This is a genomic window from Pseudomonas sp. MONT-RG-20F-20-E-7-02, from assembly GCF_022662395.1.
GTDB lineage: Bacteria > Pseudomonadota > Gammaproteobacteria > Pseudomonadales > Pseudomonadaceae > Aquipseudomonas.
Genome location: NZ_JAKNQN010000007.1, coordinates 1 through 57,523, shown reverse-complemented (window position 1 = coordinate 57,523; position 57,523 = coordinate 1). Strand labels below are relative to the sequence as shown.

52 protein-coding genes and 1 tRNA gene (1 of these 53 cut by a window edge) are annotated in these 57,523 nt (G+C 60.2%); 21 read left to right on the top strand and 32 right to left on the bottom strand.

What is annotated here, in order from left to right; genetic code table 11:
* The 11 genes in view from sctU to L8I05_RS20265 are tightly spaced (at most 37 nt apart) and all read right to left on the bottom strand, a layout consistent with a single transcriptional unit that may run on beyond the window.
* Positions 1-855: the 5' portion of a type III secretion system export apparatus subunit SctU gene (gene sctU, locus L8I05_RS20315; protein WP_242171234.1), read on the bottom strand. 243 nt of this gene lie to the left of the window's left edge; the window shows 855 of its 1,098 coding nt (coding positions 1-855); the start codon lies at positions 853-855; the stop codon falls past the left edge of the window.
* Positions 852-1,640, bottom strand: coding sequence for a type III secretion system export apparatus subunit SctT (gene sctT / locus L8I05_RS20310; protein ID WP_242171530.1), 789 nt, complete (start codon positions 1,638-1,640; stop codon positions 852-854). Before sctT ends, sctU begins: the two co-directional genes overlap by 4 nt.
* A 10-nt stretch (positions 1,641-1,650) precedes the next feature.
* Entirely contained in the window at positions 1,651-1,914 is a 264-nt protein-coding gene (sctS, locus tag L8I05_RS20305) for a type III secretion system export apparatus subunit SctS (protein WP_177016597.1), read from the bottom strand.
* A 7-nt stretch (positions 1,915-1,921) separates the two neighbouring features.
* Positions 1,922-2,575: a type III secretion system export apparatus subunit SctR gene (sctR, locus tag L8I05_RS20300; RefSeq protein ID WP_177016598.1), complete on the bottom strand. Its 654-nt coding sequence runs from the start codon at positions 2,573-2,575 to the stop codon at positions 1,922-1,924.
* Positions 2,572-3,585, bottom strand: coding sequence for a FliM/FliN family flagellar motor switch protein (locus L8I05_RS20295; RefSeq protein ID WP_177016599.1), 1,014 nt, complete (start codon positions 3,583-3,585; stop codon positions 2,572-2,574). The genes sctR and L8I05_RS20295 overlap by 4 nt, the downstream gene beginning before the upstream one ends.
* Positions 3,582-4,040: a type III secretion system HrpP C-terminal domain-containing protein gene (locus L8I05_RS20290; RefSeq protein WP_242171233.1), complete on the bottom strand. Its 459-nt coding sequence runs from the start codon at positions 4,038-4,040 to the stop codon at positions 3,582-3,584. Before L8I05_RS20290 ends, L8I05_RS20295 begins: the two co-directional genes overlap by 4 nt.
* A complete protein-coding gene (locus tag L8I05_RS20285) occupies positions 4,012-4,449 on the bottom strand; it encodes a YscO family type III secretion system apparatus protein (protein ID WP_242171232.1) in 438 nt (145 codons plus the stop codon). Before L8I05_RS20285 ends, L8I05_RS20290 begins: the two co-directional genes overlap by 29 nt.
* Positions 4,436-5,794, bottom strand: a complete 1,359-nt coding sequence (locus L8I05_RS20280; protein ID WP_347341231.1) for a FliI/YscN family ATPase — start codon at positions 5,792-5,794, stop codon at positions 4,436-4,438. Before L8I05_RS20280 ends, L8I05_RS20285 begins: the two co-directional genes overlap by 14 nt.
* Positions 5,791-6,684 (bottom strand): FHA domain-containing protein, encoded by an 894-nt coding sequence (locus L8I05_RS20275; RefSeq protein ID WP_242171230.1) that lies wholly within the window; start codon positions 6,682-6,684, stop codon positions 5,791-5,793. Before L8I05_RS20275 ends, L8I05_RS20280 begins: the two co-directional genes overlap by 4 nt.
* Positions 6,685-6,721: 37 nt before the next feature.
* Positions 6,722-8,815 carry a type III secretion system export apparatus subunit SctV gene (gene sctV / locus L8I05_RS20270; protein ID WP_242171228.1) on the bottom strand — a complete coding sequence of 698 codons (2,094 nt, stop codon included), beginning with the start codon at positions 8,813-8,815 and terminating at the stop codon, positions 6,722-6,724.
* On the bottom strand, positions 8,812-9,867 hold the full coding sequence (locus L8I05_RS20265) for a TyeA family type III secretion system gatekeeper subunit (protein WP_242171225.1): 1,056 nt from the start codon (positions 9,865-9,867) through the stop codon (positions 8,812-8,814). The genes sctV and L8I05_RS20265 overlap by 4 nt, the downstream gene beginning before the upstream one ends.
* A gap of 261 nt (positions 9,868-10,128) precedes the next feature.
* Between L8I05_RS20265 and L8I05_RS20260 the strand changes: the two genes are divergently transcribed.
* The 6 genes from L8I05_RS20260 to pgeF all read left to right on the top strand — a co-directional run bounded on the left by L8I05_RS20260 (position 10,129) and on the right by pgeF (position 15,539).
* The gene (locus L8I05_RS20260) at positions 10,129-10,680 is read left to right on the top strand and encodes an RNA polymerase sigma factor (RefSeq protein WP_159954057.1); all 552 of its coding nucleotides are present in this window, start codon (positions 10,129-10,131) and stop codon (positions 10,678-10,680) included.
* A gap of 365 nt (positions 10,681-11,045) precedes the next feature.
* Positions 11,046-11,122 (top strand) — tRNA-Met (locus L8I05_RS20255).
* Positions 11,123-11,233: 111 nt separating this feature from the next.
* Positions 11,234-12,067 (top strand): EamA family transporter, encoded by an 834-nt coding sequence (locus L8I05_RS20250; RefSeq protein WP_242171222.1) that lies wholly within the window; start codon positions 11,234-11,236, stop codon positions 12,065-12,067.
* Between the two features lie 101 nt (positions 12,068-12,168).
* Positions 12,169-12,948, top strand: a complete 780-nt coding sequence (locus L8I05_RS20245; protein WP_242171220.1) for a PhzF family phenazine biosynthesis protein — start codon at positions 12,169-12,171, stop codon at positions 12,946-12,948.
* Positions 12,949-12,984: 36 nt separating this feature from the next.
* Entirely contained in the window at positions 12,985-14,814 is a 1,830-nt protein-coding gene (ggt, locus tag L8I05_RS20240) for a gamma-glutamyltransferase (RefSeq protein WP_242171219.1), read from the top strand.
* 23 nt (positions 14,815-14,837) lie between these two features.
* Positions 14,838-15,539, top strand: coding sequence for a peptidoglycan editing factor PgeF (gene pgeF / locus L8I05_RS20235; RefSeq protein ID WP_242171218.1), 702 nt, complete (start codon positions 14,838-14,840; stop codon positions 15,537-15,539).
* A 209-nt stretch (positions 15,540-15,748) separates the two neighbouring features.
* Here pgeF and ddlA read toward each other — a convergent pair whose 3' ends face one another.
* Both ddlA and L8I05_RS20225 read right to left on the bottom strand, forming a co-directional pair.
* A complete protein-coding gene (gene ddlA / locus L8I05_RS20230) occupies positions 15,749-16,843 on the bottom strand; it encodes a D-alanine--D-alanine ligase (protein ID WP_242171217.1) in 1,095 nt (364 codons plus the stop codon).
* 44 nt (positions 16,844-16,887) lie between these two features.
* Entirely contained in the window at positions 16,888-17,526 is a 639-nt protein-coding gene (locus L8I05_RS20225) for a LysE family transporter (protein WP_242171216.1), read from the bottom strand.
* Positions 17,527-17,665: 139 nt separating this feature from the next.
* Here L8I05_RS20225 and L8I05_RS20220 point away from each other — a divergent pair, with 139 nt between their 5' ends.
* On the top strand, positions 17,666-18,475 hold the full coding sequence (locus L8I05_RS20220) for an AraC family transcriptional regulator (protein ID WP_159954037.1): 810 nt from the start codon (positions 17,666-17,668) through the stop codon (positions 18,473-18,475).
* A 119-nt stretch (positions 18,476-18,594) separates the two neighbouring features.
* On the opposite strand, the gene L8I05_RS20215 is transcribed toward L8I05_RS20220, so the two are convergent.
* Positions 18,595-19,938, bottom strand: coding sequence for an MFS transporter (locus L8I05_RS20215; RefSeq protein WP_242171528.1), 1,344 nt, complete (start codon positions 19,936-19,938; stop codon positions 18,595-18,597).
* 123 nt (positions 19,939-20,061) lie between these two features.
* Here L8I05_RS20215 and L8I05_RS20210 point away from each other — a divergent pair, with 123 nt between their 5' ends.
* Complete coding sequence (locus L8I05_RS20210) at positions 20,062-20,946, top strand: LysR family transcriptional regulator (RefSeq protein ID WP_242171215.1); 885 nt, start codon at positions 20,062-20,064, stop codon at positions 20,944-20,946.
* A 3-nt stretch (positions 20,947-20,949) separates the two neighbouring features.
* Here L8I05_RS20210 and L8I05_RS20205 read toward each other — a convergent pair whose 3' ends face one another.
* The 3 genes from L8I05_RS20205 to L8I05_RS20195 all read right to left on the bottom strand — a co-directional run bounded on the left by L8I05_RS20205 (position 20,950) and on the right by L8I05_RS20195 (position 23,339).
* Positions 20,950-21,525, bottom strand: coding sequence for a flavin reductase family protein (locus L8I05_RS20205; protein WP_242171214.1), 576 nt, complete (start codon positions 21,523-21,525; stop codon positions 20,950-20,952).
* 60 nt (positions 21,526-21,585) lie between these two features.
* Positions 21,586-22,902: a PAS domain-containing methyl-accepting chemotaxis protein gene (locus tag L8I05_RS20200; protein WP_242171213.1), complete on the bottom strand. Its 1,317-nt coding sequence runs from the start codon at positions 22,900-22,902 to the stop codon at positions 21,586-21,588.
* Positions 22,903-23,006: 104 nt separating this feature from the next.
* On the bottom strand, positions 23,007-23,339 hold the full coding sequence (locus L8I05_RS20195; protein ID WP_159954032.1) for a DUF2790 domain-containing protein: 333 nt from the start codon (positions 23,337-23,339) through the stop codon (positions 23,007-23,009).
* A gap of 225 nt (positions 23,340-23,564) precedes the next feature.
* Here L8I05_RS20195 and L8I05_RS20190 point away from each other — a divergent pair, with 225 nt between their 5' ends.
* The 3 genes from L8I05_RS20190 (at position 23,565) to L8I05_RS20180 (ending at position 27,320) form a co-directional block, all read left to right on the top strand.
* Positions 23,565-24,884 (top strand): OprD family porin, encoded by a 1,320-nt coding sequence (locus L8I05_RS20190; RefSeq protein ID WP_242171211.1) that lies wholly within the window; start codon positions 23,565-23,567, stop codon positions 24,882-24,884.
* A 358-nt stretch (positions 24,885-25,242) separates the two neighbouring features.
* On the top strand, positions 25,243-25,917 hold the full coding sequence (locus L8I05_RS20185; protein ID WP_159954030.1) for a heavy metal response regulator transcription factor: 675 nt from the start codon (positions 25,243-25,245) through the stop codon (positions 25,915-25,917).
* On the top strand, positions 25,914-27,320 hold the full coding sequence (locus tag L8I05_RS20180; RefSeq protein ID WP_242171209.1) for a heavy metal sensor histidine kinase: 1,407 nt from the start codon (positions 25,914-25,916) through the stop codon (positions 27,318-27,320). Before L8I05_RS20185 ends, L8I05_RS20180 begins: the two co-directional genes overlap by 4 nt.
* Positions 27,321-28,336: 1,016 nt before the next feature.
* Here L8I05_RS20180 and L8I05_RS20175 read toward each other — a convergent pair.
* The 4 genes from L8I05_RS20175 to L8I05_RS20160 all read right to left on the bottom strand — a co-directional run bounded on the left by L8I05_RS20175 (position 28,337) and on the right by L8I05_RS20160 (position 34,850).
* Complete coding sequence (locus L8I05_RS20175; protein WP_242171207.1) at positions 28,337-31,471, bottom strand: CusA/CzcA family heavy metal efflux RND transporter; 3,135 nt, start codon at positions 31,469-31,471, stop codon at positions 28,337-28,339.
* Positions 31,472-31,489: 18 nt separating this feature from the next.
* A complete protein-coding gene (locus tag L8I05_RS20170) occupies positions 31,490-32,596 on the bottom strand; it encodes an efflux RND transporter periplasmic adaptor subunit (protein WP_242171205.1) in 1,107 nt (368 codons plus the stop codon).
* Positions 32,597-32,614: 18 nt separating this feature from the next.
* Entirely contained in the window at positions 32,615-33,835 is a 1,221-nt protein-coding gene (locus L8I05_RS20165; protein WP_242171203.1) for a TolC family protein, read from the bottom strand.
* A 109-nt stretch (positions 33,836-33,944) separates the two neighbouring features.
* A complete protein-coding gene (locus tag L8I05_RS20160; protein WP_242171202.1) occupies positions 33,945-34,850 on the bottom strand; it encodes a cation diffusion facilitator family transporter in 906 nt (301 codons plus the stop codon).
* Between the two features lie 216 nt (positions 34,851-35,066).
* Between L8I05_RS20160 and L8I05_RS20155 the strand changes: the two genes are divergently transcribed.
* The gene (locus L8I05_RS20155) at positions 35,067-36,437 is read left to right on the top strand and encodes a gluconate:H+ symporter (RefSeq protein ID WP_242171200.1); all 1,371 of its coding nucleotides are present in this window, start codon (positions 35,067-35,069) and stop codon (positions 36,435-36,437) included.
* Between the two features lie 40 nt (positions 36,438-36,477).
* Here the strand turns inward: L8I05_RS20155 and L8I05_RS20150 are convergent, their stop codons facing one another.
* The 3 genes from L8I05_RS20150 to L8I05_RS20140 form a co-directional block, all read right to left on the bottom strand.
* Positions 36,478-36,975 carry a DUF4411 family protein gene (locus L8I05_RS20150; RefSeq protein ID WP_242171198.1) on the bottom strand — a complete coding sequence of 166 codons (498 nt, stop codon included), beginning with the start codon at positions 36,973-36,975 and terminating at the stop codon, positions 36,478-36,480.
* Entirely contained in the window at positions 36,972-38,108 is a 1,137-nt protein-coding gene (locus L8I05_RS20145) for an ImmA/IrrE family metallo-endopeptidase (protein ID WP_242171196.1), read from the bottom strand. The genes L8I05_RS20150 and L8I05_RS20145 overlap by 4 nt, the downstream gene beginning before the upstream one ends.
* Positions 38,109-38,178: 70 nt before the next feature.
* Entirely contained in the window at positions 38,179-39,483 is a 1,305-nt protein-coding gene (locus L8I05_RS20140; protein ID WP_242171194.1) for an MFS transporter, read from the bottom strand.
* Between the two features lie 186 nt (positions 39,484-39,669).
* Here L8I05_RS20140 and L8I05_RS20135 point away from each other — a divergent pair, with 186 nt between their 5' ends.
* A complete protein-coding gene (locus L8I05_RS20135) occupies positions 39,670-41,088 on the top strand; it encodes a TIGR00366 family protein (protein WP_242171193.1) in 1,419 nt (472 codons plus the stop codon).
* Positions 41,089-41,133: 45 nt separating this feature from the next.
* On the opposite strand, the gene L8I05_RS20130 is transcribed toward L8I05_RS20135, so the two are convergent.
* Positions 41,134-41,478, bottom strand: a complete 345-nt coding sequence (locus tag L8I05_RS20130) for a DUF86 domain-containing protein (protein WP_242171192.1) — start codon at positions 41,476-41,478, stop codon at positions 41,134-41,136.
* The gene (locus L8I05_RS20125) at positions 41,475-41,765 is read right to left on the bottom strand and encodes a nucleotidyltransferase family protein (protein ID WP_159954020.1); all 291 of its coding nucleotides are present in this window, start codon (positions 41,763-41,765) and stop codon (positions 41,475-41,477) included. The genes L8I05_RS20130 and L8I05_RS20125 overlap by 4 nt, the downstream gene beginning before the upstream one ends.
* Before the next feature lie 229 nt (positions 41,766-41,994).
* Between L8I05_RS20125 and L8I05_RS20120 the strand changes: the two genes are divergently transcribed.
* From L8I05_RS20120 to L8I05_RS20105, 4 genes are all read left to right on the top strand, one after another.
* Entirely contained in the window at positions 41,995-42,315 is a 321-nt protein-coding gene (locus L8I05_RS20120) for a hypothetical protein (RefSeq protein WP_197625548.1), read from the top strand.
* 96 nt (positions 42,316-42,411) lie between these two features.
* The gene (gene acpA, locus L8I05_RS20115; RefSeq protein ID WP_242171191.1) at positions 42,412-44,112 is read left to right on the top strand and encodes an acid phosphatase; all 1,701 of its coding nucleotides are present in this window, start codon (positions 42,412-42,414) and stop codon (positions 44,110-44,112) included.
* A 122-nt stretch (positions 44,113-44,234) separates the two neighbouring features.
* Complete coding sequence (locus tag L8I05_RS20110) at positions 44,235-45,404, top strand: hypothetical protein (protein ID WP_242171190.1); 1,170 nt, start codon at positions 44,235-44,237, stop codon at positions 45,402-45,404.
* A 147-nt stretch (positions 45,405-45,551) separates the two neighbouring features.
* The gene (locus tag L8I05_RS20105) at positions 45,552-46,076 is read left to right on the top strand and encodes an SET domain-containing protein-lysine N-methyltransferase (RefSeq protein WP_242171189.1); all 525 of its coding nucleotides are present in this window, start codon (positions 45,552-45,554) and stop codon (positions 46,074-46,076) included.
* Here the strand turns inward: L8I05_RS20105 and can are convergent.
* Positions 46,073-46,717, bottom strand: coding sequence for a carbonate dehydratase (gene can / locus L8I05_RS20100; protein WP_177016628.1), 645 nt, complete (start codon positions 46,715-46,717; stop codon positions 46,073-46,075). The two genes, L8I05_RS20105 and can, sit on opposite strands and share 4 nt — an antisense overlap.
* Positions 46,718-46,856: 139 nt before the next feature.
* Between can and L8I05_RS20095 the strand changes: the two genes are divergently transcribed.
* Positions 46,857-47,261 carry a serine kinase/phosphatase gene (locus tag L8I05_RS20095; protein ID WP_159954014.1) on the top strand — a complete coding sequence of 135 codons (405 nt, stop codon included), beginning with the start codon at positions 46,857-46,859 and terminating at the stop codon, positions 47,259-47,261.
* 149 nt (positions 47,262-47,410) lie between these two features.
* Here the strand turns inward: L8I05_RS20095 and rimI are convergent, their stop codons facing one another.
* On the bottom strand, positions 47,411-47,863 hold the full coding sequence (rimI, locus tag L8I05_RS20090) for a ribosomal protein S18-alanine N-acetyltransferase (RefSeq protein WP_094948846.1): 453 nt from the start codon (positions 47,861-47,863) through the stop codon (positions 47,411-47,413).
* Positions 47,856-48,599 carry an energy transducer TonB gene (locus L8I05_RS20085; protein ID WP_242171527.1) on the bottom strand — a complete coding sequence of 248 codons (744 nt, stop codon included), beginning with the start codon at positions 48,597-48,599 and terminating at the stop codon, positions 47,856-47,858. Before L8I05_RS20085 ends, rimI begins: the two co-directional genes overlap by 8 nt.
* 187 nt (positions 48,600-48,786) lie before the next feature.
* Here L8I05_RS20085 and mksB point away from each other — a divergent pair, with 187 nt between their 5' ends.
* Genes mksB through mksF form a run of 3 tightly spaced genes read left to right on the top strand, consistent with a single transcriptional unit; the run spans position 48,787 to position 53,598 of the window.
* Positions 48,787-50,064, top strand: a complete 1,278-nt coding sequence (gene mksB, locus L8I05_RS20080; RefSeq protein WP_242171526.1) for an Mks condensin complex protein MksB — start codon at positions 48,787-48,789, stop codon at positions 50,062-50,064.
* Positions 50,054-50,761, top strand: coding sequence for an Mks condensin complex protein MksE (gene mksE / locus L8I05_RS20075; protein WP_159954012.1), 708 nt, complete (start codon positions 50,054-50,056; stop codon positions 50,759-50,761). Before mksB ends, mksE begins: the two co-directional genes overlap by 11 nt.
* On the top strand, positions 50,758-53,598 hold the full coding sequence (gene mksF, locus L8I05_RS20070) for an Mks condensin complex protein MksF (protein WP_242171187.1): 2,841 nt from the start codon (positions 50,758-50,760) through the stop codon (positions 53,596-53,598). Before mksE ends, mksF begins: the two co-directional genes overlap by 4 nt.
* A 165-nt stretch (positions 53,599-53,763) precedes the next feature.
* Here the strand turns inward: mksF and L8I05_RS20065 are convergent, their stop codons facing one another.
* From L8I05_RS20065 to L8I05_RS20055, 3 genes are read right to left on the bottom strand one after another with little or no spacing between them, the layout of a single operon-like run.
* Positions 53,764-56,067 (bottom strand): MlaD family protein, encoded by a 2,304-nt coding sequence (locus L8I05_RS20065; protein WP_159954010.1) that lies wholly within the window; start codon positions 56,065-56,067, stop codon positions 53,764-53,766.
* Positions 56,060-56,683: a paraquat-inducible protein A gene (locus tag L8I05_RS20060; RefSeq protein WP_177016632.1), complete on the bottom strand. Its 624-nt coding sequence runs from the start codon at positions 56,681-56,683 to the stop codon at positions 56,060-56,062. Before L8I05_RS20060 ends, L8I05_RS20065 begins: the two co-directional genes overlap by 8 nt.
* Positions 56,670-57,329 (bottom strand): paraquat-inducible protein A, encoded by a 660-nt coding sequence (locus L8I05_RS20055; RefSeq protein WP_177016633.1) that lies wholly within the window; start codon positions 57,327-57,329, stop codon positions 56,670-56,672. The genes L8I05_RS20060 and L8I05_RS20055 overlap by 14 nt, the downstream gene beginning before the upstream one ends.
* Positions 57,330-57,523: the final 194 nt, after the last annotated feature.

The following is a 57,523-nucleotide window of genomic DNA, read 5'->3' as shown; positions in this document are numbered from 1 at the left end:
CAGTGGCGTATTACCGGGGCGGTAATACAGGGCCACGGCAAAGTGCGTCGGGTTGACAACCAGCATGTCGGCCTCCTCCAGCTTGGGCAGTTTGACCTTCGGCTCCTCCTGGGCCAATTGTTGTGCCAGCGATCGGCGCTGCCCCTTCACATGCGGGTCACCCTCCATGTCCTTGTACTCTTTGACAACCTCGACCTGCGTCATGCGCATGCGCTTGGCAAAGAAGTGCTTTTGCATCGCCAGGTCAATGAGCGCCAACACCAGCAAAAGCCCCAGGCAGGCATGCAACAAGTGCCGGAACAGGGTGATCAGCGCCAGGATGTAGGTTGGCAGGTCACTGTTGGCCAGGTTAATCAATGCGCCCAACGAGGGCTTGATGACCACGTACAGAATCACCCCCAGCAGCACCGCCTTGGTGATGCTCATCAACAGATTCATGACCGATTGAGCGGAAAACATCTGCTTGAGCTGCTTGAGGGGGTTGAGACGATTGAAATCGAGCTTCAAGGTCTCCGGCGCAAACAGGAACCCGAACTGCATCCAACTGCTGATCAGTTTCGCGGCAATGGCCAGCCCAGCCATCAACAGGGCAAACGAGAAAAACATTATCAGCCCTTCAAACATCACTTCTTCCAACGCCCGCACAAAGGGCTGCCCCATACTCGACATCGGCAACACCAACAGTTGCTGAAAGCGTTGCATACTCGTTTCGGCGGTGAACAATGCCACCTCGCTGATAGCCGTCAGCGCCAGCAGCTTGCTGACATCCTGGCTTTGGGAAACCTGACCTTTCTTGCGCTGATCGCGCAGTTTCTTGGCGGAGGCCGGGTGCTTCTTTTCGCCTGAGTCACTCATGGCGTCGAGACCTGGAACATCAGCCCGAGTGAGTGCTTGAGATCACCCAACAAGTTCAAGCGCCCTACGATCAGGTCCTGCAGCAACGGAAAGTACAACAACAGAATCCCGATACCCGCCAGGCATTTGACCGGTGGTGCCAGCGTGCTCACCTGCAATTGCTGACTGTAGACCCCCAGCAGCGCGATCCCGAATTCCAGGAACAACAACACGGCAATAAACGGCGCAACGTAGAGCATCATGTGGGTAAAGGTGTCGCCGAGCAGGCCAATGAACGTACTGAAGCCATTGACTGCCGGCAGCGGCACCCAGGCCGTGGCCGGCCAGATCAGATAGCTGTCCCAGATCACCTGGGTAAGGACGCTCAAGCCCAGGACAACGATCAGCAGGTAAATCACCACCTGTTTGAACAGGTGGCCGATAGGCGTCGCGTCCGGCCCGAGTGAAGGGTTGAGTTGGCCGCCCGCCAGGGCACCACGCTGGTTATCCAACAGCGCGCCGACTGACTCGAACATCCAGAAAGGCATGGCCAACAGGACGCCCAGCAAAATGCCCAGGGCGGCCTCCTTGCACATCAGTCCGACGATCATCAGCGCGGAGTAGTCCTGGCTCACCAGTACCGCATGGATACCTGGCGCCGGAATGAAGGCCATGACCATCACGATGACGTGCCTGGGCATGCCGCGTATATGCTGGAAACAGAACGCAGGCACGAGAATGGCACAGGGGTAGATCCGCGCCATGCCCACCAACAGGCTGGGTAGATATTCAAGATAAAGCAGCACGTGCATGCCCTCAGTTCAGTGCCGAGCGGGCGATCATGTCGAACATCAGATTGGTCAGTTGAATCAGCTCCACGCCGATCCAGCGTCCCGTCAATATCAAGGTGATACCTACCGCAACCAGCTTGATGCCAAAGGGCAGCGTCTGGTCCTGTATCTGCATCAGGGCCTGGACCAGGGACGTCAGCACGCCGACGATCACTGCCACGATCAGCGGCGGTGCCGACAACACCACCACCAGCAGCATGCCCTGCTTGAACAGCACGATCGGTTCCATAGGGCACTCAAAGGTAAGAAAGGAAAAGACTGTCCAGCAACCGCGACCATCCGGAGACCATCACGAACAACAGCAGTTTGAGCGGCAGGGAAATGGTCATGGGCGAGACCATTTGCATGCCCAGCGCCAAGAGCAGGTTGGACACAATCAAATCGATGACGATGAACGGAATGTAGATCAGGAATCCGATTTCGAACCCCGCCTGCAACTGCGACAGCACGAAGGAGGGGATTAACAGGATCAGGTCTTCGCGCTCGGTGCTTTGCGCCATTTCAGGGGGCCACATGCGCGCGCTGTTTTCGTGCATGTGGGTCAACACATCCGGATCGATGTTGCGTTTCATAAACGCACGCAGCGGCTCTATGGCCACAAGGCCTGTCTGTTGAAGCGTCTGAACATTGCTCATGTCCAAGGGCGCGTTCTTGAGGTTTTCGGCGACCTGGTACCCCACGGGGGCCATGATAAACAGCGTAGCGGCCAGCGCTATTCCATTGATCGCCATGCTCGGAGGCACCTGCTGAACGCCGATGGCGTTGCGGGTGATCATCAGCACAATGACGATCTTCAGGAACGCCGTGCAGATGATCAACAGCATCGGCAGTAATGACAACGCGCCGAAAAATAACGCCAGAACAACGGGGTCAACGCTCTGGAATATCATCGGGAAAACACCACACGCGACAATTGCAAGCCGAGTCGCCCATCCACTTCCACCAACTGCCCCTGGCCAATGGGCCGCTCACCGTAATACAGGCCCGCCATGCCCGGGGCATACCCGGTAATGCCCAACACCGCACCGGGAGCAAGATTGCGCAGTTCGCCCAGGGTCAGGCTCAGGACACCACAGCGCACCGTCAACGCCATACTCAATTCATCAAAGGGCTCCCGGCCGAAGACATCCTCCACCGGTTCATCAAGTTCAGGCCCCGGGTATTCTTCTATTACAAATTCTTCGTCCATCGACGCTTCCTCTATCGCAATAAGGTTCAGGCACAACGGACCGGACTCATCGTCAATACGCCCTTGCAGACGATGACGTCCTATATTCAAGTGGCCGTGGCCCTGTACATCGAAAAAGGCCTGTTCAAGCATCAGCACGTCACCGGCACGTACACCGCGCAATTGCGCACTGGCCAAGTTCAAGCGGCCCACGGTTACGGCGACTGCCAATGGAAACGATGCGGGTAATGGGCCGGCCGTTGACCGCCAAGGGCCGGCCGCACACACCGCCAGGAAGCTCTCTGGGGTCAGCCACCAGTAGCCTGCGACTTTGGAGGGCCCCAGCATCACGGTGAAACGGCAACCAAAGCCCAACTTTTCAGGGCCTGGCAGCAAGCGCAGATAACCGAACAACGCCGACACCTGCGGGCTGAGGTGATGCTGGAACAATTCCCAGAACCAGGACTTCGGGTCGTTACCCGTCTCTGCCAGGGTGACCGGGCATTCGCCCATCAGGCTGAACATTGCCTCAGGTTCCGAGAACGCCAGTACACCGAGGGCACTCTCGAAAAACAAAGGCTTTCCCCGTCCGGGCGCGCGGCCAGGCTCGAGCACAAAAGCGCCCTGCTGGTCGCCAACCTGAAACGGCATGCGTAACCCACGCCCCAATCGATGCAACGCCGCAACCCTTCCCCCCTCAACCAATGGCGGTGCAAAAATGGAGGTAATCATGCGGGGCCCACGTTTTTGACATGGAGATCCACGGGCTGCCCCAACACCTCAACCAGCTTGTCCTGATAGCGTTTTTGCACCGTGCCGAGCCATTGCGCCGCGCCCTGTTCTTCGGCGTGCAGCTCGATGTTCCAAGCGCCCGGCTGGCGCTCGACACTGGCGTTGATTCGCCCCAGCCGTGGCAGGTAAAGCACCGCCAGCAACGGCCATTGCGGGACACCTTGAACGCGCAGTGCCAACTGCGTAGTCAATGCCTCGATCATTAATTTATCTGCCGCCGCATTCTGCGTCGGCATGCGGGAAACGTAACCGCCATGACCATCATCTTTGGCAAACAGTTGGGCGAACATGTGCACATGGAGCCAGGGCACCACGCGCTCAACCCCTTTCTCACGGTCTTCGCTCGGCTCGCGTACGCGGGGCCGGCTAGACCTGCTCACAGGTAATCGTTTCATGGCTCTCCTGTACCAATAACTGGTTTAACTCCACGAGTTTTTCGACCTCGCGCAAGCATCGGGTCGCCTGCTTCTGCATACTGTCGATGTGCACCACTTGCTGTTCCTGCTGCCCGTGTAACTCACGTAACTGCGCCTCTTCGCGGTGCGTACTGGCGGATAACGAGCGCTCCTGGTTACTCCACGACTTGAGTTCCTGAAACGACAGCACTTGCCCTTGATGTTTGCTCAATAGTTGCGCGGCCTCCTGGGCCTCCTGCTGGCGTGTTTGCTCAAGGACCTGCTGCGCCTGCTCGACTTGCAACTGCAGCGCCCGTTGATGCCTTTTAGCCTCACACAAGGCGCGCTCGGCACGGTCTGCCCGATGTTTGCGCAGGCGCCTCAGGGTTTCCAACTCAGAAAGGAACATCGCCAGTCAGCTCCGTCAGTTGATCCAGGGTCGCCTCCAGGGGGGAAGGCTCACGCAGGTCCTGGCGCAAAAAGTCATCCACCGCCGACCGGCTGTCTACTGCCAGGTCCGTCAGGGCGTCGTTGCCCGCCTGGTACTCGCCCAGCTTGAGCATCAGTTCGATCTGCTGGTACGCCGACAAGAGGCGGCGCAGCCCGGTACCCGCCTGGATATGCTCAGGCGTGGCGACGTTGCTCAAAATCCGCGAAAGGCTGGCCAGCACATCAACCGCCGGGTAGTGACCGCGCTCCGCCAGCTTGCGGGACAAAACAATATGGCCATCGAGCAACGAGCGAACCTCGTCCGCCACCGGATCGCTCATGGAATCCTGCTCGATCAGTACCGTATAGATCGCGGTGATAACGCCGTCGCGGGTCAACCCGGCGCGCTCCACCAGACGCGGCAACAAGCTGTACACCGAGGGCGGTAAACCACCACGGCCCAAGGGCTCACCGGCCGCCAGGCCGATTTCCCGCTGGGCGCGGGCAAAACGCGTCAAGGAGTCAATCAGCAGCAGCACGCGCTTGCCCTTGCGCCGATAGCCTTCAGCCAACGCGGTGGCGGTGAACGCTGCACGGGCACGCTCCATGCTTGAACGGTCGGACGTGGCGCACACCAGCACGGCTTTGGCCCGCAGCTGATCGTCCAGTTCATGATCGAGAAACTCCCGCAGCTCCCGACCACGCTCGCCGATCAGGCCAAACACGATCACATCGCACTCGACGTTACGGGCAATCTCCGCCAGCAAGGTGGTCTTGCCACAGCCGGCACCGGCAAACAGGCCAACACGCTGGCCTTCGCCGAGCGTCAGCAAACCATCGATCGAGCGCACGCCGGTGGCCAAGGCTCGATTGATCCTCGGCCGCTCGGTCGGCAACGGCGCCTCACACAACACCATGCTTGCATCCGGGCCGTCGGTCTCGACGAACGCACTGGGGCCAACGCCGGTAATCGGCCGACCGAAACCATCGAGCACCTGGCCCAACAGCTCATCACTGACCCGTACCTGATGCGACACACCCAGGCGCTCAACGCTGGCACCCACGCGTATGCCTTCAAGGTTGCCCAGGGCACTGAGTACGGCATCCTGCTGATCGAAACCGATGATCTCGGCGAGCATGTACTCGTCGGCAGACTTTTCAACCTGGCATAAGTCACCGATACGCGCGCCGGGCAATCGGCACTGCAACAGCATGCCGTTGACGCGCTGGACCCGGCCGCGCATGGTCACCGGCATCAGGTTGGCCAGCGACTGGGCCTGGCGCTCTCGCCAGGCATCCATACGCACTTGCAGTTCCTCGCTCACCAGCGCACCTCAAAACGCTGTGCGCCGTCGAAGACCACCTTGGTATTGTCGATCAGTACCAGACGCAAACCGTCCACTTCATCACCGACAAACAACCGGCTGCCCTCTTCCAGCACGACATGGCCGTTCGGCCCGCCAACAATCTGCACAATCTTGAACGGCAGTGTCCCGTCGCGTACACGCACGCGGCTGATCACCGGGACCGCGCTGTCATACAGCTCACCAAAACGGTTGAGCATGCGCGATACCAACTCCACATCGTCCTGGGAAACCTCGCCGCTGAGCGCGACTTGGCCATTGATCACTTGCAAGCTGACCCGTTTGCTCAACTCACGCTCACTGAGCATCTTCAGCAGTTGCTGGCGCACTTCAAACGGTGAGGCCAGTTCGTGTTTTACCACCGCGGGAGGCATCAACGAGGCCTGGGCCTGACGCTCCCCCGTGGACGCCAACCCCACCACTACGAGGACTATCGCAACCACCAGCACTGCGCTGATCAGACGTTTTTGCTGCGTTTGCGAGATGGATGATAATTGCAGTACTCGCGGCGCTTGCGTGGGCCGCGACGGTGACGCAGGGGCGGGCGCTTCAGGCCATGGTTGATCCGCCAAGGTGACACACAGCCGGATAGCCCCCACTGAAAACGGCAGGTTCAGCACCAGACTCGCGATCTGTGCCAGCACTTGCCCCTCATGGTCGTGCAGCAGCCCGGCCTCGGCCTGCACCGACCAGTTTGAGCCGATCAGTCGCAACCGCGCGTGCTGCTCGGCGATCCCCGGATCATTGAGCATCAGGTCAGCGTCGGGGTGCGCGCCAATGCTCCACTGCTCACCAAAAAGCGGCAACGCGGCGCCCTGGCGCAGGCCATTGAGTACCCGTAACTCAAACATTATCGAGCCCTCCCGTGCGTTGCAGCCAGCTGCAGATTCATGCCACCGCACCGCGCATCAGCTCATCCTGAGCCAGGTCAAAACGCCCAAGCACTTTCACCTTCGAAGCGCTTCCCAACTCGGCAAAGGACAGCACCGGCACATGGTTGAACTCTTCCAAGAGCAGGGTGCGCAGTGGGCTACGCAGGTCTTGCGCCACCAACATCACACTTTTGCTCTTGGGGCGTGCGGTAAAGGCCTGGTTAAGGAGGTTGATCAATGCGGCGCTGTTTTCGTTGTCGAGCGCAAAAAACACCCCGGTCTGAGTCTGGCGCAACGCCTCGCGCAAAATGTTCTCGGTACGCGGCGAGAGCAACCAGGCATGCAGGCCGTCCTCCTCGCTGTACTGATGGAAGATCTGTGCCTTGAGGGCAATGCGCGCATAGTCAGCTAACGCATCAGGCTCACGCTCATGCTGGCCGTACTCGATCAGCGACTCGACAATCAGCCGCACGGCACGCAACGGCACCCCTTCACTGGCCAGGCGTTGCAACACCGCCGAAAACCGCGAGAGCGGCATGATGCGTTGCAACTCCTGCACCAATTCCGGCTGGTTGTGTTCAAGCCAACTAAGGATCGACTTACTCTCCTGGATACCCAGGAACTGCGGCCCACTGAGCATCATCGCCTGCCTCATGCGTTCGATGATCAATCTCGTCGCGGTGAAGCGCTCCAACTGCGGGTCATCCAGCAGCGGATCATCAGGAGCCAACCACACCCAATCCTGCTCATCACGCTCGGCAATCCCCGGTATAGCGTGCTCGGGTACGACTGTCAGTGCCTTGCGATCCACCGCCACATGGTTAACGACCGAGGCCTTGACCATCGGCACTTCATGTACGCAAAAACGCATTTCATCATCGGCCAGCGAGTCATCGAGTTCGACTTCAAACGGCGGCAGTGTCAGACCAATATTGGCGACCAGCGTGTTTCGAGCCAGGCGAATCCCGTGAATAAGATCCGTAACCTCAGGGGTGCCTCGCAGGCTCGGGGGAAACTGCAGCAGGTAAGGCCGCGACGGATCGAACCCGCGCAAGTCTTCATCACCGTTCTGTTCGGGGCGTACGGCGTCGACGGCTTCATCGACGGGCGCCTCTGCGCGTTGACGCTGGCGCATCAAGTAATAACCCAGGCCGCCAGTCGCCATGGAAATCAGGATAAACACCAGGGTGGGCATGCCGGGCACTATCGCAAACGCGAGCATCCCCACCGACGCGATCATCCAGCTCTTGGGTTCGCTGGTCATTTGCCGGGCAATTTCGGCGCCCATGTTACTGATGCCCTTGCGCCCGTCCGGCGCCACACGGGTGATAATCATGCCCGCCGTCAGGGAGATCAGCAGCGCAGGAATCTGTGCAATCAGGCCATCGCCGATGGTCAGTACCGAATACAGCTGGATCGACTCGCCAGCGCTCAAGTTATGTTGAAACATGCCCGTGGTGAAACCACCCAACAGGTTGACCACGACGATAATCAAACCGGCGACGGCGTCGCCTTTGACGAACTTCATGGCCCCGTCCATGGCGCCGAACAATTGGCTCTCGCGGGATAACTGCTCACGCTTGTCCCGCGCTTGTGTGCCGTCGATCAGGCCGGCACGCAGGTCACTGTCGATGGACATCTGTTTACCCGGCATCGCGTCCAGGCTGAACCGCGCCGCAACCTCGGCGACCCGTTCCGAACCCTTGGTGATGACCAGGAAGTTGACCAGGGTCAGGATCAGAAAGATCACCATGCCCACCGCCAGGTTGCCACCCACCACGAAATTGCCGAAAGCCTCAACGATGTCGCCAGCGTCCTGCTCCAACAGAATCAGGCGCGTGGTGGCGATCGACAGCGCCAGACGAAACATGGTGGTCAGCAGCAGAATCGAAGGAAACGATGAAAACGCTAAAGGCCCCGGCAAATACAGCGCCAGCACAATCAACAGGCACGAGATGCAAATGTTGATCGCAATCAGGATGTCCACGAGCCAGGTCGGCAGCGGCACGATAAAGATAAACACAATGCCCAGGACCACCACCGCGCCCAGCACTTCGGCACGCTGTGCCACTTTGAGCAAGACGCGGTTGATGGCCGAGAGTGCATTCACGCAAACGCCCCCAAGTCACCGTCAAACTTTCCGGGGCCTTGCTCGGCGCGACGCAGTTCGTCCAACACCACCATAAAGCTGCCCAAAGCCTTATCGCGTACCCGGCTGTCAGACCACAAGTCCAAAGGCAAATCGCGAGTCATGGGGTAAAGCGCGTTAAGGAGTACCACTTGTCGGGTACTCGTGCCATTCCCCAGATCCTGCCCAAACCGCAGGATTTCAGGCTCATCGATACCGCTGTCGGCATAGCCCAGCTGGCGCTGCAAAAGGCTCACAGCGTCATGGTTCAGGCCCAGGCGCTCGATCAACGCCTGGCCGGCGGCCAACACTGTGCCCAGCTTCCCGCAGCTTTGCAGAGCCAGCAACAAGGTGCGCAACCGCGGCGTGGACGTTGACGACACCAGCATCGCGATGTCGTCAGCCAGGGCTTTGCGCATGCTGCCGAGCCTGGCGGAAAACGTATCGCCACCATATACACCCAGCAGGGCCTGCATCATCGTAGCCAGAGACTGGCGCGTGGTCACACTGGAGTAATAAAGCGCGCGCAGCGCTTGGCGTTCCTGCGCATCACCTCCGGCCTGCGTCAACGCCGTGGCGAACTTGAGGCCCGCCTGGATTTCCCCTTTGAAGCCGACTGTCAGCGCGGCGATGGCATCCCGCCCCAAGGCCGCGTCAGAGGGGCGCGCGTCATTGGACGCCTGGTTTTCCAGATGCTTGAGCACCACGAACGCACGCGCGGGGTCGCCCTCGGCAAGCTCCAGCAGCTTGTCGACACTGGAGTGCTGCTGCAATTGCTGCCTGAACCGTAGAGAAATAGCTGCCAACGACTCCTGAGCCGGATGGCCCAATTGGTCATAAAGTTGTGCAAGTTGCTCGACGGGGGGAACGCGTATCGGCGCCAACCGCAGATTCCGGTTATTGGCGATCAAGTCCTGGTCGAATAGCGGGGCAAGCTCATCGACCTTCCCTGACGCGGGTGTGGAGACAGGCGCAGTGGATTGTTGATCCAGGCGCTGGGTAGAGGGCGCATCTTTGGGGGATTCGACTTTCATAAGCATGCCAAGAAGGGAAGAGTGTGTCCCTATGTGGCGAGGCCTGCCGATACGGTTCCATCAAAACTCGACTTTAGACACACTTGCAAAGACCCGCACAAACCATCGGCGCCTTTTGCAAATTACGGCGTAAAAAATAATGAATTCAATATTTATATCTATATAAATCAATAGGTTGAGAAGGTTTTTCCGTTGGCATAGCCAGTGCAAAGGGGTTCGCATCGAAAACATTTCGATAGCGTCTACCCTGAGGAAAAAATCATGAATATCCCTATTGAAGCTTTAGCGCACCTGGTTGGCAGCTCGCCTCAATTCATGCATCACCTGACGGACGATCAACAAAAAAAACTTCGGCGCTTCATTCACAAGCGCGTACTCAACCCCGAAGATGCCGACGACATTCTGCAACTGACATACCTGGAGGCGTGGCGCAACAGGGAGCGTTTCAGCGGCCAGGCAAGCCTCAGTACCTGGATGTGCGGCATTGCGCAGAACTTGGTGCGCAACCATTTTCGACGCCTGTACGCCAAGCCGGTGCATTGCGAATTCGATGAATCGCTGTGGCATGGCCAAGAGGAAAACAACAATCTGGATTGGGAGTTCGAGATCAACCGCCGACTGGAAAAAACCCTGACGGCGATCGACCACCTGCCAGTAGAAATGCGCAAGACGCTGTACGCCTCGCTGGAGACTGACGGTAGTTACCAGGACACGGCCGACGTATTGGACATCCCGATCGGCACCGTTCGCTCACGCTTGTCACGCGCGCGTGAACACCTGAAGCGTGTCACGCACACCCCGTCGCAACCGTAAGGCCCTTTAGAGGGTAATCGTTGGGCGGCAGGGATATCTGCCCAACCGAATTACGCTTTTCATACGCGGCAGCTGAATCGCTGGCCACTCGCTCGATACTCTTCTAACGGCTAACACCAATCTTTTGTGGGAGCTGGCTTGCCTGCGATTGCAGTGGGTCAACTGATGATGAGTACGAATGTGCCGCCGTCATCGCAGGCAAGCCAGCTCCCACAGGGGATATGAGTGGCGTCCTGAGTAGGAGAAATCCCCACGCCACTCGTCGCTCGAACCGGCATTTTCGGTTAAACGGTTGAAAGCGTAGATAAAAATTGAAAATAAACGCTTGACGCATTCCCGTTCTACGCGAATAATGCGCGCCACTTGGCTACATAGCTCAGTTGGTTAGAGCATAGCATTCATAATGCTGGGGTCCGGGGTTCAAGTCCCTGTGTAGCCACCAAGTACTAAAAACGGCTTACCGAAAGGTAGGCCGTTTTTTTATGCCTGCCGAAAAGTGCTCAGGCATACTCGCAGCGGCCCACACACCACAACGCTGCTTTGAGTGCCATCCATGAGCTTCGACGTATTCGCCATTATCCTGCTCGGCGCTGCTCTGCACGCCACCTGGAATGCCGTGGTCAAAGGTGGCGCCGACAAGCTGTTGACCACCTGCATGATTGCGTCCGTCGCCTCGTTGATCGCATTGGTGGCCATTCCGTTTCTGGCACTGCCTGCGCCAGAAAGCTGGCCATTCATCGGTGCGTCGGTGATTCTCCAAGTACTGTATTTCGTGCTGGTGGCCGCGACATACCGCATTGCCGACATGAGCCAGACCTACCCGATCATGCGCGGCACCGCGCCGCTGCTGGTGGCGACGGTGAGTGTGCTTGTGTTGTCAGAATCATTGTCGGCGTTCGCCTGGCTCGGCATTGCGGTGATTTCTCTGGGCATCTTGAGCATGGCCATAGCCCCATCTACAGGGCCGCGCAAAGGCTTGGCCCTGGCATTGATCAACGCGGGAGTGATCGCGGGCTATACCCTTATCGATGGCCTGGGCGTGCGCAAGTCCGGCGCGCCGGTGGCTTACACGCTGTGGATCTTCCTGCTGACCGGCATTCCACTCGCAGCGTGGGCGTTAGCAGCCCGGCGCAGGGTGTTCGTTGATTATGTAGCCGGTAACTGGCACCTGGGCATCGTCGGCGGCGTGGGCACGATAGCCTCCTATGGCCTGGCGCTTTGGGCCATGACCGCCGCCCCCATCGCCACCGTTTCAGCCTTGCGCGAAACCTCGATTCTATTCGGCGTAGTGATCTCGACATGGGTGCTGAAAGAACACATCACGCGCGTGCGCATCATTGCCGCCTGTGTCATTGCTGCCGGGGCGATGCTGCTGCGCCTGGGCTGAGCAGGCCTTGGTGTTCGCGCGCAAAAAAACTGCGTATCTGTATTTTGACGCCTCCCCGAGCCACTGTTAGTGTCCAGCCTCCCCTACACGGAGTGCCCCGGATGAAATTGGATATCTACCAAGTCGACGCTTTCAGCCAACAGCCTTTCGGCGGCAACCCGGCTGCCGTCTGCCCGCTCACCGAGTGGCTGCCAGACGCACAACTGCAAAATATCGCCGCTGAAAACAACCTCTCCGAAACCGCCTACTTCGTACCCCGTGGCGATTTTTATGAGTTGCGCTGGTTCACCCCCGAAGTCGAAGTGGACCTGTGCGGCCATGCCACGCTGGCCGCGGCGTGGGTGTTGATTCACCAGCTGGCGGATGCGCCTGAAGTGTTGCGTTTTGCCACCCGCAGCGGCGAACTTCGCGTGACGCGCAATGGCGACGAACTGGCGATGGATTTTCCGGCCAAACAGCCCCAGCCCTGCGAGCCGCCAAGTGGCCTGTTGATCGCATTGGGGATTGAACATGCCGAGGTGTTTGCCGCTGATGACTACATCGTATTGGTTGACGACGAAGCGCAAATCGCCGCGCTGACGCCGGACTTCGCACGCCTCAAGGGCTTGCCCAAACGCGGGATTGCGGTGACGGCCAAAAGCACCCGGTTTGATTTTGTTTCACGCTGGTTCGGCCCCAACGTGGGCGTCAATGAAGACCCGGTCACCGGCTCCGCCCACACTTCGCTGGCACCGTTCTGGGCCGAGCGTCTGGGCAAGTCATTATTGACCGCCGAACAGGGCGGCAAGCGCCGTGGGCAACTGCGCTGTGAACTCAAGGGCGATCGCGTGATCATTTCGGGCCATGCCGTGCTCTACCTGCAAGGCGTGATTTACCTGTAAAAAGCAGTACCCCAAGGACAACAGATCATTCTCAAAATGAACGGAGTTCAGCGCGTGTTTTCGATTTCCCGCCGTCAACTGTCGGTGATTGCCGCAGCCCTCGCCCTGGCCGGCTGTCACGCCCCCGTCACGGAACAACCGCCAGCGCCGGAGTTGGGGTCGGGTTATCGCACCGACCTCAGCACCCGCCACGCCGAGCGCCATATGGCCGCCGCCGCCAACCCGCTGGCCGCCGAAGCCGGGCGCGAAATGCTGCGCCAGGGCGGCTCGGCCATTGATGCGGCGATTGCCATGCAGGCCGTGCTCACCCTGGTGGAGCCGCAGTCTTCCGGCATCGGCGGAGGCGCGTTCATCATGCTGTGGGATGGCAAAAACGTGCACGCGTATGACGGCCGCGAAACCGCACCGGCCGGGGCGACTGAGCGCTTGTTCCTTAAAGCCGACGGCACGCCGATGGCGTTTCCCGAAGCGCAGATTGGCGGGCGTTCGGTGGGCACGCCGGGCGTCTTGCGGGCGCTGGAAATGGCACACAAGAAGAGCGGCCACCTGCAATGGGCCAAGTTGTTTGAACCGGCGATTCGTTTGTCAGAGCAAGGCTTTGCGATTTCCCCACGCCTGCACGCGCTGATTGCTGCCGACCGGTACATCGCGCAATCACCCGACATGGCCGCCTATTTTCTGAATGCCGACGGCACGCCCAAAGCCACCGGCACCCTGTTGAAAAACCCGGCGCTGGCCGCCGTGTTCAAGCGCATCGCCAAGGAAGGGCCGGACGCGTTGTACCAAGGGCCGATTGCCGATGAGATCGCACGCAAGGTCCAGGGCAACCGCAATGCGGGCAGCCTGTCCCAGGCCGACCTCAAGGGCTACACCGCCAAGGAACGCACGCCGCTGTGCACTGACTACAAGCAATACCAACTATGTGGCATGCCACCGCCGTCGTCGGGCGGGATTGCCGTCGCACAGATCCTGGGCACGTTGCAGGCCCTGGAAACACGCGACCCGCGCCTGGCCATCGCACCCATGAAGCCGGTAAAAAGCACCTTACCCGCTGGCCTTGAGCCCACACCGCAAGCCGTGCACCTGCTCGCTGAAGCCGGTCGGCTGGCGTTCGCCGACCGCGCGCTGTACGTGGCCGACGCCGACTTCGTGCCAGTGCCGACTGCCGGCCTTGTCGCTCCGGACTACCTGGCCAAGCGCGCCGCGCTGATCGGTGAGCGCAGCATGGGCATGGCCAAGCCGGGCACACCTGCGGGGATCCAGGTAGCGTACGCCCCGGACCGCTCGCCACTGCGCATTTCCACCTCGCAAGTGGTGGCGGTGGATGACCTGGGCGGCGCCGTGTCGATGACGACCACGGTGGAAGCGGCGTTCGGTTCGCACGTGATGGTTCAGGGCTTTTTGCTGAACAATCAGATGACCGACTTCTCGTTCATCCCTGAAGAAAACGGCCAACCGGTGGCTAACCGCGTCGAACCCGGCAAACGCCCACGCTCGGCCATGGCGCCGACGCTGGTGTTCGACCGCAAGAGCGGCGAGTTGCTGGCAACCGTGGGTTCACCGGGCGGTTCGCAGATCATCGAATACGTGAGCAAATCCTTGGTGGCAATGCTTGATTGGAACCTCGACCCGCAAGCGGCCATCAGCCTGCCCAACTTTGGTAGCCGCAACGGTGCTACCGAGCTGGAAGCCGGCCTGTTCAGCCCCGGACTGAAGCAAGCGCTGAGGGACAAGGGCCACGCGTTGAGCGAGATTGATATGACCAGCGGTATCCAGGCCATCGTTCGCACGCAAGATGCCCAAGGCAAGGTGTCACTGAGCGGTGGCGCCGACCCTCGGCGTGAAGGCGAAGCGGTCGGCGATTGAGTTTATTGAGCGGAGAGAGTCCCTTGCAGCAGGCAAACAATCTCGGCGCCCTCCCCGGCGTCGACCATGGTTTTTGTTCGATCAATGACCCGTTGCGACCGGACGAGGTGTTCATCTGCAAGCAGGTGCACAGTGCCACGGTGATCAAGTGGCAAGCGGATCAGGTGACCAATACCGTTGAGGCGGATGGTGTGTTTACGGGCGAGCATCAGCCCATCGCGGTGATTACCGCCGATTGCCTGCCCATGCTTTTCGCCGCAAAAAACGGCGAAATGGTTGCCGCAGTGCACGGCGGCTGGAAGGGGCTGCAAGCCGGGATTATCGCCAATGCCGTGCAGCAATTTGCCGCCCTGGGCATCGCCGTGGACCAGTTGCACGTCGCTATCGGGCCGTCGATCAAACCCTGTTGTTACGAGGTAAGCGAGAGCTTTATTGCGCAGTTTCAGGCGGACCAGGGGCACTTGTGGCACTTCGAACAACCGGCCCCTCAACTGTCACCGCAGATTGCGCCGCCCCATGCAAGGCAGACGGGAAGCGCCTGGTTTGATTTGAGTGGTTACGGGGTGATGCTGCTGCAAGCGGCGGGGCTTGGCCGTGAGCAGATCGAAGTCAGTGAGGTGTGCACTTATTGCACTTCACCGACCTTTGCCAGCTACCGCAGGCGGACACATAACCCTGCGGAGCCGAAGACGCTGATCTATTCGTGGATTGCTCGGAAAACCTAAAGAAGCCCCTCCACTCTTTGACGAGCGGGCTTGTCGTGGCGAGCGGGCTTGTCGTGGCGAGCGGGCTTGCCCCGCGTTGGGCTGCGAAGCAGCCCCAAAACAATCACCGCGTCCTTCCTGACAGCCCCCGTCAAACCGACTGGGGGCGCTTCGCGCCCCAACGGGAGCAAGCTCCCTCGCCACAGGGTTCACCCTCACACCGGCTAATTTCAGCGACTGATCTTCAAGCCCTTGCGCCCCGCATGCCGCTCCAGCGCCAGCTCAATCAACCGGCTGACCAACTCGCTGTAACTCATCCCCGCCGCCTGCCACAGCTTGGGGTACATGCTGATGCGAGTGAAGCCGGGCAGTGAGTTGATTTCATTGATCAGCACTTCACCGTCGTCGGTGAGGAACACGTCGACGCGCGCCAACCCGGCACAGCCCAACACCTCGAACGCTTGGATGGCGAGGTGGCGAATGCGCTCGCTGGCCTCAACGCTGATATCGGCCGGCACCACCACTTGGGCGGCCTGGTCATCGATGTATTTGCTGTCGTAGGAATAGAAGCCGCTGCCGACGACGATCTCGCCACAGCCGCTGGCGATGGGGTTGTCGTTGCCCAACACGGCACATTCAATTTCGCGCCCTTGCACGGCGGATTCCACCAGCACCTTTTCATCAAAACCCAAGGCCAGTTCGACGGCGGCATGGTACTCGGCCTCGTTGCCGACTTTACTCACGCCCACCGAGGAACCCTGGTTGGCGGGTTTGACGAACATCGGCAAGCCCAGCGTGTTCACTGCCATGGCAAAAGAGGTGCGCGCCGCATTGCGACGGTTCAGGGTGATGAACGGGGTGACGGCAATACCGGCATCGCGCAGCAAGCGTTTGCTGATGTCCTTGTCCATGCACACGGCCGAGCCGAGTACGTCGGAGCCGACGAAAGGCAAGTCAGCCATACGCAGCAGCCCCTGCAGGCAGCCGTCTTCACCGAGCGTGCCGTGGACAATAGGGAAGATCACATCGATGTGTTGGAGCAGGCCCTGACCCGAGGTTTCCACCACTTGCTGGCTGGCCTTGCCCGGCACCACCGCCAATTCGCGGTTGGATTGGTTGAGGGCGATGAGGGCCGGGTTTTCCTGGTTGATCAGGAAGTTCGAGGTGTCGTTGAGGTGCCAGTGGCCGGCCTTATCGATGCCGATCAGCACGGGCTCGAAGCGCGAACGGTCAAGTGCGTCGACGATATTGCGCGCCGATTGCAGCGAGACTTCGTGCTCGGCCGAACGGCCACCAAAAATAATACCTACCCGCACCTTGCTCATGACTCGGCCTCACTGTTGAAAGTAAGGCTTCTTACCATGAGCGGTCAGCGATTCGCCACCAGATGTGCACCGAACAACAGGTAGCAACCACCGGCAAACCGGTCGAGCCACTTGCGTGAACGGCTGTAAAGGTTGGCCATGCGCTCGCTGGAAAACACCAGGGCTACGCTGGTGTACCAACTGAATGACAAGGTGGCCATGGTGATGACCGCCAGGGCCAACAACGTTGGCGACGGCGAAGGCGGCATGGTCGAGGCAAAGGCCGTGGCGACGAACAGCGCGGCCTTGGGGTTGGACAGGTTGCCCAGCAAACCGAAGCGCCAGGCGGAGAACAGCGAGCGCCGGGGTTCGTCTGGCAACATCGCCTGGTTGCTGGCAGGGGCCGAACGCTTGAACAGTTTCAGCCCCAGATAGATCAGGTAGCAGCCGCCGATGATCTTGAATGCCAGGTAGAGCATGGGCGCAGCGGTGAACAGCGACTTGATGCCCAGACCACCCGCCAGCCCCCAAATAATCGTGCCGCTGGCCACGCCGGCCGAGGCCACCACGCCATGTCGGCGCGAACAACTCGCCGCCAGCTGCGCCGTGTTGAAAAAGTTGGGGCCCGGTGTCACGACTGCCACCGTCCATAGCACGGCCAGTGAGACCAACGGCGCCACATAGGCGGGGTTGAAAAAATCCATAGGGACAGCTCCGTCAGCGCAACGTACGAGCAACGATCATAGGCCTCGCTTTCACCCTGCACAATCGTACAAGACCCAGGAAGACAGGCCGATGCAGACTGGGTTAACGTGTTTCCACCACTACTTGTGACAAGTCACTATGGGCCAACCCACTTCCACCCTCGATTGGCTGCACCGCGCTCCGCACGCCAGCGGCCTGGACCGTATCGAAGCGTACTTTGCGGGCTTTGCGTTCGACCCGCATCGCCACGACACCTACGCCATCGGGCGCACGCTGTTTGGCGTGCAGAGTTACCACTACCGCGGCTGCATGACTCACAGCCTGCCCGGCACGACCATGGTGATTCACCCGGACGAATCCCACGACGGCCGCGCCAGCAGTGTTGAGGGCTTCAAGTACCGCATGATTTATGTGGAGCCGGCGCTGATCCAGCAGATTCTCGGCGGCAGGCCGTTGCCGTTTATCCACAACGGCCTGTCGACGGACCCACGCCTGTTTCGCGCCAGCGAAGTGTTGCTGCAAAACCTGGACTGCCCGGTTGACCCGATGCAGGAGCAGGACGCGCTGTACGACCTGGCGCAGGCGTTAAGCGCTGCATCGGGGGTGATCATCAGCCGTAAATCCTTCGATTATGTCGCCGCCGAACGCGCCCGGGAATTTATCCACAGCGCGTTGGGCCGCAGCATCACCCTGGATGAAATGGCCGACCATTGCGGTCGTGATCGCTGGGCGTTGTCGCGGGATTTCCGGTTGCTGTTTGGCACCAGCCCCTATCGTTACCTGACCATGCGACGGCTGGATTTGGTGCGCAGTTTGCTCGCCCAAGGCCAATCGCTGGTCGATGCGGCGCTGACTGCCGGTTTCACCGACCAGAGCCATATGACCCGGCAATTTCGCAGCACCTACGGCATGCCGCCGTCGCGTTGGGTGAAGATGCTTGGGCGCTGAGCCTCTGGTTTGAAATACAGTCAATGTGGGAGCTGGCTTGCCTGCGATGACGGTCTGTCAGACACCGCTATACAGACTGATCCGACGCTATCGCAGGCAAGCCAGCTCCCACATTAGAACTATGTTGTTTCCAATATCACATTCGGCTCGGGCGCTTGTGCTTTGAGCCGCAACGCCACCACCGCGCCCACCAACGCAATCGCCGCGCTCCACCACAACGCCAGTTCAATCCCGCCGGCATTTGCCACCGACACCAGCACCGCCAGGCCCAATGCGCCGCCGATCTGCTGGCTGGTCGACGCCATGCCCGCCGCCACGCCTTGCTCGCCCGGTCGAATCCCCAGTCCGGCCGCCACCCACATCGCCGTCCAGGTCATGCCCTGGCCAATGCTCAAGATGAAGATGCCCGGCAGCAACGACCAGAACCCCACACCCGTCGGCAGCGCCCAGCACACCAGCGCAATCCCCACCGCGCCCGCCAGTTGGCCGCTGACCAAGGTGTTACGCAACCCCAACTTGAGCAGCGAGCGTTCCGCCAGCCAGATGCCGAAGGTGCACACCAGGGTCGCCGGCAAAAACGCCAGCCCGGCCTGCAACACGCTGTAGCCATAGACCTGTTGGTAATACAGCGCCAGGAAGTAGTACTGCACGCCAAAGCTGCTCATGAACACCGCCGTCAGCACCATGGCCATGCGCAACTCGCGGTAGGCGAACAGGCGCAGCGGCATCAGCGGATCGCGGCCGCGATGTTCGATCCAGGCGAACAACCCGAGCAGCAACACCGCCAGGGCGATGCAACCCAGGGTCGACGGCGCCGCCCAGCCCCACTCCGGGCCTTGCACCAGCGAGAACACCAGCAAGGTGCCACCGACCGTCACGGTCAAGGCGCCGCTGATATCGAATTTGCGCCCGCGCACTCGTTCGCTATCAGCCGGAATCCAGTAACGCGCCGCCCACGCGCAACCGCCCGCCAGCGGCACATTCACCAGGAACACCGCCTCCCAGCCCCACACCTGCGTCAGCACGCCGCCGAGCAATGCGCCCAACGCCAAGCCCGCTGCCGACGCCGCGCTCCACACCGCAAACGCTCTGTTACGCGCTGGCCCTTCGGCATAGTGGGTATTGATCAACGCCAACGTGGCCGGGAACAACATCGCCCCGCCCACGCCTTGTACCGCTCGCGCCAGCACCAGCAACATCGCGCTGCCGCCGAGCACCGCGGCCAGGGACGCCAGCGCATACAGCGACTGGCCCACCCGATACAACCGTCGCTTGCCGAGCAAATCCGTGGCCCGCCCACCCAGCAACAGGAAGCCGCCAAAGGCCACACTGTAGGCGCTGACCACCCACTGCAACTGCTGGGCGGAAAAATCCAGATGCGTGCCGATTTGCGGCAACGCAACAAACACAATAGTGGCATCGAGGGCGATGATCAGTTGCGCGGTGGCCAGCAGTAAGAGCATCCAGCCGGAAGGTCGAGAGGGAGACATCACAGCGTCCTGCCTGAAAAATGAGAGGCGGCCAGTGTCTTTCATGCGCAACAGATGATAAATAGCGCTATCACTCTTTCAGTAATGACTTTAATCATGGATCTGAACGCTGTTCGACTGTTGGTCCGCGTTGCCGAAACTCGCAGCTTCACCCGCGCCGCCGGTGACTTGGGGCTGACGCAGTCCGGGCTGTCACGCGCCATCTCGCGCCTTGAAAACGAGCTGGGCGTGCGCCTGCTGCAACGCAATACCCGCAGCGTCAGCCTCACGCCAGACGGGCAGATGCTCTATGAGCGCAGTGCGCCGTTGTTGGCGGAATTGGCCGAAACCGAAAAACTGATGCTCGACCGCCGCAGCACTCCGTCCGGCCTGTTGAAGATCAGCACGCCGTCGCTGTTCGGGCGCAAGGTAGTGATGCCGGTGATCGGCGAATTGACCTTGCGCTACCCCGACTTGCGTATCGAAGCGGTGATGACCGACCGCCTGGTGGATATCGTCGACGAAGGCTTCGACGCGCTGCTGCGCACCGGCGAAATCCAGGACCAACGCTTGATCGCCCGCGCCCTGCCGCCGTTGCGCTGGGTCACGGTGGCTTCCCCGGCCTACCTGGCGCGTTTCGGTACGCCGCAAAGCGTCGATGAACTCAAGGACCACAACTGCCTCACCGTGCGCAATTTGCGCAGCGGGCGCATGGTGGATTGGCAGTTCATGATTGATGGCAACGTGCAGGACGTCAGCGTCGAAGGGCGGCTGATTTTTGATATTGGCGATGCGCTGGTAGACGGCGCAGTCGGTGGTTTCGGCATTGCCCAGGTGATGGATTTTGCCGTGCGCGATGACCTTGCCACTGGGCGATTGGTGCCGTTGCTGGAGGACGTAGCAGGGCGCAGTCGGGCAATCTCGCTTGTCTATCCGCCGTCCCGGCAATATTCGCCGAAGCTGATGGCGTTTGCCGAAGCACTGGCAAACGCACGCTGGTAAGGCTTACAGCTGACGCCCGACCACCGGCTCGCCGATGGTCAGGAAATTTCCGCCGGCAATGTGGTGCAAGGTGCGCAATGGATCATGGCCTTCGAAGTGCCAGTGGCCGTCACTGAATACGCGTTCGTCGGCATAGGCCGCGACCACTTCGCCGAGGAATAAATCGTAGGTCTGCTGGTTATGAGGCTCGGGCAACAGACGGCATTCCAGCCACGCCACGCAACCTTCCAGCAACGGCGCTTCGGTGTGTTCACCATTAAATGTCTGCAGGCTGTAGGCGGCGAACTTGTCGTTGTCTGCGCCGCTGGTGTTGCCGACCGTCTGCACCAGGTCGGCCTGGGCCACGCAAGGCACTTGCAGCACGAAGGTGCCGGCGCCTTCCAGCAGTTGGCGGGTCCAGGTGGCCTTGTCCAGCACCACGGCGACTTTCGGCGGTTCGAAATCCAGCGGCATGGCCCAGGCAGCGGCCATGATATTGCGCTTGCCGTCGTGGGCCGCGCTCACCAGCACGGTCGGCCCGTGGTTAAGCAAGCGGTAGGCCTTGGACAGCGGAACGGGGCGACGGTGGGTCGGGCTCATGGAGGGACGGCTCTTCAAGCAAGAAAAAACCTACGATACCTCAAGCACAAGCCCGACGGGTCAGCTCGACAGCTGATTGGCGAACTGCCCGACCGCGCTGACCACTTTTTGCGCACCGTCCTGGATCTCCACAATCACCGTGCCGGCCTCGGCGGCCAGCGCCAAACCATGCTCGGCTTGCAGGCGCCCCTCGGTCATCAAGCTCACCGCATCACGGGCCATGTCCTGGTTCTGACGCACCACACCGACAATTTCCTCGGTGGCCTTGCTGGTACGCGATGCCAACTGGCGCACCTCATCGGCCACCACGGCAAAACCACGGCCTTGCTCACCCGCACGCGCGGCCTCAATGGCCGCGTTAAGCGCCAGTAAGTTGGTCTGCTCGGCGATGCCGCTGATGGTCTTGACGATGGTGCCGATCACTTGGGACTGGGCGTTCAGCGCCTCGATGCCGTCGCCGGCCTGCTGCATGTGCTTGGCCAGGTCACGCATGACATCCACCGCCTGCGTCACCACAGTGGTGCCGCGCTGGGCACTGTTGTCGGTGTGCAGCGAGGTGCTGTAGGCGATGTTGGCGGCTTCGGCCACGGCCTGTTCCTGATTGACCTGGTCGGTAATCACGGTGGCGAACTTGACCACTTTGTACAGCCTATCGTTGGCATCCAGCACCGGGTTGTAGGTCGCCTCGAGCCACACCACGCGGCCATGGCTATCGACCCGCTTGAAGCGCGCCGCAACAAATTCACCGGCGTTCAAACGCTTCCAGAACTGCTGGTACTCGGCGCTGTTGTATTCCTCCGGCTCGCAGAACATGCGGTGATGTTTGCCCTGAATCTGCGCCAGGCTGTAACCCATGCCGCCGAGGAAGCGGTCATTGGCGGTCAACACATGCCCGCCAAGGTCGAACTCGATGACCGCCGTGGAACGTACCAGCGCGGTGATCAGGTTTTCATGCTCGCGCGACGCCTCGATGGTGCGAGTGAGGTCGCTGGAGTAGATCGAAAAACGCTTGATGCGCCCGTTCGAAGTGCGCACCGGTTGCAGGATCGAGCGCAACCACGCCTCCTTGCCGTTGCCGCGCATCAGCCGCACGGTGCCGGCGAAGTGTTCGCCGCGCACCAGGGCATTCTTGAAGCGCAGTTGAAACGCGTCCTGGCGCAGGTGTGCCGGCACCAGGTCATCAATGTGACGCCCCAGAATGTTGCTGGCCTGGTACGACAGTTCTTGCAGGAAGTTGGCGTTCGCCCACTCCACCCGGCCATCGGCGTCCAGCGTCAGGCACAGCATTTCGCTTTCCAGGCTCTCCTTGACCTGTTGCAAGCTGGACAACTCTTCGCGAAGAGCAGACAGCTCCTGCTTCAAACGGGTGTTGAACATGGGGCACCGATGGTCATTTGGGGAGGTGGATCTGACCTGCATCGGCGCTGCCGGCGTTTTCTGAAGCGTTTTTTCACGCCGCGCCAACTGTTTTTTCGGATCCATTAACCACCGTTATTTTTGCACACGCCCATCACCTGATACTCAAGGGTATTGAGCTTGCCGCTGGAGTCTTCATAGGTCATGCGCGACGGCACCGGGTTGCACGAGCGGATCGGCGGCGTCACGTTGACGACTTTGGCAATGTCCAGCTTCATGCCGTAGCGGTAGGCCTGAACTTCGGGCATCGGTTTGCCCTTTCTTTCGGCGTAGGCCGCCATGGCTTTTTCATTGCGCTCCATCATCAGGGCAAAGGTGCGATCCCCGCCGCCTTCTGCCAGCGCACCGAATGACAAGACTGCCGCTAATACACCCAAGCCGATTTTAAAAGCGTTCATAACAGTTTCCTCGATTGAAAAGTTCAGTAACGAGACTAATCAACCGACCCTGTCGCAATGTTCACTAAAACATTACTTATTTGTTAGGTGGGCGTGAGTTTCCAGAATTGTAATGTTGACGCCACCTAACCGTTATCCGCCGTTTGCAACTATCAGCCCGGGCCAGATCAATAAGAACGCCCACCCTATAAGAAGCTGAAAACTGCCAACCCCCAGGAGCGAAACATGAACATTGCTTACTACACCCTTCCCTTTTCACTGATTGCCGCACTGCCACTGGCAGCCGTCGCCGTCGAAGACAAACCTGAAGGCTTTATCGAAGGCAGCAGCGTGAACGTGCTGGCGCGCAACTTTTACTTCAACCGCGACGACCGCAAGGGCCAGTCCAGCCCTACCGGCAATGGCTATTCGGAAGCCTGGGCGCAGGGTTTGATCGGTAAATTCGAATCCGGGTTTACTCAAGGCACCGTGGGATTTGGCCTGGATGCGTTTGCCATGTACGGCCTCAAACTCGACTCGGGCACCGGCCGCAGCGGCGGCAAGAGCTCGTTTGGCGTATTGCCGGTAGACAGCGACAATCATCCTGAAAGTGGCTACAGCAAGTTCGGCGGCGCCGCGAAATTGCGTGTGCTGGATACCGTCATCAAGGCCGGCGACGTGTTCCCGGCCACGCCGGTGGTGGCTGCCGGTGACTCGCGTTTATTGCCCGAAAGTTTTCGCGGCGTCACCGCACAGAACACCAGCATTGAGGGCCTGAGCGTTCAGGGCGGACGCCTGAGCGGCATGAGCCAGCCCAGCGAAAGCGGTATGAACAAGGGCTTTGCGACCTTCTATGCGGGCAAGGTCGACTCGCCCTGGATCGGCTATTTCGGCGGTGACTACAGCGTCAATAAACACCTCAGTGTCAGCCTGTACAGCAGCCGCCTGAAGGACGCCTGGGACCAGTACTACTTCGGCAGCGCCGCCAGTTACCCACTGAACGACGACGTGTCGTTGTTCGGCGACTTCAACTATTACAAAGCCGTGGACGAAGGCAAAAAGCTGCTGGGGCAATTCGATAACACCATCTGGAGCGCGCGGCTCGGGGTCAAGGTCGGCGCCCACAGCCTGGCCGTGTCGCACCAGCGTAACAACGGCGATGACGACTTCGATTACCTGAGTCAATCGGACTCGATTTTCCTCAACAACTCCATCCAGTACAGCGACTTCAACTCGCCCAAGGAACGCTCGTGGATGGCGCGGTATGACTTGGACATGCAAGCCTTCGGTGTTCCCGGCCTGTCATTCATGACCCGTTACGCAAAAGGCACCGGTGCCGACTACAGCAACGCGAACGCTGTGTACATGCGCCGCGATTCGGCGGGTAACCCGCTGACGGACCAACGCCGCTGGGAGCGAAACTTCGAGGCCAAGTACGTGGTGCAAAGTGGCAACCTGAAAGATTTGTCGTTGCGGTTGCGCCAGGCAACCGTTCGCTCGAGTGCTTTCGAATCGGACCTGGAGGAAATTCGCCTGATTGCCGAATACCCACTGGTGGCACTCTGAATAATCATTGCCGGGAACGTTTACATTCGTTCGCCCTTAACTAACATTTGCTCACAAAGTGATAACTATCAAAACTGTAATATTAGCCCCAGCTTCCCGTTAAGTTGAGCTTCCTATACTTGCTCAAACTTTTTTACACCGAGCAACATTCATCTCTGAAGCTTTTTCGGAGCTCCTTTGGAAAGAGATGATTTTTTAACGCCCCTCTGGGGCGTTTTTTTTGCGCGCCGGCTTAATCGCGACCAATGGTCGCAGTTGACCCTGAAGCTACTTCACACTTCAGACTTTTCCTACTCCCAAGACACCCTGTTCCATAAGGAAATGGCGCCCTTCTCTCACCCGAAAAAGGTAAATTCCCATGCGTATCCTTGTCGTTGAGGACGAGCAAAAAACCGCCGACTACCTGCAGCAAGGCCTGAATGAGAGTGGTTATGTGGTCGACTGTGCGTCCAACGGTATCGACGGCCTGCACCTGGCCGGGCAGCACGCCTATGAGCTGGTCATCCTCGACGTCAACCTGCCAGGCAAGGATGGCTGGGAAGTGCTGGAGCAATTGCGCCGCAATGGCAGCCAACGCGTGATGATGCTGACTGCCCGCGGCCGGCTGGCCGACAAGATCAAGGGCCTGGACATGGGCGCCGATGATTACCTGGTCAAACCCTTCGAATTTCCCGAGCTGCTCGCGCGGGTGCGCACGCTGTTGCGCCGCAGCGAACATATCCCACAGCCGGACGTATTCCGTGTGCAGGACCTGGAGCTGGACCCGCGCCGCCATCGCGCGTACCGCGGTACCCGGCGTATCGACCTGACCACCAAGGAATTCGCGCTGCTGCAGGTGCTGATGCGCCAGACCGGTGAGGTGCTGACCCGTACGCAAATTATTTCGCTGGTGTGGGACATGAATTTCGACTGCGACACCAACGTGGTGGAAGTGTCCATCAGCCGCCTGCGCGCCAAGGTGGATGACCAGAGTGAGGTCAAGCTGATCCACACCATTCGCGGTGTGGGCTATGTGCTGGAGGCGCGTCAATGAAAGCCAGCAGTTTGTCGATGCGTCTGGGGCTGACCGTCAGCGTGATGGGCGCTGGCCTGGTGCTGTTGCTGGCCACCCTGGCCTACCTGGCGCTGACCCACGAGCTGGAGAAACTCGCGCGCAAGGGCCTGGAGAGCAAGATGGAACAAATCCAGCACAGCCTGTCACAGGGCCTGGATGCCAGCGCTATCCGAGCTCGCCCGCACGCGCTGATGGATTTGGTGATCGGCCATGACAACTTTTACCTCACCATCGTCGGCACAGCCCCCGATGACAGCGTGTTACTCAGCGCCGGGGCCAAACCGCAGGAACCGCTGCTGACAGATTTCACACCGCGCGAAACCCTCGGTTACCTCAACTGGGCCGACAGCAATGGTAACCAAGTACTCAGCGCTTCCAGCCTGATGCGCCTGGCCAGCGGCGAACGCGTACGCGTGCTGCTGTCCCTGGACCGGATGGACGACCAGGCACTGCTCAGTGCCTATCTTCGCGCCACAGTCATCGCGTTGCCCATGCTCTTGATATTGATCGGCATGGGCGCCTGGTGGCTGGTGCAGCGCGGGCTGGCGCCGTTGAAACAGTTCAGCGGTGTGGCGGCCAAAGTCACCACCCAGGACCTGACCCACCGCTTGTCCGTCGACAACCTGCCCAAGGAACTGGGCGAGTTGGCGCACGGCTTCAACGTGATGCTCGACCGCCTGGATGCGGGCGTACAGCAGCTGTCGCAATTTTCCGACGACCTCGCCCACGAACTGCGCGCGCCGCTGACCAACCTGATGGGCAAGGCCCAAGTGACGCTGTCGCGCCAGCGCCCGCCAGAAGCATACAAAGCGGTGCTGGAATCCAACACCGAAGAGCTGGAGCGCCTGGCGCGCATCGTCTCCGACATGCTGTTTCTGGCCCAGGTCAGCCACCCGGCAGCACGGGCGTCGTTCGTCGCCGTGTCGTTAATGGAGGAAGCTAACCGGGTGATGGACCTGTTCGCCCTGAGCGCCGAAGACAAACAACTGACCCTGACCCTCAGCGGCGATGCCCAGGTGCACGGTGATCGCCTGATGATCCAACGTGCGCTGTCGAACCTGCTGTCCAACGCGATCCGCCATAGCCCTGCGGGTTCGCATATTTCGCTGCTGGTAGAGGCCTACGGCAACCACGTGTCGTTGTCCGTCAGCAACCCAGGCCCGGGAATTGAAGCGCAACACCTGCCGCACCTGTTCGAACGTTTCTACCGCGTAGACAGCAGCCGCGCCCGCACCGAGGGCGGCACCGGCCTGGGCCTGGCCATCGTGCGGTCGATCATGACCCTGCACCAGGGGCAGGCCGATGTGCGCAGCCTGCCAGGTGGTTTCACCTTGTTTCGCCTGGTGTTTCCTCAAGTCGCTGCCCAGGTACTTCAAACTTGAGCAAATCAATGTGGGAGCCGTCGAGCTTCAGCGAGGCCGCGAAGGCGGCGGCACAGCCAATAGAAGTATCGACTGAACCACCGCTTTCGCAGCCTCGCTAAAGCTCGACAGCTCCCACAGTTGATCTCTGGGATTTCAGTACAGCGCCCGCCTCATTCCTCCCTGCGATGCGCCCACTGTGTGATGTGTGCAGCCTGCCAGGTACTTCAAACTCAAGCAGATCCATGTGGGAGCCGCCGAGCTTCAGCGAGGCCGCGAAGACGGCGGCACAGCCAATAAAATTATCGCCTGAACCACCGCTTTCGCAGCCTCGCTAAAGCTCGACAGCTCCCACAGTTGATCTCTGGGATTTCAGTACCGCGCCCGCCTCATTCCTCCCTGCGATGCGCCCACTGTGTGATGTGTGCAGCCTGCCAGGTACTTCAAACTCAAGCAGATCCATGTGGGAGCCGCCGAGCTTCAGCGAGGCCGCGAAGACGGCGGCACAGCCAATAGAAGTATCGACTGAACCACCGCTTTCGCAGCCTCGCTAAAGCTCGACAGCTCCCACAGTTGATCTCTGGGATTTCAGTACAGCGCCCGCCTCATTCCTCCTTGCGATGCGCCCACTGTGTGATGTGTGCAGCCTGCCAGGTACTTCAAACTCAAGCAGATCCATGTGGGAGCCGTCGAGCTTCAGCGAGGCCGCGAAGGCGGCGGCACAGCCAATAGAAGTGTCGCCTGAACCACCGCTTTCGCAGCCTCGCTAAAGCTCGACAGCTCCCACAGTTGATCTTTGGGATTTCAGTACCGCGCCCGCCTCATTCCTCCTTGCGATGCGCCCACTGTGAGATGTGTGCAGCCTGCCGGGTACTTCAAACTCAAGCAGATCCATGTGGGAGCCGTCGAGCTTCAGCGAGGCCGCGAAGGCGGCGGCACAGCCAATAGAAGTATCGCCTGAACCACCGCTTTCGCAGCCTCGCTAAAGCTCGACAGCTCCCACAGTTGATCCCTGGGATTTCAGTACCGCGCCCGCCTCATTCCTCCTTGCGATGCGCCCACTGATACAGCGCCGGCAGTACCAGCAACGTGAGCAACGTAGAAGAAATAATCCCGCCGATCACCACCGTCGCCAACGGCCGCTGCACCTCGGCACCGGTGCCGGTGGCCAACGCCATGGGGATAAACCCCAGCGATGCCACCAATGCGGTCATCAATACCGGGCGCAAACGCGTGAGTGCGCCTTCGTTGACGGCCACCGACAACAGGCGCCCTTCCTCATGCAGGTTGCGGATAAAGGCAATCATCACCAGGCCGTTCAGCACCGCCACGCCGGACAGCGCGATAAAGCCCACGCCCGCCGAGATCGACAGCGGAATATCCCGCAGCCACAGCGCCATGATCCCACCGGTCAACGCGAAGGGAATCCCGGTAAACACCAGCAGGCCGTCCTTGAGGTTGTTGAACATCATGAACAGCAGCCCGAACACCAGCAGCAACGCCACCGGCACCACAATGCGCAATCGCTCGGAGGCTTCCTTCAGCTGTTCGAACTGGCCGCCCCATGTCGTCCAATAACCCGCCGGCACCTTCACCTGGGTGTTGATAGCCGCCTCGGCCTCGTCAACAAACGAACCGATATCTCGCCCGCGCACGTTGGCACTCACGATGACCAAGCGCTTACCGTTCTCGCGGCTGATCTGGTTGGGGCCAAGCACCAGATCCAGACTGGCGACCTGGGACAAGGCAATAAACCCCAACTGCCCCGACACACTACCGGCCAGCGCCGGCACCGGAATCAACAACCGCGACAACCCGTCGATATCAGTGCGCAGCGCGTCGGACAACCGCACGACCATGTCAAAGCGACGGTCGCCTTCGTACAACGTACCGGCCTGGCGTCCACCGACCGCGACGGCAATGGTGTCTTGCACATCGCCCACATTCAGGCCAAAACGCGCGGCCTTGTCGCGGTCGATATTGATGGTCAACACCGGCAGCCCGGAGGTCTGCTCGACCTTCACTTCCGAAGCGCCCTCAAGCTTTTGCAGGGTCTCGGCGATTTCTGCGGCGGTCTTGTTGAGCACCGCCATGTCGTCGCCAAATACCTTCACTGCCACGTCACTGCGCACCCCGGAAATCAGCTCGTTGAAACGCAGCTGGATCGGTTGCGACAGTTCATACGCACTGCCCGGCACAATCGCACTGGCGCGCTGGATATCTTCGATCAAAGCCTCGCGGGACTTTTTCGGATCCGGCCACTGGTCCTTCGGTTTAAGCATCACATAGCTGTCGGAAATATTCGGCGGCATCGGGTCGGAAGCGATTTCCGCAGTGCCGGTCCGCGCGAAGACCCGCTCGATTTCCGGCACCTGGGCCATCAAGGTTTTTTCCAACTGCTGTTGCATCTGCACCGATTGCGTCAGGCTGGTGCCGGGCACGCGCAAGGCCTGTTGGGCAAAGTCGCCTTCGCTGAGGCTGGGGATAAATTCGCTGCCCATACGGCTGGCCACAGCGCCTGAGGCGACGACGGTCAGCACCGCCAGGCCGAACACCAGTGGGCGGCGCGTCATCACCCAATCCAGCACCGGCGCATAAGCCCGACGTGCGGTGCGCATTACCAGGTTTTCTTCTTCCTTGACCTTGCCGGTGACGAACAGCGCGATCGCGGCCGGCACGAACGTCACCGACAGGATCATCGCGCCGAGCAAGGCGATGACCACGGTGAACGCCATGGGGTGGAACATCTTCCCGGCCACGCCGGTGAGGGCGAAGATCGGCAGGTACACCACCATGATGATCAGTTGCCCGTAAATCAACGCGCGCCGGGCTTCCTTGGCGGCGGCGAACACTTCGTGCAGGCGCTCGCTGCGCGTCAGCAGGCGCCCGTGGCGTTGCTGCGCATGGGCCAGGCGGCGAATGGCGTTTTCGACGATCACCACCGCGCCGTCGACAATAATCCCGAAGTCCAACGCGCCCAGGCTCATCAGGTTGGCGCTGACTTTGTTGGTGAACATCCCGGTAAAGGTGAACAACATTGCCAGGGGAATCACCATCGCCGTGATCAACGCCGCGCGGATATTACCCAGGAATAGGAACAGCACCGCGACCACCAGCAACGCGCCTTCGAAGAGGTTCTTCTTCACCGTGGCGATGGCTTTTTCCACCAGGTTGGTGCGGTCGTAGACGGTGACGGCCACCACGCCTTCAGGCAACGAGCGGTTGATCTCTTCAAGTTTTTTCGCCACCGCCAGGGACACGGTTCGGCTGTTTTCACCAATCAACATGAACACCGTGCCCAGCACCACTTCGCGGCCATTTTCGGTGGCGGCGCCGGTGCGCAACTCACGGCCGATCTCGACCTGCGCCACGTTGCGCACGCGAATGGGTGTGCCGGCTGAGGTGGTGATGACGATGTTGGCGATGTCATCTATCGACGCCACTTGCCCTGGTGCGCGAATCAACAGTTGCTCGCCGCTGCGCTCGATATAACCGGCACCGACGTTGGCGTTGTTGCGCTCAAGCGCCGTGACTAAATCGGTCAACGTCAGGTTGTAGGCCGCCAGGCGTTTTGGGTCCGGGGCGATCTGGTATTCCTTGGCAAAGCCGCCGATGGTGTTGATCTCGGCCACGCCCGGCACGTTGCGCAGTTGCGGCTTGATGATCCAATCCTGAATGACGCGCAGGTCCGTCGGTGTGTAAGGCGTGCCGTCGTCCTTGAGCGCGCCGTCTTCCGCTTCGACAGTCCATAGGAAAATTTCCCCGAGGCCGGTGGAAATCGGCCCCATCGCGGTTTCGATACCCGTAGGCAATTGCTCGCGCGCCACTTGCAGGCGCTCGTTGACCAACTGGCGGGCGAAGAACAGGTCGGTGCCGTCTTTGAAAATTACCGTCACCTGGGACAGACCGGAGCGCGACAACGAACGCGTCTGCTGCAAACCCGGCAAGCCGGCCATGGCCGTTTCTATCGGAAAGGTAATGCGCTGTTCCGTTTCCAGCGGCGAAAACCCGGCCGCTGCCGAGTTGATCTGCACCTGCACGTTGGTGATGTCAGGCACCGCGTCGATGGGCAACTTCTGATAGCTGGCGATGCCGACACCGGCCATCAACAGCACCGCCAGCAGCACGATGATGCGCTGCTCGATGGCGAATTGGATAAGGCGCTCAAACATGGGGAATCACTCGCAGGATCAATGGGCGTGCTCGGCCGAGCCTTTACCCAGTTCGGACTTGAGGATGAAGCTGCCTTCGGTCGCCACTTGCGCCCCGGCGTCGAGACCTTTGCGCACTTCGACGTAGCCGTTTTCACTCACACCCAGTTCGAGATGGCGGGTGATGAAACCGTCCGCAGTGCGTACGAACACCGAGGGTTTGTCCTCGACGGTCTGGATCGCGGTTTGCGGGACGGTGACCTTGGCCTGGTAGGTGTCGGTGGCCAGTTGCACGGTGACAAACAGCCCTGGGCGCCACGCGTCGTCGGGGTTCGGCACGGTCACGCGCACGGTAGCGGTACGCGTCTGCTCGCCGAGCAAGTTGCCGACGTAAGCCACGGTGCCGAGCACTTCGGTGCCCATTTCCGTGGAGCTGACTTTTACCGGTTTACCGACGCGCACCTTGTTCAAATCCTTGGGAAACACACCGAAGGTGACCCACACCTGGGACAAATCCGAGAGCGTGAACGCGTTGCTGGTTTCGCCGACCACTTCACCGACGCCCAAGTGTTTTTCCACCACTACGCCGGCGAACGGCGCGCGCAGTTCATAGCGATTGCCACCCACCAATACTGCGCTGCCGCTGAGTGCGGTCATCTTTTGACGGGCGTTGTTGAGGGCAATTTCGGCCTCTTGCAGGGTTTGGCGCGCCAGCAGGTAATCCTGCTCGGCGGAGATCTCGTCCTTCCACAATTGGCGCTCGCGCTGGAAGGTGGTGCGCGCCAATTCGACGCGGCGCGCACTGGCTGCCAGCTCGCTGCGCTGGTCGGAAATCTGCTGGCTGGAAATCACCGCCAACAGCTCGCCTTTTTTCACTGACTGGCCGAGGTTGACCTTCACCGACTCCACCACACCGCCCGCACGCGGGACGATATGCGAGGTGCGGTCCTCGTCGAATCGCACTTCGCCCGGCAGCGTCAGCAACGTGCTGATCGCGCGGGGTTGGGCCTTGGCGAGTTGAATACCAGCGGCCTGGATCTGCTGCTCGGTAAGCTCGAGTGTGCCTTCCTCTTCGTCGGCCTGTGCAAAACCAGACAGCATCAGGCCCAGGGCGACGGCGAGCGCCACACCGTGTTTATGCTTCATAAAAGACTCCAGAAAAAATCAAAAGCGGGCGAGGTCGCCGTAAATCCGTTCGATGCGCACCCAGGCGTCGGTGGCCTGGGCGGTCGCCGCGAGGTATTGGGTGCGGGCTGCGATCAACGTGCGCTGGGCGTCGAGCACGTCGAGGAAGTTGAACTTGCCCATCTCGAAACCACGGGTGGCGCTGTCCACCGCGCTCTGGGCGGCGGGCAGGATTTGCTGGTTGAAGGTGCGCACTTCGGTATTCGCGGTTTGCCACAGGTCCAGGGCCTGGCGCGTTTCGGTGCGCAGGCGCAGTTCGACGGCATTGCGCAGGTCACGGGCCTGGTCGGCGCGACGGCTGGCAGCGAGCACATTGCCCTGGTTACGGTTGAACAGCGGAATCGGCATCGACACGCCCACCAGGTTCACGCGCTCACGCACGCTGGCGTCGTACTGGCTGCCGATCGACACATCGAGGTCGGGAATCCGCTGGGCCTTTTCCAGGCCCACGCTGGCTTCGCTTTGAACAATCTGCAGCTCGGCCAGGCGCAGTTCGGTGGTTTGCTCAAGCCGCGCCAGCAATTGCGCGGAGGCCGGCAACGGCGGTGCGGATTGGCTTTGCGTGGCCACGGCCTGGAAGTCGGGTGTGGCGCTGCCGGTACTGGCAGCAAGGCGACGATAAGCATCGCTTAAGCCGATTTGCGCGCGGTTCAACTCCAGGCGAATCTCCGACACCTGCACCTGGGCACGCGTGGCTTCCACCGGCGAGGACTTGCCCGCCTTGACGCGGCCATTGGCGACCACCAGGCCGCGCTCGGCCAAGGCCATTGAGCGTTGCGCCAGGTCGAGGCGTTCCTGGGCGCGCAGGGCGCCGTAGTAACTGTCGATCACGTCAGCACGCAGGCCGTTGCGACGCTGTTCCAGGGCCAGCGCGGCGGCGTCCTGTGCGCGTGTGGCCACGTCGATGCGCGCGCCGCGCTTGCCACCGAGTTCCAGGGTCTGGCTGAGTTTGATGGAGGTGGTACGCGAGTTGTGGCGAGTGTCTTCGGCATCCCAGGACGCCACCGGGTTGGGGATCAAGCCCGCCTGTTGACGACCGCCTTGGGCGATGTCGATTTCCCATTGCGCGGCAGCCAAATCAGGATTGTTGGCGAACGCGGCTTGCAGGGCTGAGTCGAGGGTGAGGGTTTGGGCCTGGGCAGCGCTTGCGGCCACCCAAAACGCTGCTGCCCCCAAAAGTGTTCTAACGGAAAGTGCCATAACGAGAGTTCCACGCCCATGAAGTCGCTGAGATTTCCCAGCGGGGGCAATGTAGCTTTCGTTACTTATCAGGGCGGTGGGCGCAACATTACAAATCCGTTAGCCTGGATCAGGCATGCACCTCATCATGCTCGTCGTGCTGAAAACCTTCGCCTTCGACCTGCAAGGTGACGTGGGAAATATCGAATTGTTCGTGCAGCAATTCCGTCACCCGCGTGAGGATCTGTTGCTCGGTGCCCAGCGCCGAATCCGCCACCACGTGGGTGCTCAGCACGTTCTTGCCGCTGGTGAGCGCCCAGATATGCAGGTCATGTAAGTCCTTCACGCCCGGCACACCTCGAATTGCCTGCTCGACCTGATCGATATCGATGCCATCCGGCACGCCTTGCAGCAATACGTTCATGCTTTCCTTGAGCAGGGTCCAGGTGCGCGGTAGAACCCAGAAGCCGATGGCCGCCGCGACCACGGAGTCGATCCAGCCCCAGCCGGTCAACATGATCACCACCGCCGCGATGATCACACCGATGGAGCCGAGCATGTCGCTCCACACTTCCAGGTAAGCGCCCTTCACATTCAGGCTTTCACCGCTGGCGGCACTGAGCAGCTTCATGGAAACCAGGTTGACGACCAGCCCCAGCACGGCAATCACCAGCATGCCGGTGGACTGGATTTCAGCCGGTGCCTGCAGCCGTTGATAGGCCTCATACAGGATGTAAAACGCCACGGCGAACAGCAGCAACGCATTGAACGCCGCCGCCAATATCTCGAAACGCGCATAACCGAAGGTGCGTTTGCGGTCGGCAGCGCGCTTGGCGACCTGAATCGCGACCAGGGAAATCCCCAAGGCCAGGGCGTCGGTCATCATGTGCGCGGCGTCGGACAACAGCGCCAGGCTGCCGGTGATAAAGGCGCCGATCACCTCGGCAATCATGAAGCTGCCGGTCAGGCCCAGCGCGATCCACAAAAGACGCTCGTGGCCGGCGCGTACCTGGCCGTGGTTATGTCCTGCGCTCATGAAATGTCCTCAAAAGGTGGGGTGCGTTGATCATAGAGCTATAGGCCAAATCCCCGCGCATGGGTTGCAAATTTGTCATGCGCGCGACAGGTCGCCGTTAAACGCTGCGCACCAAAATCGCACATGAACGCTCTGGAACGGTTCTATCAGGTATGCTTTTCCAGCAGGAAACAAAAAGAAACAAATTAGCCAACCTGTTCGATAAGGAGTCCCGTTTTGGAGTTATCGACTGCCGCGTGGATGGTTCACGACACCCGCCTCATGTTCTGCGTTCTGCTGGCGATCGCCAGCATCATTGTGTTGATCAGCGCGACCAAGCTGCCGCCATTCCTGTCGATTCTGATCGGCACGTTTATCGCCGGTGTGGGCGCCGGGTTGCCCCCGGAAGAAGTCGCCAAGGCCTTCAGCAAAGGCGCCGGTGCGATCCTCGGTGAAGCAGGGATCATCATTGCCCTGGGCTCGATGCTTGGTGCGTTGATGGCCGAATCCGGTGCGGCCGACCGTATCGCCACCACGTTGCTCGGGCTGGGCAAAGGCAAGTCGTTGCCGTGGGTGATGGCGCTGGTGGCCATGGTGATTGGCTTGCCACTGTTCTTCGAAGTAGGCCTGGTGATGATGGTGCCGATCATCTTTGTCATGGCCAAACGTTCGAACCAGCCGCTGTTGAAAATCGCCATTCCGGCGCTGGCCGGCATGACGACCTTGCACGCCTTGATGCCACCGCATCCGGGGCCGTTGATTGCGGTGAGCGCGCTGCACGCCGACCTGGGCCTGACCATGTTGCTGGGCTTCTGCCTGGCGGTGCCGGCGGTTATTCTCGCCGGCCCGCTGTATGGCAACTGGCTGTCCAAGCGCCTGCACGTGGATGAACCGGCCGACATCGGCGCGCTGTTCAGCGCACCGCCCAAGGCGCCGCGCCAGCCGAGCTTCGGTGTGTCGCTGCCGATCATCCTGTTGCCAGTAATTTTGATGCTCGGCAGCACCTTGGCCAAAGTCGCCATGTCGCCGGAAAACCCAGTGGCATTGACCTTGAAGTTCCTTGGTGAACCGCTGATCGCCCTTGGCCTGGCCGTGATCGCCGCAGTGATCTGCCTGGGCTGGGCCGCCGGCATGCCGCGCGCCGAAGTTGGCAATACACTGCGCAAGGCCCTCGCGCCCATCGCCGTGTTGTTGCTGACCATCGGCGCCGGTGGCGGCCTCAAGCAAACGCTATTGGACGCCGGCGTCAGCCAGACCATCAGTAAAGTCGCTGAAGGCGCGCACATGCCGTATCTGCTGCTGGCGTGGTTGATCGCCGTGGCCCTGCGTCAGGCGACCGGCTCGGCGACCGTCGCGACCACCACCACGGCGGGCATTCTCGCGCCAATGATGGCCGGGTTGGCGGCGACCCAGAGTTCACTGGTGGCGCTGGCAATTGGCGCCGGCTCGGTGTTCTTCTGTCACGTCAACGACGCCGGGTTCTGGATGGTGCGCGAGTACTTCGGCTTGCAACTCAAGCAGACGATTTGGGTATGGTCGGTGTTGCAGACGATTGTTTCTGTTGTCGGGCTGGTGGGTACGCTGGTGCTCTGGCACTTCCTGACCTGAAGAACTTGTAACGAGGGGGGGCGCGCTTCCCCTCACTTTGTCAGTGATGCAGAACGAAACGAGCGTCGAGCTTACTGAGCAACTCGAAGGTGTTCATGTAGGGAACGCCAAACAGAGCACACACGTTGGGAATGGTGTATTTGCGCTTGATGTCAGGGTTGTAGACTTCATGTGTGACAACCACGGCCCCTGTCGTCATCGCCTTGGCGATTAGCCAAGCATCTGCCCCCTCAAGAAACTCTTCCAGTGCGCCGGCCTTCATCACCGATACTTGCTCGGCAATTCTTGAGACAATATTCCCAAAGGCCGCTTGGGTCTGTTGATCACTCGAGTCTTCAAACAGTCCAGCATTACCCTTTACCCACAGCGTCAACTCATCGTTGCCTTTGGCTAGTTCGTCTCTGACTGGAACAATACTGGCAATTTCCAAGGCCTGATGCTGCTGAAGTATCCATGCCCAATAGCCTGGGCAGATCGTCATCCCGTAATAACGGTTCTTGGCCTCGATTAATGTATTCGAATCCAATAGATGCTTCATGCCGATAGTTTCATCCCATAAGTCTTCAGCTTAGCTGGCTGTACACCCAGCAATTTTCCTGCATCCCGCAACAAAATTCGCCCGCTCTGTGCTTCTGCGAGAACAGCCTTGCTCAACCGAGTGCTGTTCCTGATAGCCGCTGTGCGGTAGTAGTCGCCTCCACTACCGTCTTTATCTCGATACTCCTGCAAGATCCGACGGTAGTCAGCGCCATATTGATCATTACTGATGTAGCCAAGATCACGGGCGCGCCGTGCAATCACCAATGCGCTGACACGAAAGCGTCCGGCCAAAGGCCCCAGGTTTTCTTCCCAGTGAACATCGGAAACCCAATGCGCTCGAAAAATGAGTTCCGGCGCTAGAAACTCTCCCGCCACCGCATTGCAGAAGGCCTCTTCCTGACGGGCGCTTTGACTGCTGCCATCAGACACGCCCGTGCTACCAATCCATATATGCGCCAGTTCATGCATCAATGTAAAAAGCCGCGCCGTGGGCGCGTCCGCGCTGTTGATGAAAACCACCGGGGCCATCGGATTGCTGATCGCAAAACCTCGAAACTCACTGACATCGAGTTTCCTGTGGGTGTTGCCCAAGGCAACACCACTTCGCATGACGAGAATTCCGGCCTCTTCCGCACCACTCACCAAAGCCCTCACGAAGTCTTCGTAACCCATTCGAGCAAATGCCTCCGTCACGCCAAGTACGCGACGAATATCTGCAACCACGTCTTTGATCGGCGAGTGGCTATTGAAACGTCCAACAAAGGGCAGCGGAGCTCGTTCGTGATCCTGCAAGTATTCCAAGTACCAGTCTTGCTTACGGAGCACGTCTCTTACGGTGTCCATCAGGTTCAAGCTAGGTTTGTGGGAAAACACACCGCCCACAGTACGTAAGTCTGGAATCGGAAGATGTTCTTGCGGAGGAGCCTTGAGAAAGAGAAAGCCAAAGGGAATTTGCGTAATAACTGCCCACTTTTGCGCCTGGTTGAAAGTAGGAAGGTTCTGCCCGCCCTCCCACTTCTTCACCTTCACGATTTTGAGAGCAAGGCCTTTGGCAATTTGCGCCTCAGACAACCCCGCCCGCTGGCGAGACCAGGACAGGATGGCGGGATTGATAAAGGCAGTCTGCGTCATAAGGTTTTACATACCGTTCAGAAGTGAAAGTGACTATAGGAACGGCGGCAATACCCGTCAATTGATGGCCCTAAGTGCCATTTGTAACAGCGTTTACTGGGTGGCGCTTGCCAAACAGCGCCACACTCACCACCCCCACCGCGCCCATCACCACGCAATACCCCACGCAAATCCACGGGCTGGTCGGCATCAACGCAATCAACAGCAGCGGCGTGGTGCTCGCCCACAGCGCGTAGGCGATGTTGTAGGTGAACGAAATCCCCGACACCCGCACCTGCGCAGGGAACAGCCCGACCATCACCGACGGCACCGCGCCGACTACGCCGCAACTCAAGCCCGCCACGGCGTATGCCGCGCCCAGCCACACGCCACCGCTGATCAGGCTGGCGTACAACACCGCAATGCCCACCGGCAGCAGCAGGCTGTAGACCAGCACCGCGCGCCAGGCGCCGATGCGGTCCACCAGCAAGCCGGCGAGCACGCAGCCGATATTCAGGAAGACGATGCCCAGCGCGCTCAAGGCGAAGGTGTGGCTGGGGCTCATGCCGAAGGTCTTTTGCATCATGGTCGGCGTGATGACTACCAGCACCACCACGGCTGAGGTGAGCACGCAGGTGAGGATCATCGCCGGCAGCAGCACGGCCCGATGGTCGCGCAACACCGTGCGCAGCGGCATTTCAGCGGCAGCCTGGCGGCGGGCCTGCATTTCGAGGAACACCGGGGTTTCGCTGAGCCAGCGGCGCAACCACACGCCGATCACGCCGAACACGCCGCCGAGCAGGAACGGGAAGCGCCAGGCGTAATCGAGGATTTCGGCCGGGGTGAAGACTTGCGCCAGCAACGTCGCGGTGAGTGCGCCGAGCAGGTAGCCGAAGGTCAGCCCGGCTTGCAGGAAGCCCAGGGCGTAGCCGCGGTGATGACGTGGGGCGTGCTCGGCGACGAAGGTCCAGGCGCTGGGCACTTCGCCGCCCACCGCCGCGCCTTGCAACACACGCAGCACCAGCAGGATCAGCGGGGCGAAATAGCCGATTTGCGCGTAGGTCGGCATGATCCCGATCAGCAGGCACGGCAGCGCCATCATCAGGATGCTCAGGCTGAACACGCGTTTGCGCCCCAGGTGATCGGCGAAATGCGCCATCAGGATGCCGCCGAGCGGTCGTGCCAGGTAGCCGGTCACGAAGATGCCGAAACTTTGCAGCAGGCGCAGCCACTCGGGCATTTCCGGCGGGAAAAACAGCTGGCTGAGGGTCAGCGCAAAGAACACGAAGATAATGAAGTCGTAGATTTCCAGGGCACCGCCGAGGGCGGCCAGGCCCAGGGTTTTGTAGTCGGAGCGGGAAAAACGCTGCGCCTGTGGGGAAAAGGTGGCAGTCATGTGCAAGCTCGGCAGACAAACAAAATGGCGTGCAGGTTATGAGCTGAGCCCAATGATGGCAATCGCGACAGATATATTTGTTTTACTCATGGATCGATGAAGATAACTGCATTCCCTTATCAATGGCCGTAGCGGAACATGCCGTAAAACTGCCAACACCCATAATAAATACAAGAGGAATGCCTCGTGGCCGATGCTATCGAAGAAAGCCGCTATGCCCGATTTGCCCTGCGTTGTTCCAACTTCGCCGAACGCTGGTTTCCTGATTCCTGGGTATTCGCCGCCCTCGCGGTGATCATCGTCGCCGTGGCGACCCTGGGCATGGGCGCCGCGCCGACCGAGGCCGCCAAAGCCTTTGGTGACGGGTTCTGGAGCCTGATCCCGTTCACCATGCAGATGGCCTTTGTGGTGATCGGCGGTTACGTGGTGGCCAGCTCGCCCCCGGCGGTGAAGCTGATTGACCGCCTCGCGCGCATCCCGAAGAACGGGCGTTCGGCCGTGGCCTGGGTCGCGATGATTTCCATGGTTGCCTCCTTGCTCAACTGGGGCTTGTCCCTGGTGTTCGGCGGCTTGCTGGTGCGCGCGCTGGCACGTCGTACGGATTTGCGCATGGATTACCGCGCAGCCGGTGCTGCCGCCTACCTCGGCCTTGGCGCAGTCTGGGCGTTGGGGCTGTCGTCGTCGGCCGCGCAGTTGCAGGCCAACCCGGCCAGTTTGCCACCGTCGATTCTGTCGATTACCGGGGTGATTCCGTTCACCGACACGATCTTCCTGTGGCAATCCGGGGTGATGTTGCTGGCGCTGATCGTGGTCTCGCTGATCATCGCCTACGCCACCGCGCCAGGGCCGAACAGCGCCCGTGACGCAAAAGCCTGCGGCGTCGACCCGGCCTTCAACCTGCCCAAGGTTCAAGCGCCAACCCGCCCCGGCGAATGGCTGGAACACAGCCCGCTGTTGACCATTCTGCTGGCGTTGCTGGCAGCCGGCTGGCTGTTTCATGAGTTCTCGACCAAACCGGCGATCAGCGCGATCTCGGGGCTGAACACCTATAACTTCCTGTTCATCATGGTCGGCGCCCTGCTGCACTGGCGCCCGCGCAGCTTCCTCGATGCGGTGGCGCGTGCCGTGCCGACCACCACCGGCGTGCTGATCCAGTTCCCGCTGTATGGCTCCATCGCGGCGCTGATGACCGTGGTCAAGGGCGGCGACGGCCAAACCCTGGCGCACCATATCTCGACCTTCTTCACCTCTATCGCCTCCCACGACACCTACGCGCTGTTGATGGGTGTGTACTCGGCGGTGCTGGGCTTCTTTATTCCGTCGGGCGGCGGCAAGTGGATCATCGAAGCGCCTTACGTGATGCAAGTAGCCAATGACCTGCAATATCACCTGGGCTGGGCGGTGCAGATCTACAACGCCGCCGAGGCGCTGCCGAACCTGATCAACCCGTTCTATATGCTGCCGCTGCTGGGCGTGCTGGGGCTCAAGGCGCGGGATTTGATCGGGTTTTCGTTTGTGCAGTTGCTGGTGCACACGCCGCTGGTGTTGTTCCTGTTATGGGCGCTGGGGACGACGTTGAAATATTTGCCGCCGGTGATGCCGTAATACGCGATCAGCGGCTGACTGCACTTGTTGTTGCAGCAAGTGCAGTCATGGAGGAGCCACTGGAAGGCGTTTCAACAGGTCAGGCAATGCGCTTTGGATCGTATCCCAAACCACATCGAGGTTGATATCGAAGTAGCCATGAGCGATTCGGTTGCGCATGCCACGCATGCTACGCCAAGGAATCTGTGAATGGCTCACAGTGAAATCCGGATGCTGATCCATGATTTTTGTCGACGCCTCACCAATGATGATCAGACTCATGACCACGGCTTGTTGGGTACGCCTATCTTCCAGAAACGCCTCTTTACTCAAACCTTCAACAAAAGTGATCGCGTCCGTGGAGGCCTGCCTTATGTGATCCAGATAATCCCCGAGCCGATTTGCCGTCATACCGGCCGCGCCTCAGCCAACACTTTCTCCCGAAACTTCAAAGGCAAGTCGGCAGGCGTCAGCAGGTCCACATTAACGCCCAGCAAATCCTCAAGCTCTACCTGAAGCCCACCAAGATCAAAAAGGGTGGTTCCTGGCGGAGCATCGACCAGTAAATCAAGGTCACTGCCTTCTTGATCCGTACCCAGTAATACAGACCCAAATACTCTTGGGTTTGAGATGCGAAAACGGCCGACAACTTCTCTGACAGCGGCTCGTTTTAGATCAAGGGCGATTGAAGGTTTCACGGTTCACCTCGGTGACATCCATTATCGAGCCAGTCTAGCAGTGCTCGGCGCGTGTAGACATGCCTGGCTCCTCGCATCCATCTCTTCATTCCGTCACATTGAATTGCCGTCCCCCGGCGAACTGCATAGGGTTTTCCCACTTCACGCGACGGCAAACCCTGACTTCCACGACAATCGCCTTTGATTAACCTGACTCGGATTCCCTCTCACAAAAGCCAAGGAACATCCGATGACGCCCCTATCCAAATCGCTGGAAGAGTTGCTCAAAGAAATTTACAAGGACGACCACGTATCGTTCTGTGAGTACATCACCCTGAGAGACGACGCGGATCGACGCATGGCTGCCGTTATTCAGGAGTTTGGTCTGCATAACAACGTCACAGCCTTCCAAAAAGCCATGGATGTCGCCATGCAGCTATTGCAGACCAGTGTCCGCGATGCGAAAAAACTTAAATTGACCGCTACTGGCGAAGCCATCGTCAAAGACGCGGTGACGGCCCAAGTGGAGTACTTGCGTGCCGGCAGCCATTTGGTACTGAGCCTGCTGTAATCGTCTCATCCGCATAACTGTCTTCTTTTCGTCATATTCCATTGCTACCGTCCTGCGAAATATCTTGCAACAACCACCCCGCAGGGACTCCCAGCAATGAGTGACGAGCACGAAGACCGCCCTTCCCCCGATTCCATCGCCCAACCGCCGGTGGACACCAGCCGCCGGCGTTTCCTCGGGGGCGCGGCGGTGCTGGGGGTCGGCGCGACCTTGAGTGCCTGCGGCAATACCAGCGAGGCCCCGAGCACGCCGGTGACGCGGCCGCTCACGCCACAGGAACTGGACAAGGCCTTGCACGACCAGGTGAAAACCGTGGTGGTGATCTATGCCGAAAACCGCAGCTTCAACAATTTGTTTGCGGACTTCCCTGGGGTTGAGAAACCCTTGTCGGCGCTTTCTGCGGCGGATGCGCAACAACGCGACCGCGACGGCAGCCTGCTGACCACACTGCCACCCGTCTGGGGCGGCGTGTTGCAAGTCGGCCCGCAAAGTGTGGACGGGGTGACTTACCCCAGCGAAGTGCAATTCCAGCAAAACCTGCCCAACGCGCCCTTCGCGCTCAAAGGCCCGAACGCCGAAGACCTGCCGCTGAGCCTGGTCACCCGCGATTTGTGGCACGTGTTCTATCAGAACCAGATGCAGATCAACGGCGGCAAGAACGACAATTTTGTCGCCTGGGCCGATTCCGGCGGCCTGGTGATGGGCTATTACGCCCAGAGCCGTTATTCCCTGCGCCTGTGGGATGTGGCCAAGGAGTTTGTGCTCTGCGATAACTTTTTCCAGGGCGCATTTGGTGGCTCATTCCTGAACCATCAGTACCTGATCAGCGCCACCGCGCCGTTTTATCCGAACGCCGCGCAATCGGTGGCCAAGGCGCAGATCGCCACGCTGCAAAGCGATGACCCCACCGACCCGCGCCTCAAGCCGCTGGACAAGTCCCCGGCCAGCGCGATGACCGGCCCGCCGCAGTTCGGCCCCAGCGCACTGACGCCCGATGGTTATGGCGTGAACACCTTGGCCCCGCCCTATTGGCCGACCTGGATCCGCGACCCGGAAAACCCGGACTATTCCAAACCCGACCTGCCCAACGTGCTGGTGCCGCAAACCCACGAGCACATCGGCGACAAGCTGTCGAAAAAGAACATCGACTGGGCCTGGTACGCCGGGGCATGGCAAGCGACCCTCGACCAGTTCAAGGACTCGGGCGGCATTCCGAAGATTCCTAACTTCCAATACCACCACCAGCCGTTCAACTACTTCAAGCAGCAAGGACCAGAGAACCGCGTCGAGCGGGATAAACGCCTGCGTGACGGCGGCCTGGGTGATGAGTCGAGCACCAACAAATTCTTCGCCGACGCCGAGGCCGGCAAGTTGCCTGCCGTGAGCTTCTACAAGCCTCAGGGCAACCTGAATATGCACGCCGGCTATGCCGATGTGGCGTCGGGCGACCGTCATATCGCCCGCGCCTTGAAGGTGCTGCAGGAAAGCCCGCAGTGGAAAAATATGGTGGTGGTGGTGACCGTCGACGAAAACGGCGGCTGGTGGGACCACGTCGCACCGCCCAAGGGCGACCGCTGGGGGCCGGGCACACGCATTCCGGCGCTGGTGGTGTCGCCGTTTGCGCGCAAAGGCACGGTGGACCACACGGTTTACGACACCGCGTCGATCCTGCGCTTGATCACCCGAGTGTTCCAGCTGGAGAAACTCGACGGCCTCAAGCTGCGCGATGACGCCATGGCCGCCCGCGGCCAGAAGCCCATGGGCGACTTGAGTAACGCGTTGCAATTCAAGGTGTAGGTTTTCTTATCCAATAGCGACACGCCTGGCGATTTAACACGCGGTTTTACGGGTCAGCCGCTACTGTGTGTGGGTGGGCTTTCACCCCGCGCAGACGGGCTTTCGCTGACAAGGAACCAACTATGTTTAAACCGACCAGGCTGTCCTTCACCCTGGCCGCACTGCTGGCCAGTGCGGTCGTACACGCCGATATCGAAGTACCACTGGGCAGCACGCAACGCGTTACCCAGTTGTTCGCGTTTCCCAATAACTGCAACGTGATCTGCTTTCGGCCATGGACGCTGGAGCAAACCGCCGAGCATTACCTGAACCAGAGCCTGCAGCGCGACGGCTACAGCCGTGCCAAGGTGAGTGTGAAAACCCACGATGGCCAGGTCTCAGCCACCTTCATCGGCGTGCCCGACCACTACGGTCAGCCCTTGACCACGCTGCTCAATACCGCTGATCTTGCCTACCAAGGCGCGAGCAAACTCAACAGTGACGGCAAGTGGGCTTACAACTGGTACTTGTTCCTGCCACTGGGCATGGCCCTGGAAAACCGCAAAAGCATCGAGCTGCTGCACTTCCCGCCGGATTACTCACTGACCCAGGCCCAGGATTACCTGGAATCGGCCACCACTGACCGTTGGGCCACCTTGCTCACCGACAATGGCATCCCGGCTACCGAAACCCCGGCCTACCAGACCATCATCGATATCGCCCCGATCGCCGCACCGTCCAACGCGGGTAAGGACCTTGAAAGCGTCTACAGCTACTTCACCGACTATCAGACACGCATGGTCAAGGAACTGAGCCTGCGCAGCAGCGGCTCATTGCCGATGGTGGCGTTCGGCGCACCGGTGCGCAACTGGATCAAGCAACAATACGGCCAGGCAGTGGGCGTGCTGGGCCTGGCGCAGATCAGCCCGGCAGCGGGCAAAACCGTGTCGGTGCTGGGCGCCAACCACCCGAGCTACATTTGGTATGCGGCAGACCCGGCAACCTACGACGGCAATGAACAAAAAGCCGACGAAGCCGGCTTGAAGGTGATGGGGCAAGACCTGAGCGCTGCCTGCTGGCAGGCCGGCATGGGGCAGAAACCTGCCAGCGACCCGAACGTGTTGCTCAAAGCGTGCATGAACACCTGGCAGGTCACGCGCAAGGAGCAGACCTGTGAGCTGTTCTACACCTCGGTGCGTAACCTCACCCCGGAGCAAGCCAACGCCAAATGCGCCACGCCCCCCATCAAGGCACAGCTCAAACAACTGAAGACTCCTGCCCCAACGCCCGCCATCACCGCACCCGCCTTGTAGTGCGCATAAAAAATAGCCGATTGCTACTGTCAAAGTTGACAGTAGCAATCGGCTATCTGTTCGGCGAGTCTTGAGCTGGGCCCATTCGCTGCAAGACTGGCAGTCAGACACCATTCGCAGGTCGATGCAGCCCACCCAAGGAGCGTGATGAAAACTCAAGCCAAGGATAAGGCTGCTGGCGCGGACGATGACTGCCTTTACCCGTTTGCGACAACGCTGGCGGAGTGCGGGTACCCATCGACCCGTCAATTTGAGCTGGTACGCGACGAGAACGGCGAAGCCGTGGGCATCAAGTCTCGCGTGGCCTTCGACAGCCGCACGCTCATCGCCAAGGTGTTCGGCTATGCGTTGAGCGAGCGCCGCCTGCATACCTTCCAGATCTCGGCGCGCATCCGGCTGTATGACCCGTGGGTGTGCGGCCAGCTGCAACACTCCTGCGAGCCGAATGTGTACTTCGACACGTCCTATCTGGAGCTCTGGTCAGTCATGCCGATTGCCGCCGACACCTGGCTGACTATTGACTACGCCACCACCGGCGACGTCCTGCCCCGCCAGTTTGCCTGTGAATGCGCCAGCCCCAACTGCCGGGGCTGGATCAAAGGTCCAGAGGAACAGCTCAGCCCGGAAGGCCAGCGGTTCCTGGAGCAGCGCGACCGTGAAAAACGCGATTAAGCGTCACCCAACGGGCGCAGGCGATATTGCGGCGGCAGTTGCTCAAAGCCACTGATGGTGGTGTTCAAGCTCTTCCAGCGGCCATCCTTGATGCCGTAGATGCAGCCGTGAATCGACAGGCTCTGCCCGCGGTGCCAGGCGTTTTGCACAATGCTGGTGTGGCCGACGTTGGCGACCTGCTGAATCACATTCAGCTCGCAGAGGCGGTCGACGCGCTCTTCTTCGGTCGGCAACTGGGCCAGCAGGTCGCGGTTTTCGTAGTAAAGGTCACGAATGGTGCGCAGCCAGCCGTCGATCAGGCCGAACTGGCGGTCCTGCATTGAGGCGCGCACGCCGCCACAGCCATAGTGGCCGGTGACGAGGATGTGTTTGACCTTGAGCACGTCGACCGCGTACTGGATCACCGACAGGCAGTTCAGGTCAGTGTGCAGCACCACGTTGGCCACGTTGCGGTGCACGAACAGATCGCCCGGCAGCATGCCGACGATCTCGTTGGCCGGCACGCGGGCGTCGGAGCAGCCGATCCACAGGTATTCCGGGGTTTGCTGGCGGGCGAGCTTGGCGAAGAATTCGGGATCTTCCTGTTTGATCGCGTCCGCCCAGCGTTCATTGTTATCAAGCAGGTCTTGTAGTTCGTTCATCAGGGAAAGCCTCAGGAATGATGCGCAGCTGTGTGACAGACAACCGCTCGTCCGGGTCACGCAAAGCGTCAATTAGCTTGAATCTTTAGGGCGCCGTGCCTGTCAACACACTATAAGCCCCACAGTATGAGGATTGGCCATGACTGAATCACGACGTCCCTACGGCGCTACACAGCCGGAACCGATTGATGACAACGAAGACCGCATGGGCTCGATGCGCGAGTTGGATTTTGACGAGGAAGAGCCGACGGCCGAAATCGGTGATGAGATTCCACCGGGAGAGCGCGAGCAGCTGATGCCCGACGAACGGGTACGCGAAGCGGGCATGACCGGCGCATCGACGGCCGACCATGAGCCAACTGACGATGACATGAGCCCGGAAACGCTGATCCATGAGGATGGCGCGCGGGATGCCCGGGAAGAAGGCGAGGACAGCCCGGCAGATTACGACTTGAGCATCGTCGATGAAGATGAGATTGGCGGCGGCAACGGGCTGGATGAGGCCGAGTTGGCCGATATCGACCCGGTAGACGGTAACCGCTGACACAACATTGCCCCAACGGCAAACAATGCCCCTGTGGGAGCTGGCTTGCCTGCGATGGCATTACCTTGGTCTCACTGAAACACCGAGGCGCCTGCATCGCGGGCAAGCCCGGCTCCCACAGGGGCCTGCTTGCACATTGGGTTGTGTGTTCAGTCGATGAGGGTGCAGGCCATCACGACCGCATCTTCGCGGCCACCCACCGCTGGGTAGTAATCGCGGCGACGGCCGATTTCATTGAAACCGTAACGCTCATACAGGCGGAACGCCCCGGTATTGCTGTCGCGCACTTCCAGGAAGCATTCCCGCGCACTGGCGGCATACGCGCGGGACATCAAGTGTTCCAGCAGCGCCAAGCCCAGACCGCGACCCTGGTTTTCCGGCTTGACGGTGATATTCAGCAGATGCGCTTCATCAAGAATAATCTGCACCACGCCGTGGCCCACCTGCTGCTCACCTTCGAACATCAGCCAGATCTGGTACTTGCCCAGCCCATCGAGAAAAATCCCACGGGTCCAGGGATGGCTGAACGCCGCGTACTCGATTTTCAGTACAGCGTCGAGGTCCGCCTCGGTCATCGGGCGGAAGGATAAAGCTTCACTCATCGGTACTTTTCCAGCGCGCCATCAGCCGGCGCATGGCTTGCCAGACATCAGCCTTACGCTGTGGCTCTTCCATTAATAATTCCAGGCCCGGCAAGGCCCACACCGAACCCAGGCCTTCAACCTGCAGTTCGCGATACCAGGCTTCGGCATTCGCTTCACCGGCAAACCGCACAGCAGGCAGGCCGATCAACCACAGGCACACGCAGGGTTCGTCTTCCAGGCGTGCCGAAACAAAACCCTGGACAAAATCTCGCGCGGCTTCCGGGCCTTGGTCCATGGTGCCGCGCACCAGCAGCGGCCAGCGCACCGGGTCGCCGACGATTTGCGGGCTGTCGGGCAGGCCGGCAGCGCGCAGCATGTCCTTGAGCAGCATGTAGGCCGGGTCGCGGGTCTGGAAGCGCTCACCTGTGGGTAACTCCACCAGCAACAGGCAGCGCCCGGCGCGCAATAATTGCAGGGCAAAACGCGGCGGCGGCACCACTGGGGCCTTGGCCACCGGCGTTACTGCTTCGGCGACCACCGGCTTGGCCATGGGCGCCGGGCGCGGCACTTCGACCTTCACCCGCTCAACGCCAGGGCGCGATTCGGGCGTGGGCTTGACCACGGCAACCGGCGCGGCCGCTTCCTCGCCCGACACCTCGCACGCCTCATAGGGCTCAAGCGCCTGCAGCAGCTCGGGCCGCGACGGGGCGGCAAACGGCAGTTCGGTGCGGGGCAGCCAGTTGACCACCTGCATGGCGGTCAAGTAAGCGCGACGTCGGGACTCGATAAGCACAGCTCGGCCACTTGTGGATAAGTAAAGAGCGGGGATTCTACCGCTGTTCGGTAACAATCGCCCACTGTGCACTGACCGGCTGTGGATAAATCCCGTGCCCGATGCAGTACAATCGCGACTTTTAATCGCCAACCAGCCGGCCATTCCGATGATCGAACCCAAGCGCGTCTTGCGCGCCCTCGCCGAACACTGGGCCCTGCTTGAGCCACTGTGCGAACACTTCGACCAAGGCACCCTGAGCCTGGGCGAGTTGCGCGCACAACTGGCGGCCCAACAACTGGACAGGACGCCCCAGGACATCACCAGCCTGCTGGACGTGTGGATTCGCCTGGATATCCTGGTGCCTGTCGCCAAGAGCCCGAACCGTTTCGAGCTCAACGCGCAGATCCACGACTTCCTCGCCTATCTTCGCAAGGAGCACCGGCTTGGCCTGTGCCTGGAAATTGAAGCCTACCTGCGCCACCTCGAGCGCCTGGCCGGCTACATTCAAGACGCCTTCGACATCCGCGATGGCCACGACCTGGCCCGCCAACTGCGTCTGTTGGACATGCGCGTACGCGATGTACTGAAAAAACTCGCCAACGACGAACAAGCCCTCGCCGCCGTGGCCGACCGCGCCAAGACCAGCGACCGGCAAATCCCTTTGCGCCAGCGTTACGCTGAAGTCCTGGCGACCTGGGATGAATACGTCGAGCCAATGATCCAACTGGTGAACGCCGACGGCGCCTTCGAACAAGGCGTGCGCAAGGTCGAGAATGTGCTGTTGCGCATGCTCACCGAGCAACAGCGCCTCGGCCACCTGGTCGACGACGACATGCTGCTGCGTACCCACGCACGCATCCTCGAAATGCAGACCAGCGCCCAGCTGACCTTGCGTCACGCCCGCGAATTGCTGCTGCCGCTGCGTGAAGAAGCGCGCCGGCACAACGCCGTGACCCGTGGTGCGGCGCTGGCCCTGTCGGCCATCCGCCGTAAAGGCCTGGACGCGGTGCCTCAGGCGGCGATGCCGATGTTTACCCGGCCGCAAAGCACCTTTCTCGGCAGCGCGAGCCAGGTGGAAGCCTATGTGTACGCGCTGGCGAACTTCGAGCCGAAACCAGCGAAATTCCCCAAAGCGCACAAATCCCACAAGGGCGACACCCAACGCGCACCGCGCACGGTCAAGGAAATGCTCGAGCGCTGCGAAGACGCGCTGCCGATGCCGGACCTGATGACCTGGCTGCTGGAGCAGGAACCGGACGGCGCCACCGACGAATTGCTGTACTGGTTCTCGCGACTCTCGCGTGAAAAACGCTTCAAGCGCGAACGCCTGGAACGCCGCGATTACCACACACACGAGCATCAGGTCAGCCTGCGCTCATTCGCCCTGCTCCCGGCCGGCGCCGACGCTACCGAGAATTCTGCGAGCACACCTTATGCATCTTGATCTTTCCGAACTGTCCCAGCTGGCGCCGATCTTTCGCGAGCTGTTCAAGGGTTACCACGTCAGCCGCCGCGACCCGGAGCTGTACGCGCAACTGTCGAACTTCCAGGACCAGTACCGCACGCTGTTCAAGGCCCTGGGTTTTGAGCTGGTGTGCGACACGCGTGGCTTCTACTACTTCGTGCCGGACACCGCCGTGGCCGCCGCGCAAGTGAACAAGACCGCTCAGCGCCTGGCGCTGTTCACCTTCATCATTGTCGAGCACTTGGCCGACCAGGGCCGTGACCCGATTGCCGTGCTCGACGGTGGCAGCCTGGGCCGCGATGAGTTGCCGTCGTTGCTGGAGAAGTACCGCGACCTGTTTATCCAGGCCGAAGTGCAGACCCAGGAAGAGCTCGAAGAAAAAATCATGCGCCGCATGACTCAACTGGGTTTTGCCAGCGAAGACAACGGCGTGTATCGCTTCCTGCCGCCGATGCACCGTTTCCTCGACGTGTGCCTGTCGGTGCAGCAGGACCGCGACCTCGCGGCCAGTGTGCACAGCGTGTTGCCATTGCCGGCGCCGGTGATCATCGACGAAGACAGCGATGAAAAACTGTTGAAGACCGACGACCCGCTGGACCTCAGTGACTTTGCTGAAGAAAGCGAAGAAGACGCCCTTGCCCGCGCCATTGCCGAAGAACAGGAGACCGATGCATGAGTAAGGAACGCTACGGCATCCGCCGCTTCGCCCTATTGAACACCGCCGGTTACAGTCTGGGCCTGTTCCCGCTGGAAGAGCCGCTGTCGGTGTACGGCGCGAACAACCTGGGTAAATCCGCGTCGATCAACGCCCTGCAATTCCCGATTCTGGCGCGCATGACGGACATGAGTTTCGGCAAGTACACCCTGGAACAATCCCGGCGCTTCTACTTTGCCACCGACACCAGCTACATCCTCGTGGAGGTTTCCCTGCCCCACGGCCCGCACGTGATCGGTGTGGTCGGACGCGGTCCGGGCGGCGGTTTTGGCCACCAGTTCTTTGCCTATGCCGGCAAGTTGGACCTGGCGCATTACCAGAAGAACGACACCTGCCTGCGTCAGAAAGAGCTGTTCACCAACCTTGAGCGCGAAGGCCTGAAAGCCTACGAACTCAAGCCGGATGAACTGCGTCGTTTGCTGGTGGGCGGCCACACGTCGATCCCGCTGGACCTGACCCTGATTCCGCTGCGCTCCACCAGTGAGCAGAGCCTGAAGACCTTCCGCGCGCTGTTTATCAACTTGCTGCACATGCGCGAAATCACCGCAGCCAAGCTCAAGCAGTTGTTCCTGGATGCCTTCGAACACAGCCTGCGTTCGGGCAGCGTGGATTACATTGCCGCGTGCGAAGAAGCCTTCCGCGATGTGCGACGTATGGAGCAGGACTACCACTCGCTGGTAGCTGCCGGTCCGCTGGTTGAAGCCTTGGCCAACGGCGTGAAACAGCGCGACATTTTGCGCGGCAAATTGCATCGCTTGTCGCCGCTGCTGGACTCGTTGCTCGGCACCTGGTCGGACTACGCCAGTGCGCGCAAGGAAGAGCTGACCATCCAGGCCGAGCACTACCGCAATGAGCAGGACGCGCTGCAAAACGATCAGCGTGGCGGCACCCAGGAGCTGATGCGCCTGGAGCGGGAAATCAGCGGCATTCAACGTTGGCTCGGCGAGCTGTCGGTGCTCAAGCATCGTTTTGCCTTGGTCGATGACGTCAAAGTGCTCGAGCAGCAATTGCTGGCGGCCAAGGATGCCCACGACGAATTGGCGGGTGCCCTGGCGCAGTCGCGACAGTTCAGCGCCGAGGACCTGGACGAGCGTCTGCGCGATTTGGAAAAGCGCTTGAAGTCGGTCAAGCAGCAGCTTGATCACGCCGATAACAACAGCTACGCCAAACTGCGCGAGGAATTCTCGCAGCAGGATGTCGAGCGTCTGATGCGCTTGTTCAACAGTTCGTTGTTCAGTCTGCCATTGGGCGAGCATGGCATTACGCTGGATGAGGACGGCCAGTGGGTTAAATCCCTGGAGCAGATCCTCGATGGCTTCAAAGGTGAGCGTTTTGAAGTGCCGGGGCTGTCCATCGACATCTCCCACATCGAGCCACCGGCGTTGCAGGCCCTGGCGGATCGCGCGGCGTTGCGCGACCAGAAAGAGCGCCTGGAAAAAGAACTCAAGCAGCTCAAGACCCAGCAGGCTGTAGCCTCTGACCGCGCTGCGAGCAAGACCCAGACCGAAGCGCTGTACCAGCAGGTGCTGGATGCGCAGAAGGCGCTGGAAGACTTCCGTCGCGCGCAGACACTGAGCGCCGAAGAAGGCGAGAAGCTGGAAAACCTGGCGCAGATGGAAGCCGCGCAGGATGAGTTGAAGCGTTCCAGCGATGCCTTCACCGAACGCGTGCAGCAACTGTCGGCCAAGCTGCAGTTGGTGGGCCGCCAGATTGGCGATATGGAAGCCAAGCAACGCACGCTGGATGATGCGCTGCGCCGTCGCCAGCTGTTGCCGGCAGACTTGCCGTTCGGCACGCCGTTCATGGACCCGGTCGACGACTCCATGGACAACCTGCTGCCGCTGCTCAATGACTATCAGGACAGCTGGCAAGGCCTGCTGCGCGCCGATGGCCAGATCGAAGCCTTGTATGCGCAGGTGCGTCTCAAAGGTGTGGCCAAGTTCGACAGCGAGGATGACGTCGAGCGTCGCCTGCAACTGCTGATCAACGCCTATGCGCACCGCACTGATGAGGCGCTGACCCTCGGTAAGGCGCGCCGTGCCGCCGTCACCGATATCGCGCGCACCTTGCGTAATATCCGCAGCGACTACGACAGCCTGGAACACCAGTTGGCGTTGTTCAACCGCGAGATCAACAAGCGTCAGGTGTCCAACCTGCAGAGCTTCCGTATCGTGCTGGCACCGAACAAGGAAGCCCTCAAGCATATCGACCAGATCATCCACAGTGCCGGTCAGTATGAAGAAGGCGAGACGCTGTCGGTGTTCGACCTCAGCCAGAGCGCCGAACAGGACAACAAGAACGAGGAGGCCAAGGAATACCTGGCCCGCCTCGTGGCCGCCAACCATAACCAGTTGGGCCTCAAGGACTTGTTCGAGCTGGCGTTCGAGATCACTAAGGTGCACGGCCAGCCGGTGATTCACACCGACATCGATGGCGCGGCGTCCAACGGCACCACCATGACCATCAAGGCGCTGACCAACATGTACTTGTTGTTGCACTTGATGGACCGTGACCAGGCAGGGCGCGTGCGCTTGCCGTATTACCTGGATGAAGCGGCGGACATCGACGAGAAGAACCAGGCGGCGTTGCTGGAAACCAGCTTGCAGCTGGGCTTTGTGCCGATTCTGGCCAGTGTGAAGCCGCAGGTGTCCGCCCAAGTGGCGATCGACCTGGAAGGCGGCAGCGGGCCGAATGGTATCTACATTGATGAGGCGGACTGGAAGTACATCCGTCGTCATGATGTGGTGAAAGCCACGGTGAATGTGCAGGCAGATGAGCCGGAGTTGGATGAGGTTTAAGCCACTGAGCTGAAATGCAAAAAGGCCGCGATCTTATGGATCGCGGCCTTTTTTGTTGGTTTTTTGTGGTGTTGCTGATGGCTTCATCGCGGGCAAGCCCGCTCCCACATTGGAATGCAAATCTCCTGTGGGAGCCGGGCTTGCCCGCGATAGACGCGCCTCGGTTTATTTGCCGAGCGGGATTTTAGGCGCCCAGGTCAGCCATTCATCTTCAAACTTGTCGAACAGCGGGAAGGTCTGCTGCGGGCGCGCGGCGTTACCCATGCGCTCGCCGTCCGGCGTGGCGAAGGCGATGCCGCCCGCGACCAGCGTCTCCAAAGATTCGGTACGTACCGTCGCGCCTTTGAACAGGCCGAAGTCGAGGCCGAAGCCGCTGGTGTTCCAGAACCGGCTGCCGCTGCGCACCAGCGGCGCGTATTTGGGCTCGATCAGGATGTGGATCAGCACGCGGTCGGCGGTCTGGCCCAGCTCGTAGCCGGTGACTTTGCCGACGGTGACTTCGCGGTAAGTGACCGGTACGCCTTCTTTCAACGAGCCGCGGCGTGCGGCGCTGAGGACCAGGCTCAGGCCTTCTTCCTGATGAGCTGCCTCTGGCGGTTTGTCCAACGCGACGAAGGCCTTTTGCGGGCCGGCGTTTTTCGCCGAGGGTTGTACCTCGATGTATTGGCCGGTCACCAGGGTTTCCAGGTTCGAGGTTTTCATAAGGCCCAGCTCAGGCTTGACCACCCAGAACTGACTGCCCGCGCGTGCGATCCGATCGGCGACTTGAGTGATGCGCGCGCTGAGCAATACCGACTGCATGTCGGCACTCAGGTCGACACTTTCGATCTTGCCTACGTCCAGGCCTTTGAAGCGTACCGGCGTGCCAGGGCGCAGACCGTCGGCGCGGTCAACCTTGATGGTCACCAGAGTGCCATGTTGGTTGGCAGCCTCGCGGTCGGCAAACAGGCGGAAACGCGGGATGCGTTTTTTCAGCGGTACGTTCGGTTCCGGGGTTTCGAAGGCGATACCACCGGCCATCAGACTGGCCAGGGATTCACTTTTCACTTGGATACCGCCGGTGAGGCCGCCAGTCAGCGTGACACCGCTGGCATTCCAGAAGCGCGTGGAGCCGTTGACCAGGTTCTCGTACTCCTTCTCGATATGAACGCCGATCACCAATTGTTTGTTTTTGCGCGAGAACTGGTAGCTCTGCACCGAACCGACTTTGACTTGTTTGTAGAGGATCGGGCTGCCGACATCCAGGGAGCCGAGGTTGTCGGTGAACAGCACCATGTGCAGGCCTGGGGAGCGCAGGTCCAACGGTGGCGCCTTGGCCCGGGCGACGAACTCACGCTGTGGAGCGCTGCCTTTGTCGCCGGGACGAATGGCGATGTAGTTACCTTTGACCAGTGCCTCCAAGCCGGTGATACCGGCCAGCGAAATGGACGGCTTGACCACCCAGAACTGCGTGTCTTGCACCAGGTAGTCTTCGGCCAGTGGGTCGAGGGTCAACTCGGCATTGGCGCTGGACAGGTCCGGGTCAATCTTCAGGGTTTTCAGGCTACCGACCTGAATGCCCTTGTACATGACCGGCGTACGCCCGGCCTGCAGGCCTTCGAAGTCGGTGAGTTTGACCTTGACCTTGATGCCGGCTGCGGCGGCGTCGAAATCTTCGTAGAGTCGGAAAGGCAAGCTCGGGTCGGTCGGCGGGCTGTCCTTGCGATTCTCGGGGGTGGCGAACGCAATGCCGCCAGCGACGATGCTGGAGAGGGATTCGCTGCGCACTTTGACGCCGGAAAGGTTGGCGTCGATGCTGATGCCGCTGGCGTTCCAAAAGCGTGTGTGTTTACGCACCAGGCTGGCGTAGGTCGGCTCAATGTAGACCTTGATCTCGACCGTGCTCTGGTCTTCCGACAGCAGGTAGCTTTTGACCTGGCCGACCTGAATCTGTTTGTAAAACACTGGGCTGCCACGGTTGAGCGAGCCGAGGCGGTCGGCCTTGATCGTCAGGTGCAGGCCGGGTTTGGCGTCAGATAAAGGCGGCTCTTCGGAGAGGGCCTTGAACTTGCGGGTGGGTTCACCGTCGCCCGGGCTGGCGGCAATGTAGTTGCCCGAGACCAGGGTTTCCAGGCCAGTGATGCCGGCAAGGCTGACGCTGGGTTTTACCAGCCAGAAGCGTGTGTTGGTCTTCAGGTATTGCTCAACATCCTTGTTCATCTCGATGGTGGCAATCACCCCGCGATTACTGCCCTCGTCGTCCAGGGCCAGGGTCTTGACCTTGCCGACGGACATGCCCTTGTAGACCACTTCGGTCTTGTTGGCCTGGATACCTTCGCCACTTTCAAAGCGCACCTGGATCTCCAGACCTTGCTGGGAATAGGCACGCCACCCAAGCCAGCCACCGATGATCAGGGCAACCAGTGGCAACACCCAAATGGCCGACCAGTTGGAAGCTGGGCGGGTTTTAGCTTTTGGCAAATCACTCATGGTCGTCGTCCGACTCCGTGTTGTCCCAAATCAGTCGGGGATCAAAAGTTACTGCGGCAAGCATCGTCAAGATCACCACACTGGCGAACGCGGCAGCACCGAGATTGGCCTCGACACTGGCAAGTCGCCCAAAGTTAACAACCGCCACCAGGATGGCGATCACGAAGATATCCAGCATGGACCAGCGGCCAATGAATTCGATAAAGCGGTACATGATAATGCGTTGCTTCGCGGACAGCGGCTGATGACGCTGCACCGAGAACAGTAGCAGGCCGATGCCGATCAGCTTGAACGTCGGCACCAGGATACTGGCGATAAACACCACCGCGGCGATAGGGAACATGCCGTGCTGAACCAGTTGGATCACGCCGGCCATAATGGTACTTGGATCGCCCTGGCCAAGGGAGTTGATGGTCATAATTGGTAATAGGTTGGCGGGGATGTACAAGATCGCCGCCGTGATCAGCAAGGCCCAGGTACGTGTGAGACTGTTGGGCCGGCGGGCATGAATCAGCGCACCGCAACGCGTGCAGAGCTGCTCATCGGTATCAGCCTCTTGCTTGTTCAGCTCGTGACATTCGGTACAAATCAGAATGCCTGCATCAATCGCCCGCATGATCATCCTCTCCTGACAACGCTTGCCAGATCTGGTGGGGCGACATCACCACCTCAAGCAGTACCTGAACCATTAATAGACCGATGAAGCAGCCCAGACCCAGGCCGATCGTGATGGAGGCCATGTCAGCGAGCTTGACGATCGCCACGAGCACGCCCATCAGGTACACCTCCAACATCCCCCAGTCCTTCAGGTGATGGTAAATACGGTAGAGCAACAGCCCATAACTGCGGCCGACCTTCCAGCGAATGCTGAGCAACACTGCCAGTTGGCAGAGCAACTTGAGCAGGGGAATGCCCATGCTGCACAGGAACACTACGGCCGCGACTCCTTGCATGCCGGTATCGAACAGGCCGACAACGCCGCTCCACACGGTGTCTTCCGAGGACTGCCCGAGTAGATTGAGCTGCATGATGGGTAAAAAGTTCGCCGGGATGTAGAGCAACAGCGCCGCGAGCACGAGGGCCAGGCTGCGTTCAACGACGTTGTGACGGTGAGCGTACAGCTCGTAACCGCAACGCGGGCATTGGGCTTTTTCACCGATGGCGAGTACGGGTTTGCGCATCAGCAAGTCGCACTCGTGGCATGCCACCAGATCCTCCAGTGGTAAGTCCGACACCTTAAGGGTATCAACTGGATCGGGCATAGATAGGGCTCGAACTCTAAAAAAGGTTAGGTGCCTATTCTAGTGGTCTGGTTCAGAAATAACTGTGCAAATTTGTCGGGAGGAACTGGGGGGATCGATCTAAACGGGGGGCTCTTACACGCGGGCAGCGCGTTACTTTAATCGGCTGGCGGCATGTAAGCCTTATCGGCACTGTAGTTCCTTTTCGACCGCCC

Coding starts and splice junctions, on each gene's coding strand:
- sctR (WP_177016598.1), bottom strand. CDS start 2,575: ATGATATTCCAGAGCGTTGACCCCGTTGTTCTGGCGTTATTTTTCGGC.
- L8I05_RS20260 (WP_159954057.1), top strand. CDS start 10,129: ATGAATATCCCTATTGAAGCTTTAGCGCACCTGGTTGGCAGCTCGCCT.
- L8I05_RS20290 (WP_242171233.1), bottom strand. CDS start 4,040: ATGAAACGATTACCTGTGAGCAGGTCTAGCCGGCCCCGCGTACGCGAG.
- L8I05_RS20150 (WP_242171198.1), bottom strand. CDS start 36,975: ATGAAGCATCTATTGGATTCGAATACATTAATCGAGGCCAAGAACCGT.
- ddlA (WP_242171217.1), bottom strand. CDS start 16,843: ATGAGCAAGGTGCGGGTAGGTATTATTTTTGGTGGCCGTTCGGCCGAG.
- L8I05_RS20095 (WP_159954014.1), top strand. CDS start 46,857: ATGACTGAATCACGACGTCCCTACGGCGCTACACAGCCGGAACCGATT.
- mksE (WP_159954012.1), top strand. CDS start 50,054: ATGCATCTTGATCTTTCCGAACTGTCCCAGCTGGCGCCGATCTTTCGC.
- L8I05_RS20195 (WP_159954032.1), bottom strand. CDS start 23,339: ATGAACGCTTTTAAAATCGGCTTGGGTGTATTAGCGGCAGTCTTGTCA.
- ggt (WP_242171219.1), top strand. CDS start 12,985: ATGAACGGAGTTCAGCGCGTGTTTTCGATTTCCCGCCGTCAACTGTCG.
- L8I05_RS20265 (WP_242171225.1), bottom strand. CDS start 9,867: ATGAAAGTCGAATCCCCCAAAGATGCGCCCTCTACCCAGCGCCTGGAT.
- L8I05_RS20245 (WP_242171220.1), top strand. CDS start 12,169: ATGAAATTGGATATCTACCAAGTCGACGCTTTCAGCCAACAGCCTTTC.
- L8I05_RS20170 (WP_242171205.1), bottom strand. CDS start 32,596: ATGAAGCATAAACACGGTGTGGCGCTCGCCGTCGCCCTGGGCCTGATG.
- can (WP_177016628.1), bottom strand. CDS start 46,717: ATGAACGAACTACAAGACCTGCTTGATAACAATGAACGCTGGGCGGAC.
- rimI (WP_094948846.1), bottom strand. CDS start 47,863: ATGAGTGAAGCTTTATCCTTCCGCCCGATGACCGAGGCGGACCTCGAC.
- L8I05_RS20275 (WP_242171230.1), bottom strand. CDS start 6,684: ATGTTTGAGTTACGGGTACTCAATGGCCTGCGCCAGGGCGCCGCGTTG.
- L8I05_RS20130 (WP_242171192.1), bottom strand. CDS start 41,478: ATGACGGCAAATCGGCTCGGGGATTATCTGGATCACATAAGGCAGGCC.
- L8I05_RS20205 (WP_242171214.1), bottom strand. CDS start 21,525: ATGAGCCCGACCCACCGTCGCCCCGTTCCGCTGTCCAAGGCCTACCGC.
- L8I05_RS20140 (WP_242171194.1), bottom strand. CDS start 39,483: ATGACTGCCACCTTTTCCCCACAGGCGCAGCGTTTTTCCCGCTCCGAC.
- L8I05_RS20215 (WP_242171528.1), bottom strand. CDS start 19,938: ATGCTCTTACTGCTGGCCACCGCGCAACTGATCATCGCCCTCGATGCC.
- L8I05_RS20220 (WP_159954037.1), top strand. CDS start 17,666: ATGGGCCAACCCACTTCCACCCTCGATTGGCTGCACCGCGCTCCGCAC.
- L8I05_RS20200 (WP_242171213.1), bottom strand. CDS start 22,902: ATGTTCAACACCCGTTTGAAGCAGGAGCTGTCTGCTCTTCGCGAAGAG.
- L8I05_RS20065 (WP_159954010.1), bottom strand. CDS start 56,067: ATGAGTGATTTGCCAAAAGCTAAAACCCGCCCAGCTTCCAACTGGTCG.
- L8I05_RS20110 (WP_242171190.1), top strand. CDS start 44,235: ATGTTTAAACCGACCAGGCTGTCCTTCACCCTGGCCGCACTGCTGGCC.
- L8I05_RS20120 (WP_197625548.1), top strand. CDS start 41,995: ATGACGCCCCTATCCAAATCGCTGGAAGAGTTGCTCAAAGAAATTTAC.
- mksF (WP_242171187.1), top strand. CDS start 50,758: ATGAGTAAGGAACGCTACGGCATCCGCCGCTTCGCCCTATTGAACACC.
- L8I05_RS20085 (WP_242171527.1), bottom strand. CDS start 48,599: ATGCAGGTGGTCAACTGGCTGCCCCGCACCGAACTGCCGTTTGCCGCC.
- L8I05_RS20185 (WP_159954030.1), top strand. CDS start 25,243: ATGCGTATCCTTGTCGTTGAGGACGAGCAAAAAACCGCCGACTACCTG.
- L8I05_RS20180 (WP_242171209.1), top strand. CDS start 25,914: ATGAAAGCCAGCAGTTTGTCGATGCGTCTGGGGCTGACCGTCAGCGTG.
- L8I05_RS20225 (WP_242171216.1), bottom strand. CDS start 17,526: ATGGATTTTTTCAACCCCGCCTATGTGGCGCCGTTGGTCTCACTGGCC.
- L8I05_RS20285 (WP_242171232.1), bottom strand. CDS start 4,449: ATGTTCCTTTCTGAGTTGGAAACCCTGAGGCGCCTGCGCAAACATCGG.
- L8I05_RS20165 (WP_242171203.1), bottom strand. CDS start 33,835: ATGGCACTTTCCGTTAGAACACTTTTGGGGGCAGCAGCGTTTTGGGTG.
- sctS (WP_177016597.1), bottom strand. CDS start 1,914: ATGGAACCGATCGTGCTGTTCAAGCAGGGCATGCTGCTGGTGGTGGTG.
- L8I05_RS20295 (WP_177016599.1), bottom strand. CDS start 3,585: ATGATTACCTCCATTTTTGCACCGCCATTGGTTGAGGGGGGAAGGGTT.
- L8I05_RS20105 (WP_242171189.1), top strand. CDS start 45,552: ATGAAAACTCAAGCCAAGGATAAGGCTGCTGGCGCGGACGATGACTGC.
- acpA (WP_242171191.1), top strand. CDS start 42,412: ATGAGTGACGAGCACGAAGACCGCCCTTCCCCCGATTCCATCGCCCAA.
- L8I05_RS20160 (WP_242171202.1), bottom strand. CDS start 34,850: ATGAGCGCAGGACATAACCACGGCCAGGTACGCGCCGGCCACGAGCGT.
- L8I05_RS20175 (WP_242171207.1), bottom strand. CDS start 31,471: ATGTTTGAGCGCCTTATCCAATTCGCCATCGAGCAGCGCATCATCGTG.
- L8I05_RS20145 (WP_242171196.1), bottom strand. CDS start 38,108: ATGACGCAGACTGCCTTTATCAATCCCGCCATCCTGTCCTGGTCTCGC.
- mksB (WP_242171526.1), top strand. CDS start 48,787: ATGATCGAACCCAAGCGCGTCTTGCGCGCCCTCGCCGAACACTGGGCC.
- L8I05_RS20055 (WP_177016633.1), bottom strand. CDS start 57,329: ATGCCCGATCCAGTTGATACCCTTAAGGTGTCGGACTTACCACTGGAG.
- L8I05_RS20190 (WP_242171211.1), top strand. CDS start 23,565: ATGAACATTGCTTACTACACCCTTCCCTTTTCACTGATTGCCGCACTG.
- L8I05_RS20210 (WP_242171215.1), top strand. CDS start 20,062: ATGGATCTGAACGCTGTTCGACTGTTGGTCCGCGTTGCCGAAACTCGC.
- L8I05_RS20060 (WP_177016632.1), bottom strand. CDS start 56,683: ATGCGGGCGATTGATGCAGGCATTCTGATTTGTACCGAATGTCACGAG.
- L8I05_RS20250 (WP_242171222.1), top strand. CDS start 11,234: ATGAGCTTCGACGTATTCGCCATTATCCTGCTCGGCGCTGCTCTGCAC.